Here is a 57,671-nt window from a genome sequence, read left to right on the forward strand (position 1 = left end):
GCCTGGTACCAGGGGTGGCGACCGATGGGGTCGGCCGAGGTGACCAGGACCCAGCGCTCGGGCTTGCAGTTCGGATCGAAGTCAGGGGCGTCCCAGTCGATGTCCTCGAACGGGTCGAAGTGGCGATCGACCGATGCCTCGGACAGCATCAGCAACTTCTCGGCGTACGCCTGAGCCTCCGCGACTACAGGATCGACGTCAGGGGTGGTGGGCGCAGACATCGTCGTCACTGCCTCTCCTCTAGGGACGTTTACTGTTTCCAATGGTTACACCTACAGCGGGTCACGTCAACTCTATGCATTGCCGGATTTCGCGTGTTCGGCGTGCCGAAAGCCCTGCTGAGAAAGCTACTGGCCAGTAAAAGCGCTTCTACCTGTGACACTGCGTCATGCACAGTCCGCGAAGGTCTGTTGGGAGAAGCGAAAAATAATTGTCCGACGAGCCCTCATGTCGACCGGCGGACCGCCGGTACCGGTCAACCTGCGCCGATCCGAGTCGGGGGGGGTTTTGGTTCCCGCGGGCTACCCCCTCTACACCCGGCCGGGGGCCCCGCGACTCTGGGCGGGGGGCCCCGGTCGCAGCAGGCTGGATCAGACGTGGGGAAGGTCCGGGATCCGGGTGGCACGTGCATAGACCGTCTCACCCTCGGTCAGGTGTAGCGCCGCGGCGTCGCCGCGGGTGACCTGGGCGGCGAACTGGTCACCGGTCGCGGCATTGCGCAGTTCCAGGCGCACCTCGAAACCGAGGCGCACGATCCGCTCGACCGTGGCCCTGGTGACGCCCGCCGACTCGGCGGTGCCCTCGTGCTCGGCCATCGCCATGCTCGGATCGCGGCCGATACGGATGTCGTGCGGGCGGACCAGATGACCGTTGAGCCGGGCGACCGCGCCGAGGAACGACATCACGAACTCGTTGGCCGGACGATCGTAGACCTCCTCCGGCGAACCGACCTGCTCGATGCGGCCCTTGTTCATCACCGCGATCCGGTCGGCCACATCCAGGGCTTCCTCCTGATCGTGGGTGACCAGCACGGTGGTCACGTGGACCTCGTCGTGCAGCCTGCGCAGCCACTGCCGCAGATCGGTGCGCACCTTGGCGTCGAGCGCGCCGAACGGCTCGTCGAGCAGCAGCACCTGCGGGTCGACGGCCAGCGCGCGGGCCAGCGCCATGCGCTGACGTTGACCGCCCGAGAGCTGGGCCGGGTAGCGGTGCTGGAAACCGTCGAGGCCGACGATGCCGAGCAGCTCGTCGACGCGCTTGTCGATCTCCTTCTTCGGCCGCTTGCGGATGCTCAGCCCGAAGGCGACGTTGTCGCGCACGGTCATGTGCTTGAAGGCCGCGTAGTGCTGGAACACGAAGCCGATATCGCGCTTCTGGGGCGCCACGTGGGTGACATCGTTGCCCGCGATCACCACCACGCCCGAGTCGAGGGACTCCAGGCCGGCGATCGAGCGCAGCAGCGTCGATTTGCCCGAGCCCGACGGGCCGAGCAGTGCGGTGAGCTGTCCCGCGGGAATATCGATACTGACGTCGTCGAGGGCGGCGAAGGAACCGTAGTTCTTGCGCGCGTTGGTCACGGTGATCATTCGGTGCCCCGCTTGCGTTCGAGGAGAGTCATCAGGAGGAGTACGACCAGGGCCATGCCCATGAGGAGAGTGGCCGCGCTGTAGGCGCCGAACGAGTTGTGGTCGTTGATATAACGGCCGTGCACCAACAGGGTCAGCGTCTGGGATTTTCCGGGCAGCGCGGTGGAGACCATGATCACCGCGCCGAATTCGCCCAGTGCGCGCGCCACGGTGAGCACGACACCATAGGTCAGGCCCCAGCGGATGGCGGGCAGCGTGATGCGCCAGAAGGTCTGCCAACCCGAGGCGCCGAGGGTGGCCGCGGCCTGTTCCTGATCGTCACCGATCTCGTGCAGCACCGGCTCCACCTCGCGCACCACGAACGGCAGCGTGACGAAGATGGTCGCGATCACCATGCCGGGCAGGCTGAAGATCACCTTGAAACCGATCGATTCCAGCCCGCCGAACCAGCCGCCCGCACCCCACAGCAGGATCAGCGACACACCGACGACGACCGGCGACACCGCGAACGGCAGGTCGACAATGCCCTGCATCAGGCTGCGACCAGGGAACTTGCTCCGGACCAGCGCCAGCGCCGTGACCACGCCGAACACCACGTTCAACGGCACCACGATGAGCACGATCAGCATCGACAGCTGGAACGCCGAGATGGCCGCGGGCGTGGAGATCGAGTCGATGAACGCGCCGATCCCCCGCTCGAACGTGCGCAGCAGGATGATCACCAGCGGCAGCACCAGCAGGATCAGCAGATAACCCAGCGCCACTGTGCGCAGCGAGATCCGGGTGAAGGCGGACAGTTTCATCGGGCCGCCTCTTCCTTGCGCGCCGTGCGTTCGGCGAGGATCCGCAGCACGAGCAAGCTGACGAACGAGATCACCAGCAGCGCCACCGACACCGCGGCGGCGTTGACCGGCCGGTCGACCTCGATCTGCTGCTGGATGTACTGCGAGGTCACCTGCGTCTCGCGCGGGATATTGCCGCCGATGAGCACCACCGAGCCATATTCGCCGATCGCCCTGGCGAAGGCCAAGCCGCCGCCGGAGATGATCGCAGGCGCCAGCGTCGGCAACACGATGCGACGGAAGGTGATCCAGTTGCTCGCGCCGAGGGAAAGAGCAGCCTGCTCGACTTCCTTGTCCACCTCGATCAGCACCGGCTGCACCGAGCGCACCACGAACGGCAGCGTGACGAAGGCCAAAGCGACCACCAACCCTGGCTGGGTGGCGTTGAGGTGGATGTCGAACGGGCTGTTCGGGCCGTAGAGCGAGAGCAGCACGATCGAGGCGACGATCGTGGGCAGCGCGAACGGCAGGTCGATGAGCCCGTTGACGATGCCCTTGCCCGGGAACTCGTCGCGCACCAGCACCCAGGCGATGAGGGTGCCCATCACCACATTGATCACGGCGACGATCACCGAGACGCCGATCGTCACCTTCAGCGAGTCGAGCGCCGAGGGCGCGGTGACCGCGTCCCAGAAGCCCGACCAGCCGTCGTCGAAGGAGCTGACCGTGAGCGCGGCCAGCGGCAGCAGCACGATGATGCTGAGCCACATCACGGCGACGCCGATGCCGAACGGGCCCACCGAGCCGGTAACGCGCAGCCACGACCAGCGTCGGCCCGCAGGCTTACGTTTTTGAGGTTTGCCAGGGCCGCCGGGATCGGGGGTGTCCCCGGTCCCGGCGGGCCCACTGCTGTCAGTCACAGTTGTCCAGTATCGCGTGTGAGCCGGGTCACCGACTACTTGGTGGCCTGGTCGTAGATGACGGCGACCTTGCCGGTGTCCTGGGCGAACAGTTCCCGGTCGACCGTCTTCCAGCCACCGAGGTCATCGATGGTCCACAGCTTCTCGGGGGTGGGGAAGTCCTGGGCGAACTCGGCGGCGACCTTCGGGTCGACCGGTCGGAAGCCCGCCTGCGCCCACGCCCGCTGGCCCTCGGCGGTGAACAGGAAGTCGCGGAACGCGGTGGCCTTTGGCAGGTTCTTGGAGTTCTTCAACACCGCGACCGGGTTCTCGATCTTGAAGGTGGTCGGGGGGTTGATGTGCTCGATCGGGTCGCCGTTGCGCTCGGAGAAGATGGCCTCGTTCTCGTAGCTCAGCAGCACATCACCGGTGCCCTGCAGGAAGGTCTCGGTGGCTTCGCGGCCCGACTTGGGCTGCACCCTCACGTGGTCGGGCGAGATCAGCTGCGACAGGTAGTCGAGACCGGCCTGCTGGTTCTTGCCACCGTCACTCTTGGCGGCGTAGGGGGCGAGCAGGTTCCACTTGGCCGAACCGGAGCTGAACGGGTTGGGGGTGACGACCTCGACACCCGGCTTCAGCAGATCGTCCCAGTCCTTGATGCCCTTGGGGTTGCCCTCGCGCACCACCAGGGTGACGACCGAACCGAAGGGGATGCCCTTGGTGGCGTCGGCATTCCAGCTCTCCTCGACCAGGCCCGCGTCCACGAGGCGAGTGATGTCGGGTTCGACGGAGAAGTTCACGACGTCGGCCTCGGCGCCGTCGTTGACCTTGCGTGACTGGTCGCCCGATGCGCCGTACGACGGCCGCACCGCCACACCTTCGCCCGCCTCGGTCTTGTTGAACTCGGGCGTGACCTTGTCGAAGCCCGGCTTGGGCACGGCGTAGGCATAGAGGTTGATGGTGCCTCCGCTGCCGTCGGCCACGGCGTCGCTGCCGTCGGTCGAGTCACTGGCCCCACCCGCGCAGGCGGTCAGCGCGAGCGCGGCGACAGCAGTGACAGCAATGGCGGCGGCGCGGCGGCGCGCACCGATCCAGGAGGTGGATGACAACGTGGAAGACACGGGGGTGAACCTTTCGGGAAGGACCTGCGGCACGACGGTGTGAGTGGCGGCAGGATCAACGCTCGACGATCGGTAGACCTGTCGGGTGCGAGACCCACGACAGTTGGCGCGACTCGGGCCAGGGCCCTGACAGTGACGAACTACGACTGCGAAAGGAAAGCGCGCGCCAGTCTACTGGGCAGAAACACGCAGCCGAGTTCGGTGGCCGATCATCGACAGAGGATGTCGGCGACGGCGAGGTTGCCGACAGCGATCAACGCCAGTTCATGGCGGATCTGCGGGGCGACACTCGACGACACAGGCAGACTGTAACAGAGTGCGCCATGATGGTTCACATCGACGAGAGTTCCACAACGAGGGGGGATTTCATCCTATGACCATGGCTCCAGACCGGGTACGCACGCGTTTTCCGGAGATCAGTACGCGCGCTTGGGAACACCCGGCCGACCGCACCGCACTCGTGGCACTGCGCTCGTTGAGCGGCTTCGACACGGTGCTGCGGGCATTGTCGGGTTTGCTGCGCGAGCGTCAACATCGCTTGCTGTACCTGGCGACCGCCGTGCGGGTCGACGAACGACAGTTCCGCACGCTGCACCAGCTGCGCGCGGACTGCGTGGGCGTGCTCGACGCGCAGTCCACGCCGGAGATGTTCGTGCTGCAGGACCCGTCGGTGAACGCGTTCACCATCGGGATGGACAAGCCGTTCATCGTGCTCACCACCGGCCTGCTCGAACTGCTGGACACCGAGGAACTGCGGTTCGTCGTCGGCCACGAACTCGGCCACGCGCTGTCCGGGCACGCGGTGTATCGCACGATGCTCATGCACCTGATGCGGTTGTCGGCCTCGGTCGGCTGGATGCCGGTCGGTGGCTGGGCGCTGCGCGCGATCGTGGCGGCGCTGATGGAGTGGAGCCGCAAGTCGGAGCTGTCCGGCGACCGCGCGGGCCTGCTCTGCTGTCAGGACGTCGAGGCCTCGGTGCGCGTACACATGAAGACCGCCGGTGGCGCGTGGCTGCACGAGATGAACCACGGCGCGTTCCTCGACCAGGCCGACGACTACATGCGCTCGGGCGACCTGCGCGACGGCGTACTCAAGCTGCTCAACCTCGAGCTCCAGTCCCACCCGTTCTCCGTGCTCCGCGCGGCCGAGCTGCGCCGCTGGATCCAGTCCGGCGACTACGACCGTGTACTCGCCGGCACCTACCCGCGCCGCGAGCAGGATCGCACCGCGAGCATCAGCGAAGAGGTCAAGGAGGCGGCCCGGCACTACCGCGAGTCGTTCGACCAGTCCGACGACATGTTCGTCCGCACCGTCCGCGACCTGGGACGCGACGTGGGCTCAGCGGTCAACACCGTAGGCCAGGAAGTCACCCGCACAGTCTCGGATCTGGGCAAGCGTTTCGACGACTGGCGCAAGAACTGACCCCACCCCCGACACCAGAACTCAACGCGTGAAGAACCACGCGATCACAACGAGAACGAGCAAACCGATGAGCGCGAGCTGAACGCGAGAACGTGGCATCAGCGCGCACCGCTGCCGACAGTCGGCCGTTCGGCGACGGCGACGGCGACCGGGACCGGGACCGGGACCGGGACCGAAGCCTCGATCCGGTCGTCGCGCCGCAGCACCCGGAACACCGCCCGCAGACTGCGGTCGAGCAGGAAGGCGATAGCGAAGCTGATCGGCACCATCCCGACCAGCACCACGAGAAACTGCGGAATGAAGGGTAGCCCCGCTACCCAGAGTTCGAACCCGTCCCACCAACCTGCGATGCGTTGCACCCCGACCACACTAGTCGGTCACCGTGAACGCCCGATCCGGTGCGCGTGCGCCCCGCCAATTCCCGCGCCACGACCAGCGGATCCACCGAGACCTCGGCCCGTTGCGGTGGACGCGCGCCCGTACCGCCGTGATGATGGGGTATGCAGTCATCCAGCGCTGACAGCCTCCCGATTCTGAGTCCGGTCTCCTCGCGCGGCGGTCGTGGTGCGTTTCCGCCGATCGACGACTACGCCTTCCTCTCCGATTGTGAAACCAGTTGCCTGATCGCGAGCAGCGGTTCGGTGGAGTGGATGTGTGTGCCACGACCCGACTCCCCCAGCGTTTTCGGTGCGATCCTCGACCGCAGCGCCGGACATTTCCGGATCGGGCCCTACGGCAAGAATGTGCCCGCGGCGCGGCGTTATCTGCCGGGCGGAATGATCCTGGAAACCACCTGGCAGACCGAAACGGGGTGGTTGATCGTGCGCGACACGTTGGTACTTGGCCCCTGGCACAACAACATCGCCCGGTCCAAGACCCACCGGCGCACCCCGATGGACTGGGATGCCGAACACGTCCTGCTGCGCACGGTCAAGTGTGTGAGCGGCACCGTCGAGTTGGAGATGAGCTGCCAACCCTCCTTCGACTACCACCAGGGCGGGGCCACCTGGGAGTACACCGGCAAGGTCTACGAGCAGGCGACCGCGCGGGCGACCAGCGATCCCGACGGCGGGCCGTCGCTGGTTCTCACCACCGATCTGCGGCTGGGCCTGGAAGGCCGGGAGGCGCGCGCTCGCACCAGGATGGCCGAAGGCGATCAGGTGTTCGTCGCGCTGACCTGGTCGGAGCTGCCCGCGCCCGCCACCTACGACGAAGCGGCACAGAAGATGTGGGCGACCACCGAGTGTTGGCGCCGCTGGATCACCCAGGGCGACTTCCCTGATCATCCGTGGCGCAGTTACCTGCAGCGCAGCGCGCTCACCCTCAAGGGGCTCACCTACGCGCCGACAGGCGCCCTGTTGGCTGCCTCCACCACATCGTTGCCGGAAACCATTGGCGGAGAACGTAACTGGGACTACCGCTATACCTGGGTGCGCGACGCGAGCTTCGCCCTGTGGGGCCTGTACACCCTCGGCCTCGATCGCGAGGCCAACGATTTCTTCGCGTTCCTCGACGATGTCACCACCGGCGAGAACGGTGACGCGTTGCCCCTGCAGGTGCTCTACGGGATCGGCGGCGAACGTCAGATCACCGAGTACGAACTGCCGAATCTGTCGGGCTACGACGGTGCGCGCCCCGTCCGCGTCGGCAACGCCGCCTACGACCAGGACCAGCACGACATCTGGGGCACCATGCTCGACGCGGTGTACCTGCACGTGAAATCGCGTGGACAGGTGCCGGAATCGCTGTGGCCGCTGCTCGAGCGCACCGTGCACGCCGCGATTGCCAACTGGCGCAAACCCGATCGCGGGATCTGGGAGGTGCGCGGCGAACCGCAGAACTTCACCTCGTCGAAGGTGATGTGCTGGGTGGCGCTGGATCGCGGCGCGCGGCTGGCGCAGATGCACGGGATGCACGAGCGCGCGGCCGAGTGGTTCGACATCGCCGAGGAGATCCGCGCGGACATCCTCGAGTTCGGGGTCAACTCCGAGGGCGTGTTCACCCAGACCTACGGCGGCGACACCCTCGACGCCTCGCTGCTGCTGGTGGTGCTGACGCGCTTCCTGCCGCCGGACGACCCCCGCATCCGTGCGACGGTGCTCGCCATCGCCGACCACCTCACCGTCAACGGGTTGGTGCTGCGCTACCGCACCGCCACCACCGACGACGGCCTCGAGGGCGAGGAAGGCACCTTCACCATCTGCTCGTTCTGGCTGGTCTCGGCGTTGGTGGAGATCGGCGAGCTCGAACGGGCCACCCATCTGTGCGAACGCCTGCTCGGGCTGGCCAGCCCACTGCGTCTCTACGCCGAGGAGATCGATTCACGCACCGGCCGTCACCTGGGCAACTTTCCGCAGGCCTTCACCCATCTGGCCTTGATCAACGCGGTCACCCACGTGATCCGCGCGGAGGACTCGCGCAACGCGGGTCAGTTCCAGCCGGCGCACACGCCGCCCAACCGGGGGTGATCGTCAGCGCTCAGTGCGAGGCTTGGACGCCCTGCGCCGTGCCCGGACGGCTCCTTACGCGAGTCGTTCGGCGCGGGCGCGCAACCCGGCCACGGTGCGTAGGCCCGCCTCGATCTCGGTGATGCGCAGCTCGCGGTGGTCGCCGTAGCGCAGGCCGGTTTCCTCGGCGGCGCGCAACGCCTCGTCGGCGGTGCGGCCCACTTCGGCGGCGATCTCGGTGTAGTGGTCGCGCAGCACTCGTTGCAGCGCGCGCAGGCGGTTACGCGATTCCTTGCCCACCTGGAAGATCACATCGTCGGCCAGGCGAGCGACCGCCACCTTGGCCTCGGCCTGCCTGCGCTGTTTGCGGTTCTTGCGGTCGTCCCAGAGCGCGTTCACGCCGAGCAGCACACCGGCGCCGGCGGAGTACCAGTTGACCAGTGACATGCCGAGCAGGCTGGTGGCCAGACCGACCATCAGGATGCCGCCGTAGGAACCACGCAGCGCGGTGAGCAGCTGTTGTCCCACACCGGCTTTGGCGCTTTCGAGAGGTTCCAGCGGCTGTACGGGTTCGAGTACTTCGCTGGGGTTCGTCAGTCGCAGTTCGGGCAGCGGCGGAGTTCGGTTGTCGGGCGGGAACTTCGAGGCCACCTGCTCGGTGAGCTCGACGGCACGATAGTGCGCCATCACGAAGTTCTCCTCGACCGCCTCACAGATGCGCGCGTCGAGCTCGGAGGCGAAATCTGCCCATTTGCGGGCGGGATCGGTGCGGGTGATCTCCGCCTCTGCCTCCCGGACCAGGCTGCGCAACCGGTGTCGCAGATCGTGTTCGATATCGGCGCTGAGTTCGGAACTGCCGTCGACGAGGGTCACCTGCCAGGTGGCGGTGCGCTGGCGCAGCTGATCGGCGGTCGTGCGCGCGGCGGCCAGGCGCTGGGTGATCTCGGCACGCCTGCGCGGGTCGCGCAGGGTGTCGGACTCGGCCCGCAGGGTGACGGTGAGCTGGTCGGTGATCAGCGCGATATCGCGCACCGCGGCCGTCACAGCCACCGAATCAGCCTGGGCGACAACGTATTCCCGCAGGTGATCGACGAGCTGGGGCACTCCGGACTCCGCGTCGCGCTGCTGGTCGCCACGTTCGATGGCCTCGCGATGCAGCAGACCCGAGACCGGAGCCACCGCGAAGTTCAGCCCGGCCCCGTCGAGCAGCGCGCGATTGCGCCGCTGGGTCAGCGACCAGTGCGGGTTGCGGTCGATCTTGGTGAGCACGCAGACCACCGCCGGGCACACCTGCTCGACCCGGCGCAGGTAGTCCAGCTGGGCCTCGGTGAGTTCGGCGGCGGCGTCGGTGGCGTAGAGGACGACATCGGCGGCGGCGATCATCGACCAGGCGGCTGCTTCGTGAGCGCTCGATCCCGGCGCGTCCATCACCACGAGACCGTCGGCCAGCAGAGCGCTGGGCTCGGTGAACTCGGCACGCAGTACGCCGAGGGTGGTCAGCGCAGGAAGGGGGTTCAGCGGGTCGACGGGTACCCGTTCGACCCGGCCCCCGGGCGCCGATTTCACCAGTGTCGCCTTCGGCGCCTGGCCGTATTCGACGATCACCGGAACGCTCGGCTTGCCCTCGGTGGCGCTGACCGGGGACCCGACCATGCTGTTGACCAGCGTGCTCATCCCCGCCTGCGGCTCACCGACGACAACGATGCGAACCCGCGGATCACTGAGCCTGGCCCGGACCATGCCGAGGCGGGCGTCGAGGTCGTTGCGGCCGCCCGAGCGGACCAGTTCCCGCAGTTCGTCGACCAGCTCGACAACGGGAGCCATCACATCCGGATGCTTCACCGTCGCGGTCTGCAGTCCGGCTGCGGCAGACAACTGTTCCTCACTCTCGTCGCATCGACACGGCCGAAATCGTCGTGTCAGACCACGAAGTCATACCCATGGTGCTCGATGGGAAACGCGGCAGCGAGCAAATCACCGCCACCCATACCCGTGTCGAACAATCCGGCCGAAACGCCATGGTAGCCGCCGTCGTGCTGGTCGAACTCGGCGGCGATCGGCTTGGTCTCGATGACCGGGGGTTTCACCGGTACCACCGTCGGCTGCACGGTGACCGGCGGCGGGGTGACCACCGTCGGCGGATCGATGTCGACGGTGGGCTGCTTCGTCGGCTGATCGATGGTCGGCTGCTTCGTCGGCGCGGTCGGCTGCGGGCTGGGTACCGGAGCGGTGGTGTGGGGCGCGGTCTGGCTCGGCGCATCGACGCTCGGGGTAGTGGCGCCGGTCGAGGGAGTCGTCACCCCACCGGTGGCGTCGCCGGTCGAGGGCGGTGTGGCGCCGCTGGTGGTGCCCGGCTTGGTGGTGAGGTCGTCGTCGGGGACGGTCGGCTTGTTCGGGCCGGTCGGCGAGACGGTGATCGGGACCTTCGTGATGTCGGGCACGGTCGGGACCGCGTCCGTGGACGTGCCGGGCAGCTTCACCGTGGTCGGGGTGTCGACGCCGACCGTCGGAACCGTGGAGGGCGCGGTCGTCGGGGTGGTGGTGCCACCGGAGACATCGGGCAGCACAACGGGTTTTGTCGGGGTGGCCGGGGTGAACAGGGCCGGCACGGAGGCCGCGGGCGCGGTCAGCGGCGAAACACCCTGGGGTCCGAACACATTCGCGATCGGCGTGGAGGCGACGTCGGGCTGGATGGTCGTCTGCAACGGCGTGGCGACCACGGGGCTGACCGCGACAGGCGCGGGCGCGGGCGGTGCGATCGGCGCGGGCACGGGGGCGATCGGGGCCGGGGCGAACGGCGTCGCGGCGACGGGCGCCGGAGCAGTCGCCGCGACGGCCGGAGCCGGGGCCGCGACAGCCGGGGCGCCGGGCGCCGTAGTACCGGGCAGACCGATACCCGACGACGAGGATCCGGGCAGGCCGGGAGCACCCGAGGACGAGTTCCCGAGCCCGGTGCCGCCGGGCGAGGAGGAGCCGAGGCCGGACCCGGTCGGCGAGGTGCCTGCCGTGTCACCGGGCACCTTCAGGCCCCCGCCGAGCCACTGGCCGTAGTCGTCGAGCTGATCGCCGACCCGGCCGACCTGCACGTCGACCTTCATCTGCGAGGTGGCCCACACCCCGTCGAGTCCGACGTGGACGTCGACCTGCCAGTCGGTGGTCACCATCGCGCCGACACCGTCGAACATGCCACCGACCCCGTCGACCATTCCGCCGACGCCGCCGAACAACCCGTCGAGGTTGCCGATTCCGTTGAACATGCCGTCGGGTGCGGTGGATTCGGCCGTATCACCGCTCGGCATCCCGACGCCGTCGTAGCCGGGGATACCGACACCCTGGCCGGGCAAGCCGTCGTAGCCCGGGATACCGATGCCACCGCCCGGCAGACCGTCGAATCCGGGCAGGCCGTTGCCCGTACCCGGCAGATCGAAGCCGGGGAAATTGCCGTGGCCGGGCAGTCCGTCGAAACCGGGGATGTCGAAACCGGGGTCCGGACTGGTGCCGGGGAGCGGGTAGGGATTGTCGTTGTAGCCCGGACCGGACGGCATGTGCCCATAGCTCGGAATGCCGACACTGCTCGACGACTCGTCGCTGCCGGGGATCCGGTACTCGCGATCGGAATCGGCGCCGGGAATCTCGGGGCGCCAGCCGGGTTCGTCCGATGTCACGACCATCGCGACATCGGGTGTCGTCGGCGTGGCGAAGGGCATGTGCGGCACCACGGGGCTCGGCGCGGGCTCGACGGCCAGATCGGGAAAGGTCACGATAGGACTGGGTGCGTCCGGGCTCGGATCGGCGGGCACCGTCTGCTGCGACCAGCCCGCGTACCGGCTGTCGGCATTGCTGGTGCCCGGTTCACGGGCGGTCCCGTTGGCCGCGACCAGCGCACCACCGGTGACGTAGGCGCCGGCCCTGGCCACCCGGGCTACGCCGTTGGCGATCCGGTAGGCCGTGTCCGACCCCTCCGACCCCTCTGCGCGCGCGGCACCGTCGTCGAAAGGCAGATCACGCGTCATCAAAGCTCCAACACTCGCATCGCTGTGGTTCCCCACCACATCAGCGGCGAAGTGAGGCCCATCCAACACTATTTTCCGACCGTCGGCCTGTCATTTCGTGCAGGCCGGTTGGTACTCACCTTATGGCGAGCAACACCTTTCGGCGAGCCCGGGAAATCAGGGGCGCCGACGATCCCGAGAGAACTCTAACGACTGCTCGACAGAGTGTGAAGATCGGCGCCACAACGTCGGTGCTCGCAGGCCGAGAGGCCGGTGAAATCCCCAGCCAGGAGCCCCACCACGACCGCATTCTCGACCCGCACTCGCCGCACGGCCCTCGCCCCGCTCGGTGGCGCCGCCGTGCTCACCACAGCGGAACTCGACCGCAGCCCGCTCGGCGGTGTCCGGCCGCGGGTGGAAACAGCTCAGGCGCCGGTGAGCACCGGCGCCTGAGAGTCGTTCTGGGGTGTTGCCTACTTCTTGGGCTTGTCCGAATCCGAGGACAGCGCCGCCACGAAGGCTTCCTGGGGGACCTCCACGCGACCGATGGTCTTCATGCGCTTCTTGCCCTCCTTCTGCTTCTCGAGCAGCTTGCGCTTACGGCTGATGTCGCCGCCGTAGCACTTGGCGAGCACGTCCTTGCGGATCGCCCGAATGTTCTCGCGGGCAATGATCTTCGCGCCGATCGCGGCCTGGATCGGCACCTCGAACTGCTGACGCGGGATCAGTTCGCGCAGCTTGGTGGTCATCTTGTGGCCGTAGGCTTGCGAGGCGTCGCGGTGCACGATCGCGCTGAACGCGTCGACAGCCTCGCCCTGCAGCAGGATGTCGACCTTCACCAGGTCGGCTTCCTGCTCGCCCGCCTCTTCGTAATCGAGGCTGGCGTAGCCGCGGGTGCGCGACTTCAGCAGGTCGAAGAAGTCGAAGATGATCTCGGCCATCGGCATGGTGTAGCGCAGCTCGACGCGGGTCTCGGACAGGTAGTCCATGCCGCCGAGCTCGCCACGACGCTGCTGACACAGCTCCATGATCGAACCGATGAACTCGCTCGGCGAGATGACGGTGCACTTCACGATGGGTTCGTACACGTGCCGCGACTTGCCCTCCGGCCAGTACGACGGGTTGGTGACGACGTGTTCGGTGCCGTCCTCCATCTCCACCCGGTACACCACGTTGGGCGCGGTGGAGATGAGCTCGAGCCCGAACTCGCGCTGCAACCGCTCGCGGGTGATCTCCATGTGCAGCAGTCCGAGGAAGCCACAGCGGAAACCGAAGCCCAGCGCCACCGAGGTTTCCGGCTCGTAGGTGAGCGCGGCGTCGTTGAGCTGAAGCTTGTCCAGTGCGTCACGCAGATCCGGGTAGTCGGAGCCGTCCACCGGGTACAGACCGGAGTACACCATCGGGCGCGGCTCGCGGTAGCCGGTGAGTGCTTCGGTGGCGCCGTTGCGGGAGCTGGTGACGGTATCGCCGACCTTCGACTGGCGCACGTCCTTCACACCGGTGATCAGGTAGCCGACCTCGCCGACACCGAGGCCCTGGGTGGGCTTGGGTTCGGGCGAGACGATGCCGACTTCCAGCAACTCGTGGGTCGCGCCGGTCGACATCATCTTGATCTTCTCGCGCGGGGAGATCTTGCCGTCGACCACGCGGATGTAGGTGACCACGCCCCGGTAGGTGTCGTAGACCGAGTCGAAGATCATCGCGCGCGCCGGTGCGTCGGCGTCGCCCACGGGAGCGGGGACGGCCTCGATCACCTTGTCCAGCAGTTCGGTCACGCCGACGCCGGTCTTGCCCGAGACACGCAGCACGTCGCCCGGCTCGCAGCCGACGATATGGGCCAGCTCGGCCGCGTAGCGATCGGGATCCGCGGCGGGCAGGTCGATCTTGTTCAGCACGGGAATGATCGTCAGATCCTTCTCCAGCGCCAGATACAGGTTCGCGAGGGTCTGCGCCTCGATGCCCTGGGCGGCGTCGACCAGCAGGATCGCGCCCTCACAGGCTTCGAGCGCGCGCGAGACCTCGTAGGTGAAGTCGACGTGGCCCGGGGTATCGATCAGGTGCAGGACGTAGTCGGTGCCGTCGACCTGCCACGGCAACCGCACGTTCTGCGCCTTGATCGTGATGCCGCGCTCACGCTCGATATCCATCCTGTCCAGGTACTGGGCGCGCATCGCCCGCTCCTCGACCACACCGGTCAGCTGCAACATCCGATCGGCCAGGGTCGACTTGCCATGGTCGATGTGGGCGATGATGCAGAAGTTCCGGATCCGGGACGGATCGGTGAACGTCGTATCGGCAAAACTGGAAGCCACTCCACTCCTCGAGGGGTATCGGCGAACTGGGGCCATCGTCCCATGAACGGACCCACGCCCCTGCCACCGGTGCACCCGAGCGTGCGCCGTCGACCCGATTCACCTGTCCAGTGCCCTGTCACCTGTGCACTCCGGCAGGGAGTCGGCGTTATATTTCAGAGATGGCCAGCACTTGGAACAGTCTCGGCAAGCAACTCGGCGTCATCGCCAAGGAGCAGGGGCCCAAAATCGTGCGCAAGCAGGGGCCACGCCTGCTGGAGAAGCTGGTGGACGCGCTGGCGACCAAGCCCGGGCCCGCCGTCACGGTGCGCCCGACCGCCTCCACGCCCGTGCCGACAGCCCATCGCGCCCGGCAGATCGTGTACTGCCCGCAACTCGACGGTCGCGCCGATCCCGGCGAGATCGTGTGGACCTGGGTGCCGTTCGAGGAAGACCCGACCAACGGCAAGGACCGGCCGGTGCTGGTGGTCGGACGTGACCGCAAAACCCTGCTCGGACTGATGCTGTCGTCCAAAGCCGAACGCGCCCATGACCGCAACTGGGTCGGCATCGGCGCCGGTCCGTGGGATCACGACGGCAGACCGAGCTGGGTGCGGCTGGACCGGGTACTCGACGTGCCGGAGGACGGCATCCGGCGCGAGGGCGCGATCGTCGAGCGCAAGACCTTCGACCTGGTCGCGCACCGGTTGGTCGCCGAATACAGCTGGAGCTGAACACGATCGAACCCCGGTCCGGTGCACCCGGGCCGGGGTTCGATCGTTGCGCGTCTACGTGCGAACGTCCTTGGACCGGCCGAAGATCAAGCCGTAGACCAGCGCCCCCAGCGCTCCACCGACCAGCGGGAACACCACGAACGCCCACACCTGCCCCATCGCCCCGCCCTGGTACGGCGCGACACCGAGGCTGCGGGCCGGGTTCACCGAGGTGTTGTCGATCGGCAGCGAGACCAGGTAGATCACCGTGAGGGTGACCCCGATCGAGAGCCCGGCCAACGGCACATCGGAGAGCTGATCGGTCGAGGCCAGCACCACGAACACCAGTAGCGCGGTGAGCATCACCTCGATGATGATGGTCGCCGCCAGGCCGTAACCGTTCTGGACGACGACCTCGCCGAGCGGCCCGGTGAGCGCCGACGGGCTGTGCGCGCCCCAGCCGTTGGCGCCGAGGCCGTCGACCGCGCGGTCGTAGGCGGGCAGGTTGTTGGCCAGCGCGAACAGCACCAGTCCCGCCAGGAACGCGCCGATCAGCTGCGCGACGACATAACCGGCCGCACCGATCGCGGTGATCCGCCCGAGCAACAGGTGCCCGAGGGTGACCGCCGGGTTGACGTGGCAGCCCGAGATCGGCCCGATCGCGTAGACCAGGAACATCAGCGACAACCCGAAGGCGAAAGCGACACCGAGCGCACCCACCCGATCACCGGCCAGCACCATCGTGCCGACACCACAGATCACGAGGATGAAGGTGCCAAGCCCCTCGGCCGCCCACTTCTTCGGCTCGGAAACGACTTCGATGTCGACGAGTTCCTGTGCAGTGGGAGACATCCGCTGCCACCTCTCCGGGAGGAATCAACCCCGCGGCGAGCGGGGTCCGCACGAGCCTCTCGGACACTACGCGAGGCGGGTGACCTCCACAACGACCTCGAGGTCTGTCGAGCCGCCACCGGAGAAGACACCTTTCAGCGGCGGCACATCCGCGTAGTCACGTCCGACACCGACCGAAACGTGCTGCTCGTTGACGGCGAGGTTGTTGGTCGGGTCATACCCCCACCACTGCCCGGTCCATGCCTCGATCCACGCGTGCGACTGGCCCGCGACCGTTTCGCCGATCTCGGCGCTCGGCTTGGGATGCAGGTACCCGGACACGTAGCGGCTGGGAATTCCCATGCTGCGCAACAACACCAGCGTCAGGTGGGCATAGTCCTGGCACACCCCACGACGCTCGGCGAAAGCCTCGAGCGCCGAGGTGTGCACCGAGGTCGTGCCCGCGATGTAGTCCATTTCCTTGTGCACCCATTCGGCCGCACGCACCACCGCCTTGGCCGGCTCCTCGCCGCGCGAGAGCTGACGCGCCACCGTCGACAGTTTGCGATCGCGCGGCACATAGGCGGTGGGACTGAGCATTTCGTCGAACCGGTCGATGACCCGCCCGCCTTGCAGCTCGTCCCAGCTCAGTTCCTCGGTCGGTTCGGCGAACGATTCGGTCTCGACCACCGAGGACCCGGTCACCTCGAGTTCGGTGTGCGGTGCGTGCAGGTCGAAGGCCGTGACCGCGGTGCCCCAGTAGTCGGTGTAGCGATAAGCCCTGGTGGCGGGCACGGTTTCGACGCGATTGAGGATCACGTTCTGTCTGCTGTCGGCGCGCGGGGTGAGCCGGGCCTCGTTGAACGATCGCGTCACCGGCGCGTCGTAGACATAGCCGGTGGTGTGCACCACCCTGATCCGCCAACTCATAGTTCTCCCTCTACCTGCACGCGGCTGTCCTGTTTGCTGCGCACATCGGTCCACGCCACCCACGGTGCGGCGTGGAAATACTGGCGTGACACGGCTTCACTGAGCTCACGGCACGATTTCTGCAGGGCGAGCAAGCGGCTCTGCAAGTCTTCCAACAACACTCCCGGCGGCAGGAATTCGAGTTCGCTGCGCGCGCGTCCGAGCACCCGCTGCGCCTCGTGCCGCGCGCCGACGCGGCTGCCCGGTCGCTGATCGAGTTCGGTCAGGCAGGCCTCGGCGACCCGCAGCGTGTGGAACACCGAACGCGGGAACAGGCGGTCGATCAGGATGAACTCGGCGACCCTGGCGGCGTCGAGGGCACCGCGATGGGTGCGCAGGTAGGTGTCGTGCGCGCCCGCCGAGCGCAGCACCGTCACCCACGCGGGCGAGGAGGTCTTGTCACCGGCACGCGAGAGCAACAGGCGCACCATCATGTCGACGCGTTCGATGGACCGTCCCAGCAGCAGGAAGCGGTAGCCGTCGTCGCGACTCAGCGTCGAGTCGGTCAGTCCGGTGAACATCGCCGCCCGGCCCTTGATGTAGGAGAAGAACTCGTGCGGGCCCAGCCCACGCGCCGCCCGCTCCGCCGTGGCCATCCCGTTGTAGGTGGCGTTGAGGCACTCCCACATCTCGCTCGAGGTGACTTCCCGTGCGCCGCGGGCGTTCTCGCGGGCCTTGGTGATGGAGTCACTGATCGAGACGCCGTGGTCGTGGCTGTAGGCGACGAGATCGGTCACCGACCACACATCCAGGCGCAGACCCTCGGGCGGTTCGATCCCGAGCACCTTCAGCAGCACGCGGGATGTGCGGTCCGCGTCGACGGTCGCGTCTTCGAGGAGTTGGTGCACCGCCACATCCAGAATGCGCGCTGTGTCGTCGGCGCGCTCGACGTATCTGCCGATCCAGTACAGGGATTCGGCGTTTCGAGCAAGCATGTCCCTATTCCCCGATCAACCGCTGTGTCTGCTGCTGTTGTTGCTGTTGCTGATTGGCTTGCGGCGTGCTGAGTTCACGGCCGAGCTCGAACGAATCGGCCTCCGGCGGTTCGCTGACGAGTTCGGGCCCGGCGAGTTCCCGGTCGACCGAGCTCGTGCGTCCGGCCAGCACCCAGGTGTCCTTGCTGCCGCCACCCTGACTGGAGTTCACCACCAGCGAGCCCTCCGGCAACGCGACCCGGGTGAGACCGCCGGGCAGCACCCAGATGTCGTCACCGTCGTTGACCGCGAACGGACGCAGATCCACGTGGCGCGGTGCGAGATCGTTGCCGATCTTGGTCGGCACGGTGGACAGCTGCACCACCGGCTGGGCGATCCAGCCACGCGGGTCGGCCCTGATCTTGCGCTTGACCGCCTCCAGTTCGCGCGGGCTCGCGTCGGGGCCGATCACGATGCCGTAGCCGCCGGAACCCTCGACCGGTTTGACCACCAGTTCGCCGACCCGATCGAGCACTTCCTCGCGTTCGTCGTCGAGCCAGCAGCGGAAGGTGTCGACATTGGGCAGGATCGGCTTCTCGCCGAGGTAGTACTCGATGACCTTGGGCACGTAGGTGTAGATGAGCTTGTCGTCGCCGACCCCGTTGCCCACCGCGCTCGAGATCACCACATTGCCCGCCCGGGCGGCGTTGAGCACTCCGGCGACGCCGAGCACGGAGTCGGGGCGAAAGTGCATCGGGTCGAGGAAGGTGTCGTCGATACGCCGGTAGATCACGTCGACCTGCCGCTCGCCCGCCGTCGTGCGCATGTAGACGACATTGTCACGGCAGAACAGATCGCGCCCCTCGACGAGCTCCACCCCCATCTGCCTGGCCAGCAGCGAATGCTCGAAGTAGGCGGCGTTGTGCACGCCCGGCGTGAGCACCACCACGGTCGGGTCGACCTCGTTGGGCGCCGCGGAGGCTCGCAGCGCGCGCAGTAGGTGACCGGGATAGTCGCCCACCGCGCGCACCCGGTGCGAGGAGAACAGGTCGGGGAAGACCCTGGCCATCGTGCGACGGTTCTCCATCACATAGGACACACCCGACGGCGAGCGCAGGTTGTCCTCGAGCACCCGGAAGTCGCCCTTCTCGTCGCGGACCAGGTCGATGCCGGAGACGTGGATGCGCACACCGTTGGGCGGGACCAGCCCGGCGGCCTCGCGGTGGAAGTGTTCACACGAGGTGACAAGGCGCTTGGGGATCACCTGATCACGCAGGATGTTCTGCTCGCCGTAGACGTCGGCGAGAAACAGCTCCATCGCGGTGACCCGCTGTTTGATGCCGCGTTCGAGCTTGGCCCACTCCGCGGCGGCGATCACCCGCGGCACCAGATCCAGCGGGAACGGCCGCTCCTGGCCCGACAGGGAGAAGGTGATGCCCTGGTCGATGAACGCGCGGTCCAGCGCGTCGGAGCGTTTGGCCAGGTCATCGACGTCGTTGGCCGCCATCGCGGCGTGAATGCCCTTGTAGGGCGCCCGCACCTTTCCCGCCCCGTCGAACATCTCGTCGAACGCGTCGGCGAAGCGACCGGGTCGGTACCCCTCGAACAATCCGGTGTGCGTGGCTGCCGGATCGCCGTTCGTTCTCACCATCGCCGGTGATGCAGATCGAGCCGTACTCGGCGCTGTGGTGGAGGTCATGACAAAAACTGTGCATCACCCGGCAGCAGGGTCGTGTGTGACACAGGTAAATTCTTTGCATCACCTGAAACGGGTGAAATCGGCGGCGTCTGCCCGCTCGGGCGGATCGAGGGCCGATTTCGCCGGGGGATGCCGAGCTGGTAACCTCGATCTTCGGCGCGGTGTTACCCGTAGTTCAGCACCATCTGCTGCATCGTGGGCGCGCGCCCGACGAGCTTTCAAGGAATACCACCCAGCGACAGGAAACCAGAGGATACAGGCGTGGCCAACATCAAGTCCCAGATGAAGCGGATCCGTACCAACGAGGAAGCGCGTCAGCGTAACCAGTCGGTCAAGTCCGCGCTGCGCACCGCGATCCGCAACTTCCGTGAAGCTGCCTCCAGCGGCGACAAGGAAAAGGCTGCTCAGCAGCTGCAGTTCGCGAGCCGCAAGCTCGACAAGGCCGCGTCCAAGGGCGTCATCCACGCCAACCAGGCGGCCAACAAGAAGTCCGCGCTCGCGCTGGCTCTGAACAAGATCTGATCGTCGGCGAGCCTGGTGCTCGCTGATAGTACTTCGCAAGACGCAGCCGCCGTGGCCTCGATGACCACGGCGGCTTTTGTCGTTGTCTTCGGTGCTTTTTGTCAGCGCGCGAGGGCCTGCGTGGTCACGCTGCGCTACCGCCTCCGGCCCGCCGACTCAGCTGACCGGCTACCATTCGCGCCATGTTGACGGTGTACGCGAATCAGACGGTGGTACGAGGCGACGACCTGGCCGAGGTGATCCGCGCGGCGGAGATCCTGGGTATCGGTCTCAAGGTCGAAAATGTGATGGTGCCCGACGAGGACGGCGGCTACGGCGCCGCGTGGATCGTCACCCGCGAGGACGAAGTTCCCCTCTACGACGAGTGGGAGGGACGCTACGAGGACCTCGAAGACGACGAGGACGCGGATGCGGATGTCTCGCTCGTTGTCGCCGGTGAATAGTTAGTTCACGCAGGGCACCTGCCCCGAGGTGATGTCGCCGCGGACCGGCTTGCCCGCGGCGGGAGTCTGCGGCTGCGACGCGGTCGTGCTGGTCCGCCGAGCGCCGGCCGCGGTCTGCGGCGACCAGGCCGCCGACGGTTGGGTGCGTTGTCCGGTGCGCCGGACGGTGGAGGTGGGCATCGGCATGCCGAAGGCCGCGGCGACCTCACGGCGGATCGCCGACCGGTCGACTATGTTCACGTCCTGTCCGTTGATCACGTCGTAGCGCAGTACCGGCAGGGTCCGGAATTCGACCTGCGGATCGTCGGCGCCACCGAGAGTGCGCACGAATTCGGTCATGTTCCAGCCATCCGACAGCACGATATTGCGATGGGCCACCTCCATCAGCGCCGTGAGTTTGCCCGGATCGGTCAGGGTGCCCGCGCGGCGGAGTTGCCGCGCCACCGAGGTGAGGAACGCCTGCTGACGGTGGGTCCGGTCCAGATCGCCGTTCTCCAGCCCGTGCCGTTGCCGGACGAAGGCCAGCGCCTGCGCCGGATCCAACTGCTGGCGGCCCGCGGGGAAATCGGCGCCGGAGAACTCGGTGTCTTCGACCGGGGCGTTCAAGCAGACTTCCACGCCGCCCAGCGCGGCGGCCAGATCGTAGAAGCCCGCCAGGGTGACCTCGGCGAACCTGTCGATCGGCACCCCCGTCAGATCCCGGACCGCGGCCACGGTCGAGGCCCGCCCCGCTTCCCTGCCCGCCTGTTCCAGCTTCCGCTGGTCGGTGACCCCGCGCGCGATCAACTGGTCCTGCACGGCCGCCTTCTTCAACCCGTACGCCTCCTTGATCTTGGCGTGGGTGTAGCCGGGGATGCCGGTGACGGGTACATAGTCGTCGCGGGGGATCGACACCGCGACGATCTTGTTCATCGCGGCCGGAATGTGCACCAGGATCAGGGTATTGGCGTTGTATCCGCCCTCGTCTCCGTCGCCCGCGTGCAGTTGATCGAGGACCTCGGCGGGGAGTTCGTTGCCGTTCTGGTCGCGCCGGGTGTCCAGCCCGATCAGCAGGATGTTGACATCGCCGTCGAGCGAATGCGGTGCGTCGTCACCGATCGCCTGCGATCGCGAGAACCCCGCGTCGAAACTTCCCGCCGTCGACCACCCGTACGCCGTCACCACCAGCACCGTGGCCGACAACACCGCCGCGACAACCTGCACCGCCCGTCGTGCTACTCGCCCCGCCGACCCTCGACCGCGTCGACCGCGCCCGCGAGGTCCGTTCCGGCTACCACTCGACTCAACCATCTCATGATCAACTGTGCCAGCTGCGATAGCGAACAGACATCGCGATTCGATCCCGATTGGATGATGGTCGGCGCGACGGGTCCGTCCACTGTGTTCCCGTCAGGACCGCCCGACCGGCGCGCGCCGGCGGCTCCGCGCCGCCGCCGTGCCACTACTGAGCCGAATTCGACCAGCAGGCCGAGCGCCACGGCACGTGCAATTCAGGACGGCCGCTCAGCCGACCGGTAGTCGAGGGCGAGAACGATCATCCGCACTGTCAGCCGGTGGCGCGGAGGTCGAGGATGCGGGCCAGTGCGTGTTCCACGGCATAGGTGGCGTCGGCGGCGCCGCCCTTGACGTCGGCATTGAGCGTGGCGACCACCTGGAGGGCGGTGCCGATGGTGGAGGGGTTCCAGCCGCGGGCTTGGGCCTGGGCTTTCTTGATCTTCCAGGGGGGCATGCCGAGTTTCTGGGCGAGTGCGAACGGGTCGCCGCGGCCCGCCGAGCCCACCTTGGCGATGGTGTGGACGGAGTCGGCGAGCGCGTCGGCCAACAGCACGTGGGGAACGCCACGGTCGGTGGCCCAGCGCAGCGCCTCCATCGCGCCGGGGCGATCGCCGGCGACGGCGAGGTCGGCAACGTCGAAGCCGGTGACCTCGGCACGGCCGGAGTAGTAGCGGCGGACCGCGTTCGCGTCGACCTTGCCGCCGGTGTCGGACACCAATTGTGAACAGGCGGCGGCCAGTTCACGCAGTTCCGAACCGACGGACTCGAGCAAGACCTGGACGACTTCGGTCGGCACCTTGACCCCGAGGGACCGGAATTCGCCGCGCACGAACTCCGCCCGCTCGGCGCCCTTGCCGAGCTTCGCGCACTCGTGGACGGTCGCGCCCTTCTTCTGCAGCGCGGGCGCCAGCGCCTTGGCCCGCCCACCGCCCGAATGCAGCACCATCAGCACCACCCCGTCGGGCGGATCGGCCGCGGCCTCGGTGATCACCGCGACCGCGTCCTTGCCCGCTTCCGCCGCCGACTCGAGCACGATGACCCGGTCCTCGGCGAACAGCGACGGACTGAGCAGTTCGGCCAGCTCGGCGCTACTCGCGTCACCGGCGCGCAATCGATCGACGGGCACCGAATCCGGATCGGGCGCACCTGCGCGCACCTGCGCGGTCACCTTCGCAACCGCACGTTCGACCAGCAGTTCCTCGTCGCCGAGGACCAGATGCACCGAGGCAGGGCGTTCGCTCACCAGCCGATCCTACGTACGCCCACCGACAACCGGACACACGCTGCCTTCCCGCGCCGCGCCTGGCGACCTACCCTCAACCAATGCCCACCGATATCCCCCTTCCCCGCTGGGCGCCGACCTCGTGCACGTTGCCGAGCACCGACATTCCGCTGCGGGTGGCCGAGTTCGACCAGTTCTTCACAGATTCGGTCCTCAGCTGGGACCGGCCGACGCCGGTGGCCCTCGAACTGGTTCTGCCGCAGACCGCCGAGGCCGCCGGACGCGATTTGGCCACCCGGGAATCGGCCTGCTGCTCGTTCTTCACGTTCAGCTTCGAACAGCGAGCCACGGCCTCGGTCGTGATGCGCATCAGCGTGCCCACCGACCGGATCACGATTCTCGATGCCATCGAGGCGCGGGTCCGTGCCGCGCCCGCGGCGCACGTCGACGGGACGTGACAGTCCGCAGGTCCGCGGCGGTACCCACGATCACGACATCACCATCGCGGTCTGTGCGAGCCACCGTCGTGCCGAGCGCGGCAAGGGTGGTGGTCACCGTGGGGTGTGGATGGCCGAAGGTGTTGCCTGATCCAGCGCTGATCAAGGCCAGCCGGGGGCCCACAGCGCGCAGGAATTCCGGGGTGGTGGTGCGTGATCCGTGATGGGGCACCTTCAGGATGTCGGCTCGGGTATCACCGCCACGCACGATCCGCCCCTGCGCCTCGGTCTCGATGTCGCCGGTGAACAGAATCGTTCCGGCCGGCGTACGAGCCCGCATCACCAGCGACCGATCGTTGGCCTCGTCGGGCGCCAACGAGGTCGGCACCTCCCGACTCGGTGCCAGCACCCGCAATCCGACTGCCCCAAAGGTCATTTCGTGCCCGGCGTACAGTTCCATCAGCGCAATCCCGGCCGTACCCGCAATCCGCGCCACCTGCTCGACTCCACCAGCGTCGTCGTCACCATGACCATGCGATTCTCGCTGGGAAGCACTTCGGTCCGTCGACCGGTTGTCGCCCTTGGCCGACCACTCCCCCGGAATTCCACTCGGGCACACGACATGATCGTCTTCGGACAACCGCTGAGCAGGCCCCACCATCGACGCTCGCTCCTCCAAATGTGAGCCCGCGGTCGACGGCGTGACCGACGGTTTCGGCGGGCTGGTCGTCGGCGCCCCCGAGGGTGCCGCGAGCTCGCCGAATCGGTCTGCGGTGATACAGGTTCGGGCGATGGCGGAGCGGAGTTCGCCCGGGGCAGTGGCTATCGCGTCGACGGTGCGACCTCGGAGGGCACCGGCGAGACCGTTGATGTGGTCGGCGTGCGGGTGGGTGAGGACAAGGAGGGGAACGCGGGTGATTCTCAGGCGGTCCAGACAGGCCCGGATCGGGCGAGGGTCGGGACCTACGTCTATGACGACCGCGGCACCTGGGGCGACCGACAAGGCCAAGCCGTCTCCCTGCCCTACGTCGCACATCGCGAGCACCCAGCCCGATGGTGGCCAGCCCGGCTGCAAGTAGCGCACGGGAACCACCACGATCGAGACGCCCAACGCCGCCACGGCGAGAAACCTTCGGGTGTGCGACCAGCGCAAAGCCGCCACGACAGCGACGACGACAACGGTCGCGACCAGTCCCCCGGCCGCGCCTCCCGGGACCGCAACCACAGCGCCCGGCACCGCGGCAGCACGATCGGCGACGCCGAGCAACCACCACATCGGAGGACGGGCGCACCACAGCACCCACACCGCGCCATCACTCCACCCGCAGGCCACTACCGCTCCTACCGCGCCGATCACCGTGATCAGTCCGACCACCGGTGCGACGAGCGCGTTCGCCACGATCGCCACCAGGCTCACCCGCCCCGACAGCGCGACCATCAGCGGCAACGTGACGACGAAGGCGGCCGCCGATACCGCGACGATCTCCGCGGGCGCACGCCACCATCCGCGCGCTCGCAACCAGTCCGCCCAGCTGGGCGCGAGCAGGATCAGTCCCGCCGTGGCGATTACCGACAGTGCGAATCCCGCGCTTACCGCCAATTGTGGTGCGACGGCGAGCAATCCGATCACCGCGGCGCACAGCGCAGGTAGTGCCTGCTTGCGCCTGCCGGTGAGCAGGGCCAGCACTGTCACCGAACCCATCGCCGCCGCCCGCAGCACACTGGGGTCGGGACGAGCGATGATCACGAACAGCACGACTACTACCGCGGCGGCCGCGGCACTGGCTCGGGGACCGGCGGTGAGCAGACGAGCGAGCGCGAGCAGAGCTGTGAGGACAATGGTGAAGTTCGCGCCACTGACCACGCACAGGTGTTGCAGCCCAGCGATTTCGAACGCATCGCGGACATCGTCGGACAACGCGGCGGTGTCACCGACCACCAGTGCGGGCAGCAACCCCGCGGCCTCCGGCGGCAGCGCCCGAGCCGAGGCGTCGACCAGATCCGATCGTATATCCGCGGCCAGCCGCTGCCACCACGGGAGCGCACCGATCCGCTCGGGATCCGTGGAGGCACGCAGGGTGGCAACAGTCAGGTCCGCGCGGTTCGGTTCACTCACCTCGGCCCGGAACCGCACCAGCTGTCCAGGCGACAGCGCGGCCCATTCGCCGCCCTCGGCCAGCACCACGAGCGACCCACCGGCACGCGTCCATTCCGGCCCTCGACCGAATTCGCGCAACCCGGCGCGCACGATCCACCGACGCTGTCCGCCGAAGGCACCGGCGCGCACAGGCTTCGGATCATCGGCCACCGCCGCGATCACGCTCACCGAACGCCCGAACGACTCGCGTAGCGGGTGTGACTGCACGTGATGCTCCTGCCAAGCACCCGCCGCCCCGAATCCCGCCCCGAGCAGCATCGTCGCCAACCCGGTCACCGCGACGACCCGCCACCGCTCCCGCCGATGCGCCATCGCCCACAACAACACCACCCACAGTGCGATCGCCGTCACCACAGCGCCGATCGCCAACACCGATCCCGCGACCCATCCGACGGTCACCGCGACGAGCGTCGCCACCCAGCACCCGAGCGCCGCGGGCACCAGCCGCATATCGAGCACCTGTTGCGCCGATTCCTCCTCCCCCTGCCGCCCGGCAACGTTTCGCCGATCCGCCGTCGGCCTTACCGCCTGCCCGATGGGCGCTGCCCACGTCCACCGACGCCGCGCCGTCGTCTCCTGCGCCGCACTCTCGCTACGTGTCGTCCGCTCCCGCAACGCACCCTCGCCCGGCGCCGCCCTCATCCGTCGGCCACGTCGTCGCGTCTGGACGCGCGGCAATCCCCCGCAGCCGTACCGGCGGCGCACTGCGTTTCGCCCAGCCCAATCGAACATCCGGGACGGCTCTCGCCCGATCCCGACGCCCGGTCGTCCAGCGGTCCCGTGGGTTGGCCTGGCGCGGGCCGACTTTCCTGCCTCGCGCACGGCCACATCGGGCAGTTCATGCGGTCGCACCCGCCGCGAGAGCGACGAACCGGCGGTCATTCGCTGCGGTGCAACCGATTTCGTGTCGCGTGCCACGAGACGGCGGAGCATTCATGTCGTCACCAGGTCGCGCAGTCGGGCCAAGCGAGCGGGGCCGATGCCGTCGACCTCGCCGAGTTGCGCGACGTCGGTGAACCGGCCGTTGACCGAGCGCCACGCGAGAATCGCTTTGGCGGTGACCGGGCCGACGCCGGGCAGCGCGTCCAATTGGGTCTCGGTCGCGGTGTTCAAATCGACCCGCGACTTGCCGGGCGTCTCCGCGCCGGTGCTGGACCCGGTGGCGCTCGAGTCCACCGTGCTCGCTCCCTCGGTCGTCGAGCCCGCGATATCCGACGCGGCAGCGGGTGCACGGCCTGCACCGATCATGATGCTGCCGAGACGAGGTTGCCCGGATCGAGGGTCGGTCGCACCGATGACGACCTGGTCGCCATCGGTGAGGCGTTGGGCCAGGTTCAGGCCTGCCAGGTCGGCCCCTTCGCGGATGCCGCCCGCCTGTTCGATGGCGTCGGCGATTCGGGAGCCGTCCGGCAATCGGTGCAGCCCAGCACGTTCGACCAAACCGACCACACTGACGACGACTTCAGCGCTCGCGGTCACACTCCGGCCGGCGACAGCCGCGATCGGAGTGGTCGGGTTCGGCTGTACCGCAGCACTTTCCGCACGAAGCACCGGCACCGGCGGCACGGCACGGGCCACAGGCTGATCGCGCAGCACCATCACCCCCGTCAGCACCACGGCGATGACCCCGACCAGACCGAGCACCAGCGCACCGCGATGACCCGGATCCAGGCGTGCGTCACGAAAGCGCTCGGGTACCAGCCGGTTTCGCCGCCGCGTCGCCCCGTCGTCGAGCCATCCAGGAGGGCCGACCGCTCCGGCCTGCCCCGACGACGGTGCGAGTTCGTCTTCGTCCCAGTGCCCTCGGTTGTCGTCAGCGTGCGAACCGACGGTCCCAGAACCCGCCCCACGCTCCAGCGGCGGTTCAGGGCTCGGTCGTGCTCGCTCGCGTACCGCCAGTCCACCCAGCCGCTGCCGTACCCGCTCGTGCTCTTCGTGTCGTGACATGGCAGCGACGCTATGCCCACAGCGTCCGGGATAACCGCCGCCGACCTGGTCCGAAAAGAAACCTGTGGATAACTCCGAACCTGTGGACAACCCACCCTTCAGCGGCACCCACACCCCGATCTCGCCCAGCCCGAATAGATACCGTGCGCTCATGGCCGACTCGAAGTACTCAGGTACCTATGGAACCCGCACAACGATTCCGCGACTTCGCACTCCGCGAAGCGCGCGACAATTCCCCGCTCTACCACCGCAGAGCACTCGATATCAGCACCGATCCAACGGTGCTGGCCCTGATCGGCCGATTGCCCACCGACAAGCAGCAACCCAACCTCATCCTGGCTGCCGCGCGAGTGAACGGCGCGAACGCGATCCCCTACCGCGAATTCAGCGAACAGCTGCGCCAGAACTGGCCGGCGATATCGGCGACGGTGTCGACCCGACGCACCCAGACCAACGAGGCAGGGCGGGCTGCCACCTTGCTGCCTGCGCTGGCCCGGCTCCCCGGACCGCTGTCGCTCATCGAGGTCGGCGCCTCAGCGGGCTTGTGCCTGTACCCGGACCGTTTCAGCTACCGCTACAACGCAGCAGCGTTGGACCCGCCCGACGGTCCGTCGCCGGTCGTGTTGACCTGCCGGACAACCGGGGCTGTACCGATCCCGGACCGGCTCCCCCGAGTCGTACACCGAGCGGGAGTGGATCTGCACCCGCTCGACGCCGGCGACAGCGCGGATCGGCAATGGCTGGCTGCCCTCGTCTGGCCGGGTCAGGACGAGCGGCTGGCACGGTTGCATGCGGCCTGTGCGATCGCCGCGGCCGACCCTCCGACCATCCTGACCGGCGACTTGAACGACCAGGTCACCGAGTTGGTACAGGCGGCACCACGCGACAGTTCTGTGGTGGTGTTCCACAGCGCCGTGCTCACCTACCTCTCGCCGCAGGCGCGGGCGGACTTCCGGGCGACGGTGCGAAACCTGCCCTGCCACTGGATTTCGCAGGAGGGCACCGGGGTGCTCCCCTCACTCGTCGACCGGACACCGGCACCCGCGAGCAAGGCGGCCCAGTTGGTGCTCGCCCTCGACGACGAACCGTTGGCCTTCGCCGGGCCGCACGGCCAGTCGCTGGACTGGTTCGTCCCGGCGTAGCGGCCTCAGATTCGGCGCATCACCGACACCACGCGGCCCAGAATGACCGCTTCGTCGCCGTCGATCACGGAGTAGGCGGGGTTGCGCGGTTCGAGGTGCACGTGGCCGTTGCGGCGGCGGTACACCTTGACCGTGGCTTCCTCCCCGATCATGGCGGCAACGATGTCTCCCGAGTTGGCTTCGCGCTGACTGCGTACCACGACGAGGTCGCCGTCGCAGATCGCGGCGTCGATCATCGAATCACCGCGAACCCGCAGGCCGAAAACCTCACCGCGGCCGACCAGTTCACGCGGGAGGGTCATGACATCGTCGGGATTGTGTTCGGCCAGGATCGGTGTGCCCGCGGCGATATCGCCGACGACAGGCACCGACACCGAAGCGTCGGAGTCGGCGGCGGGCGCGCCGCGCAGGAACAGGCGCACATCGATGGGCCGGGTCATGGTGGCGGCGCGGCGCAGGAAACCGTCCTCCTCCAACGCCTTCAGATGTTGCGAGACCGTGGATGCGGAGCGCAGACCCACCGCGTCGGCGATCTCCCGTGTACTCGGCGCGTAGCCGCGAGCGAGCACCGAATCCCTGATCACGGCGAGGATGTGTTGCCTGCGGGGAGGCAGGTTCGCGGCGTCGAGGTGGTCGAAGTCGTCGTATCCGGTCATCGGAGAATCGTAGATCCCCCCGCGAACACCACGTCAGTCCAGGTTCCTCGCGAAACAATTCCGCTCAGCGTGATTCCGGACCGGCACCGGTCAGACGCATCCGCCCGGCAATACCGCGACGGCAAGTGCACCGACGCCGAGGTGTACACCGAGCGCGGGGCCGAACTCGGCGATATAGAGTTCCTGGACCTCGGGCAGCTGCTCACGCAGTTGGGCCGCAAGATTTTCGGCGGCTTCGGGCGCACCCAGGTGCTGGATGCCCAGGGCCGCGCCGTCGGAGGCGGCCGCGTCCACCGCGGCGGCCACCAGCTTGGTGAAGGCGCGCGATCTGGTTCGTACCTTCTCGCGCATTTCGAGCTTGCCCTCCACCAGCTGCAGCAATGGTTTCGTCACCAGTTCGCTGCCGAAGAACGCTGCGGCACTGCTGAGTCTGCCGCCCTTGCGGAGTTGCTCGGTGCGGTTGACCAGGATGAACGTGCGCGAACGGGTCGCGGCGGACACCGCGCACTCGTAGACATCGTTCAGCGATTCACCGGCCCTCGCCCTGCGTGCGGCGGCCAGCACAGGCAGCCCGGTCGCCAGGCCGGCGCCGAGCGAATCGACAACGCGCACACGATCTTCGGCGCCCATGTCGCGCACTGCCTGGCGACCCGATTCCCAAGTCGCCGACAACCGGCGCGACAGGTGCACCGCGACAACTCCATCGCCGTCGCTGTGATCCAGCGCGCGTTCGTAGGCTTCGCGCAGTTCTCCGGGCGACGCGGCCGAGGTAGTGACCGAGTCCGCCGAGTAGTCGATCTCGATCGGGTCGACGCCCTCCCGGATCTCCCGCTCACCGACGATCACATGCAACGGCACCACCTCGATACCGAGCTCGGCGACGAGATCGGCGGACAACCCCGCCGCCGAATCGGTGACCACTACAACGGCCACGGACTACCGGACCTCCTGCAGCGCCTTGGTCATCGCCGTCGCCACCGCCGCGTGCCCGGCCCAACCCCAGTGGATGCCGTCCGGGTTCGCGGACCCCGACTCGATGTCGTCGCGCACGGCCTCACCGAGGTCGACCAGTGGCACCGAGGTGCGACCGGACCACGCCTGCAAGGCCTTGACCGCCCGCGCCCTGCCACGGTGCACCCGCCCGTAGGCGTCGCACTTGTGCACCGACGGCAGTACTGCCACGACGGGCAGCTCAGGACGCAGGTGATTCAACGCGGTCCGGGACTGCTCCAGGTAGTCCACGCTCACCCTCGGCGGAAGGGCGACCGGGCGACCGAGCTTCGACAGTTTCGGCTGCAACCAGTTGTAGGACGCTCGCACGCCACGACGCAACCGCGGCGGGCGGATGTAGCGAATCATTTCCCGCAGCGCGGTGGGCAACGGGGACGGCAGGGTGTCCATACCGCCCACGGCGAACACGACCGCCCCGGCGCGTGGCACCGCGGCCCACACCCGAGGGTCGCCGATCAGCGCCCAGTAGGCATCACGACAGGTCCAGCCGATCCGCGCGATCAGCTCGACGTCCCAATCCAGTTCCGCGGCGACCATGTTCGGCCAGATTCGCGGATCGTCGGCGGGCAGCCCACCCTTCGGGCCGTAGTAGGCGAGCGAGTCGGCGATCACCAGCAGCACCGGACGCGGAGCGGCGGACTCCAGGGGCTCGAGGGCCGCATCCTGCTGAACGAGTACGGATTCCGCACTCGTCGACGGCAAGGACTCGTGCTGCGGTGCGGCGACAGAGGTGGCCGGCAGTTCTTCGGCGGTGTCGATAACCGTGGGGGTCGACATCGCCGTGGGGGTCGACGCGGCGGCGACCTCGATGTCGGTGGAATCAGCGTCCGCACCCGCCGGATCAGCTCCGGCAGTTGCTCCCTCGGCAGGACCCACGGTTTCGGCACCGGACACCGCGGATTCCGCCGAGGCAGCGTTGTCGCCGTCTGCGAGCACAGCATCGGCCGCGGTTCGGAGCTGCTGCACCGCAGCCGAACTCGCCGAGCTTTCACTCGCGGACGAGCCTTCGCCAGCGAACGAGTCGGCGTCAGCGAACGAGTCGGCGTCAGCGGACGAGTCGGCGTCAGCGGACGAGTCGGCGGTCGTCACCTGGGAGAGGGTCTGGCCGAACGCGGCGATATCGGAAGCAGGCGCATCGGCAGTGGCGCCTTCAGCGGCATGCGTGGAATCCGCTTGGACGACAGCCGTATCCGAGTCACTCGCCACGCCGTCCGAGCCGTCGCCGTTCGCGATCGCCCCGGTATCGGTACGTGCCACGGACTCGGGCCCGACGCTGTCGACGTCCTGCACAGCGGAATCCGACGCGACCTCGTCGGCGGTGACAGCCTCGGCGTCGGCACCGATCGAGGGCGCCGCCCTGTCGGCTTCGGCGCTGTCCTGCGACGAATCGTCGGCGGACGACGCCACAGAATCCACCGTGCCCACCGAATCCACTGTGCCCGAGCCCGACTCGACGGCATCTGCCGTCGAGTCGGGTGCAGCGACGACCGGCGCGGGGAGTGGGCCGAACAAGGCATCGGGCAGCGAACGTTCGCTGCGCGCGGTGACCTGCTTGAAGAGTTCGTCCGGTACCGAACGGATCGGCTCCTCACGCTCTGCCCGTTCGGGCCGAGCGGGTGGCGGACCGAAAAGCGCGTCCGGCAATTGCCGTCCGGCTTTGGCCGTCACCTGCTGGAACATCTCATCAGGTACCGATCGGACGGGCTCTTCATTGGACATCGGGAGCTACCTTCGCCGCTGCGTTCCACACATCGAGGCGCCAGCCGGGTCGGTCGATGTCCGGGCCGTGACTGGAAAGCTGCACCCAGCTGGTATTGGCCAGCCCGCCGAGGGCGGGCCAGTTCTCCGGTGGCAGTTCCAGCAACGCGGCCGTCAGAGCAGCGATCAGCCCGCCGTGCGCAACCAGGATGATAGTCCGACCGGGCCAATCCTGTCGCTCGTTGTACAGTTCGCGCACCACAGGCAGGGAACGCGCACCGACCTCGAGCTTGCTCTCGCCCCCGGGCGGTGTGTACGTGGCGTCGAGACGCCACTGCACACGAGCGCCGGGGTAGTCGGCGTCGACTTCGAGGTGAGTCAGGCCTTCCCAGTCACCCAGGTTGGTCTCGCGCAGCCGCGGGTCGGTGATGACAGGTAGATCACTGATGTCGCCGAGCGCCTGCGCGGTTTCCTTGGCACGACGCAGATCGGAGGCGTGGATCGCGATGGCGTTGCGCGAACCCAGTTCGCGCGCTGCCTCTTTGGCCTGTTGACGACCGAGTTCGGTGAGATCGGTGTCGATCTGACCCTGCATCCGGTCGGCCGCGTTCCATTCGGTCTGCCCGTGCCGCAACAGGATCAGGTTGCGCACATGGGCGTACTTGCTCACCCGTCGATTCCCTCTACCTGCGCGTCGTCGTCCGCGGCCGGAGTCGGGAGTGCGGCGATACCCTCGACGGGAACCGCCGGGCAGTCACGCCACAGGCGCTCGAGTGCGTAGAAATTGCGCTCGTCGTTGTGCTGGACGTGCACGACGATGTCGACGTAGTCGAGCAGCGCCCAGCGTCCCTCGCGGGTGCCTTCGCGACGGACCGGCTTGTGGCCGGCTTCGCGCAGCTTGTCCTCGATGTTGTCGACGATCGCGTTGACCTGGCGCTCGTTGGGCGCGGACGCGATCACGAAACAGTCGGTGATCACCAGCTGCTCGGAGACGTCGAGAACGACGACATCGGTGGCGAGCTTGTCGTCGGCCGCGAGTGCGGCGACCGTGGCCATCTCGATGGCTTCGGTAGAGGCACTCATGCCTGCACCTCCTGCGGGGTCGGGCCCTCGCTCATGTGACTCACCGTCAGCTACCTTCCGTTCCTGCGGGCACGTAGAGGTGCCGCTTCGATATGTACTGCACCACGCCATCGGGGACGAGGTACCAGACCGGCCGACCCTCCGCGGCGCGGCGGCGGCATTCGCTCGACGAGATGGCCAGCGCGGGGATCTCGACCATCGTGACGGCGTCGGCGGGAAGGTCCCGCAGATGCTCCTCGAGATGATCGGTGTTCAGTTCGTAACCCGGTCGGCTCACCCCGACGAACTTCGCCAGTTCGAACAGTTCGGTCCAATCCTGCCATGTCAGGATGTTGGCCAGCGCGTCCGCACCGGTGATGAAGTACAGCTCCGCGTCGGGGTGCGCGTTTTGCATCTCGCGCAGGGTGTCGACCGTGTAGGTGACCTTGTTGCGCTCGATGTCGGCCCGGCTGACGGAGAACCTCGGGTTGGACGCGGTGGCGATGACCGTCATCAGGTAGCGGTCCTCGGCGGGGCTGACCTGCTTGTTGACCTTCTGCCACGGCTGGCCGGTCGGCACGAAGATCACTTCGTCGAGCTCGAACCGATTCGCGACCTCGCTCGCCGCGACCAGGTGGCCGTGGTGGATCGGGTCGAAGGTGCCGCCCATCACGCCTAGCTTGCGGCGCGGCCGAGCTGTTTCGTGCATGAGGTCTGAGCTTAATCCGGTCGACAGCAGCGGCACGGACCGGACTACTTCGGGGCATCACGGTGCTCGCGAGGTCGCGAGGACTGCGCGCACATCTGGGCGAACTGAGCACGGGTGCTTTTCAGCTCTTCGACGAGGTGCGCGGCCGGTTCGGCGGCGACCCGGCGATTCAATTCGGCCATCAACACATCGATCGTCACCCACCACGGTCCGCGCACGCGCCCGTTCGGCCCACGCAGTTGCAGCCAGGCGGCGGCACGCAGGCAGCGGGCCCGCGCCACGATCTTGTCCTGTTCGCCCCACAGCCCCGCGGCTCGCAGGTAACCACCGAGCGCCGCGGACTCCTGCCCGCAGCATTCGCGGGCGACCGCGGCCGACCACACCAGGTCGGCATGGCGGCGGCGCAGGGCGGGTGAACCGGCGACCAGCCGCGCCGCTTCGTCGAACTGCCAGGCGGCTTGACGGTAGCGACCGAGGTGGTTCAGAGATTCGGCGAACTGAGCGCGTACCAGCGCGAGCTCGGCGGCCGGATACTCGACGGGGCCGGTCAGCAGGGGGCGGTCGAAGGCGGTCACCGCTTCGGCGTGCCGACCAGCACGATGCCAGGCGCGACCGGCGACCAGCCACAGGTGGACCGCGTCCGCCGAGGAGATCGGCTGCCAGCACGCGGCGGCCGAGGCCGCGGCGCGGGCCACGTCGCGGTCACGGCCCGGCTGGGCGGCGACGGCGGTCACCAGCTGAGTGCGCATCGCGGCGAGTTCCCGCCCGGCCAGTTCCTCCGCGCCGACGACCAATGCCCGACGCAACTGCTGCTCGGCTGCTTCGGGAGCGTCTGCCAGTCGAGCCGCGGCGATCCCGGCCAAACGTCGCGCCGCCCGCGCCCCTGAACCCGGCGCACGACGGCGGGCATCGACACCGACCGGTTCTTGCGCGACCGCTGTGCCATGCTCTGCCCCGCACGCACCCGGCTCGAGGCCTCGGCAGGCGGCAAGGTGGGCTTCTTCGTTCCCTTTCGCGAACGAATCGTTCACCGGGCGGACCGCGCCGATCGAGCGAGCGCAGCGCCCGACCGCACTGTCCCGACACCCGATGCCCGTCGATCGGATCGCTCGTCGTCGCGCGACGCCCCTGCCAGCATGGGCGTGATCTTGACCGCCGGGCCATATGAGTGGCTTAACGTCGGCTGAAGTGTTCAGGCCGTGGGGCGTTGGGACTTCGGGAGCTTGGCCACGACCGCGTCGTAGGAGGCGTCGATCAGTTCGCGCAGTTCGTCGTCGGGCACCGCGCCGCCGACGCGGACGCTGTTCCAGCCGTAGCGACCGATGTAGGCCGACACCGTGACATCGTCGGGGTACACGTCGACCAGTTCGTCGGCTTCGGTGCGGTCGCGGCCACATTTGAGGCTGATCGAGGTGCCCGCGCCGAGGAAGGCGAAGATCTTGTCGCCGACCTTGGCGACAGTGTCGCCCTCCCACGGCTCGTCTTCCCAGGCACCCGGTTTGGCCAGGCAGTAGGCCAAGACGTCGACACTCATCGTCCACTCCTTCAGACGGGCAGCAATCGGGAGACCACCTCGGTCAGCTGCCGAGCCGATCGGCACTCGTGCATCTCGATCACCGAACCGTAGTCACGAGCCGCTGAATCACCTGTCCCCCACAGATTTTTGGGTTCGGGATTGAGCCAGTGCGCGTGCCGGGCCTTGCCGACCAGTTCGCGCAGGGTGTCCAGTTGCGGGTTGCGGTAGTTGGTGCGGCCGTCGCCGAGGACCAGCAGTGAGCTGCGACTGGTGACGAATTCACCGAAGTTCTCGGCGAAGCTGGTGAGCGCGTAGCCGTAGTCGGAGTGCCCGTCGGCGTCGATGATGCGTGATTCGGTGAAGATCCGGGTCATCACGTCGTCGAGGCCCGCGTAAGGCTCGAAGAAGCCGGTGACCTCGTCGGTACGGTCGACGAAGGCGAAGATCCGTACCCGTGAGAACTGCTCACGCAGCGCGCTCACCAGCAGCAGCGTGAAGTTGCTGAACCCGGCCACCGAGCCCGAGATGTCGCACAGCAGCACCAGTTCCGGCCGGCCGGGGCGAGGTTTGCGGTTCACCAGGTCGATCGGTACCCCACCGGTCGACATCGAGGCGCGCAGGGTCTTGCGCAGGTCGATCTCGCCGCGGCGAGCGCGCTTGCGTCGCACCGCCAGCCGCGAAGCCAGGATTCGGGCCAATCGTTGGGTCCCGCGCCGCAATTCGGTGAGCTCGCGTTCGGAGGCACGTAAGAAGTCGGCGTCCTCGGCCTGGCGGGCGACGCCGTAGGTCGCGACGCGGTCGCGACCGATCTGTTCGGCCACGCGCCGGTTGGTCTCGGCTTCCACACTGGCCCGAAATCCCGCGATGCGTTCCCTGGCGACACGGCGCGCGACCTCGGTGTCCCGCTCGCTCGCATCCGGCGGCAGGGCGAGACCGGCGAGCACCTTGGCCAGCAGAGACTGGGGCGCGAGATCCTTGAGCGCCTGGTACGCGGAGAACGACGGCCCCCGCGCGGACTGGTACTGCCCTAGTTGCTCGACCACCTGCCCGGCCAGCAACTGCTGTCGGGGGCCGCTGTCGTCGGCGGCGAGCAGTTCGGCCAGTTGCTCGCGTAGTGCGGCGAGGTCGATCTCTCCCTCGGGAGTGCGCGGCAGGTCCGGAGTCTCGGCGCTGCGGTCACCCACAGCGACGGGGAACCACAGGTCGAACAGCCCGTCGAAGGTGGCTCGATGGGTGGGCCTGCGCAGCAGCGCGCAGGCAAGGCCCTCGCGCACCGCTTCACGATCGAGCAGGTCGAGCACGGTCAGCACCCGGCCCGCATCGACGGTTTCCGACGGTCCGACCGGCACGCCACGGGCACGGAGCGCACCGACGAAACCGGCGACGTGGCCGCCGATTCCGTGCGGAGCGGGCGCGGTCATGATCAGGCCAGTTTCAGCTCGGCCAGCGCGCGCTGGTGATCGCTTCGGTGCTTGAGCACCACACCGAGGGTGGCACGCACGGTCGCGTCGTCGAGATCAGCGGCGCCGAGCGCGAGCAAGGTGTTGCCCCAGTCGATCGTTTCGGCGACCGAGGGCAGCTTCTTGAGTTGCATTCCGCGCAGCACGTGCACGACCCGCACCAACTGCTCGGCCACCGTGCTCGGGAGTTCCGGGACGCGGCTGGCCAGGATGCGGCGCTCGAGGTCTTCATCGGGAAAGTCGAGATGCAGGTACAGGCAGCGGCGTTTGAGCGCCTCCGACAGTTCCCGGGTGGCGTTCGAGGTGAGCACCACGAACGGCTTGCGGGTGGCGGTGATGGTGCCCAGTTCGGGCACGGTCACCGCGAAATCGCTGAGCACTTCGAGCAGCAGGCCCTCGATCTCGACGTCGGCCTTGTCGGTCTCGTCGATCAGCAACACGGTCGGATCGGTGCGACGGATGGCGGTGAGCAACGGGCGCGAGAGCAAGAACTCCTCGGTGAAGACGTCGGCTTTGGTTTCGGCCCAATCGTTTTCACTCGACGCCTGGATGCGCAGGATCTGCTTGGCGTGGTTCCACTCGTAGAGCGCGCGCGCCTCGTCGACGCCCTCGTAGCACTGCAGGCGGACCAACTCGGCATCGGCGACCTGGGCCACCGCCCGCGACAGTTCGGTCTTGCCGACGCCGGCCGGACCTTCGATGAGCAGCGGTTTGCCCAGCCGATCGGCAAGGAAGACCGAAGTGGCCGTTGCCTTGTCGGCCAGGTAGCCGGTGGTGGCGAGCCGGTCGATGACATCGTCGACCGAGGTGAAGATCGGTTCCTGTACGAGAGCCACGATCACACCGGCCGAGTCTGGCCGTCGCCCCACACGATCCACTTCGTGGAGGTGAGTTCGGGCAGCGCCATGGGGCCGCGGGCATGCAGCTTCTGGGTGGAGATGCCGATCTCGGCACCGAAGCCGAACTGCTCACCGTCGGTGAACGCGGTGGACGCGTTCACCATCACCGCAGCGGCGTCGACGCGGGCGGTGAACTCGCGGGCGGCGGCCAGGTCGGCGGTGACGATGGCCTCGGTGTGGCCGGTGCCCCAGGTGTTGATGTGCTCGACGGCGGCATCGAGTCCGTCGACGACCTTCAGCGCGATGTCCATGGTGAGGTACTCCTCACCCCAGTCGGCATCGGTGGCCGGGACCTGACCGGGCAGATCGCCGTGGATGGTGACGCCAGCGTCCTCGAGTGCCTTGCCGATGCGGGGCAGCGCGGTCTCGGCGACGGCGGCGTCGATGAGTACGGTCTCGGCGGCATTGCAGACGCTGGGGCGGCGGGTCTTGGCATTGAGCACGATGGCCTCGGCCATGTCCAGGTCGGCGGCAGCGTGCACGTAGACGTGGCAGTTTCCGGTGCCGGTCTCGATGGTGGGTACCTGCGCGTCGCGGACGACGGCGTTGATCAGGCCTGCCCCGCCGCGCGGGATCACCACGTCGACCAGACCACGGGCCTGGATCAGGTGGGTGACGCTGGACCGGTCGTGGCTGGGCAGCAGCTGCACGGCATCGGCCGGGACGGCCTGGGCGACAAGGGCTTCGCGCAGTACCTCGACCAGGGCGGCGTTGGAGTGCGCGGCCGAGGACGACCCGCGCAGCAGCGCCGCGTTGCCCGACTTGAGGGCGAGGCCGAACGCGTCGACGGTGACATTGGGCCGTGCCTCGTAGACCATGCCGACCACACCCAGCGGCACACGGGTCTGACGGATCTCGAGGCCGTTGGGCAGAGTGGAACCGCGCACGATGACGCCGACCGGATCGGGCAGCGTGGCTACCTGACGCAGACCCGAGGCGATGCCGTCGATGCGGGCCTTGGTCAGGCGCAGCCGGTCGAGCAGATTCTCCTCGGTACCGGCGGCCTGCGCGGTCGCGATGTCGTCGGCATTGGCCGCGAGCACGCGATCAGCGGCGGCGAGCAGCGCGTCGGCCGCCGCGTGCAGTGCGTCGTTCTTCTGCGCCGTGGTCAGCTGCGCCAGCACACGGGACGCGACGCGAGCCCTGCGGGCGGCGTCGTGCACCGCTGCGCGGATGTCCAGCTCGGGGGTCACTTCTACCGTCATGGGTATCAGCCTACGCAGTCCACCACGCGCGCTCGCCGCCGCCCGGGACCCGGAATACCCCTCCGACCGGCACCGGGACCGAGTTGTCCACAGGTTCGGCGGCGCCGTCGACGGAGTTGTCCACAGGGCGTGAGCACTGATTTTCCGGGTGTGGCCGCGGACCGCCCGAAAGCCGCGAACCGCCCGAACCCGGTGGGCGCGGCAGCCTCACCGCTAGATTTACCGCCATGGATCGCCCTGATTCGCCGACCGTCGTCGTACTCGGCAGCGTCAACATGGATCTGGTCACGTCAACCGCACGCAGGCCCGCACCGGGTGAGACGGTGCTCGGGACCGCGTTCGCGACCGTGCCCGGCGGAAAGGGCGCGAATCAAGCGATCGCGGCGGCACGGTCCGGGGCTCGGGTGCGGTTTCTCGGCGCGATCGGCGATGATGCCTTCGGGACGGAGCTGGCGGTCGCGCTGTCGGAGGCGGGCGTCGACACCAGCTTGCTGCGCAGGGTCGATGGCGCCAGCGGCATCGCCACGATCGTCGTCGACGGCACCGGTGAGAACAACATCATCGTGGTCGCGGGCGCCAACGGGCGAGTGACCGAGCTGACGAACACCGAGCTCGCGGCGATCGCGGACGCCGATATCCTGTTGTGCCAGTTGGAGATTCCGATCGATACCGTGCTCGCCGCCGCTCGACATGCCCACAAGTCCGCCACCGTCGTCGCGCTGAATCCCTCGCCGGTTGCGCCGTTGCCCGCCGACCTCTGGGCCGCCGTGGACCTCGCGATCGTGAATTCCCTGGAATCCGAACAGTATTCGGCCGAGCTGGCACAGGTCGCGCACGTGGTTCGCACGCTCGGCAGGGACGGGGCGGCGTATCTCGGCGAAGTGGGAGCTGAACACTCCGTCGCGGGACTCGCCGTCGATGTGGTCGACACGACCGGAGCTGGTGACGCATTCACCGGTGCCCTGGTGGCTACCTGGAATCAGGGCGCGCCTACTGCACTGAAATGGGCAAACACCGCAGGCGCACTCGCGACCACAGCCCTCGGAGCGAGCTCGTCCATCCCCTGTCGTAGACAGATCGCGGCAGCGCTACATGCCGGGTGACCGACAAAGCCCACGGGATCAGGCTGCACCATTCCGTAGTCGCCAGCGCCGCGCCGAAACACTGCCAGCAGTGCGGCCCAGCCGCTCGGCCGCTTCCATCGGCCCATACTCCAAGACGATGTCATCATCGGCCGCCGTCCAGCGTTTCCGGCGGACGCCGTAACGACCGGCCTTCTCTGGAGGAGGGGCCCAACAAGCGATATGCGCTGCGGCAGTACGTTTACGCTCGACACCGATGACATCCGGCGAGTACCACGCCCAAGCCGCGAGCTGGGCAGCAGCGTGATTGAGCACCATGACGTTGGCAACGCCATCCCGCCGGTTCGGGCGACAACTCCGCTCCACTCCGCAGACCTTTTGCACAGTGCGGCAGAAGAACTCCGCGGCTAGGGGGCTGGCGGTCACAAAGCTCACGAAAGGCTCTCCCTTTCGCGTGAATCCGATCGAGCCATCGCCGTCCAGGAGCCCACGCAGGTAGTCGGCCTCGGCGAAGGGCGTCAGCGGCGGCCGAATCTCTGTGGCCTTGCGACCGACGGTCACCCCGAGCTCCGCGAACGCGCGCCTCGTGGCACGGTCATAGAATCGCAGGGTGGCGGTCTCGGAGTGAGGCGAGAAATTCGTCGCCCGACTTCGATGACCAATCGATGAATAGCACGGAAGAGCTTGCGCTAGATGTGTCAGGACGCTTTCATCCCTGACAGCGACCTCGAGCGAGATGCGCCCTTTCCGATCCAGATTTCCCTCGTGCCAGCCATCGGCCTGGAGCAGGCCGATCGCGTAGGCGACTGCGGGCATTTCCGGGTTCAGTACCACTTCAGCGATGCTGGTGCGGCCTCGCATACAAGATCCCCCGATCGTCCGTCACGCCCTGGAAACCGAATGGGACCATACTGCCACCAAAGGGTGTGTCCTTCATCACGGAATGGGGCCTCGGGTTGGTTCGGAGTTCGATGGGGACACGGTCGTATGTGTTGCGGGGCAAGGGGAATCCCGCGTCGTTCCAGTCGGCCTCGCACGGTGCGGGGCGGCGGTTGAGCCGGTCGGCGGCCAAGCGGCAGTTCACGGTCGCGGACCTGGTTGCGCAGACCGAGGGCGTGGAATCGAGGAAGGACGCGGGCGTGGTCGATGAGATCCCGGCCGCGTACAAAGACATCGACCAGGTGATCGCGGCGCAGGCCGATCTGGTCGATGTGGTGGCGACGCTGCGGCAGGTGCTGTGCGTGAAGGGCTGATCCATCGTCGGCGCAGGGTGCTCGCCACTCCTGCGCCGACGGGCAGTCTGTGTTGCCGATCGAACCTGTCGGAGGTGTACGGCACGATAGGCGCATGACCTCCCCCGCAGGCAACGATGTGCTCGACCTGACGGCTCCCGACCTGCGCGAACGAGCCGAGGTGCTGCTCGGAGAGCTCGCCGGTCCCCACGCGCGGTTGCGGGAGGATCAGTGGATCGCGATCGAAGCACTGGTCGTACAGCGACGACGGGCGCTGGTGGTGCAGCGGACCGGGTGGGGTAAGTCGGCGGTGTATTTCATCGCGGCCAAGTTGTTGCGCAGGGCCGGGCGTGGGCCGACGGTGATCGTGTCGCCGTTGCTGGCCTTGATGCGCAACCAGGTGGCAGCCGCCGAGCGGGCCGGGGTCGTGGCGGCCACGATCAATTCGGGCAATGTGACCGAGTGGGACGAGATCCATCAGCGGGTGGCCGACGGTGCGGTCGACGTACTGCTGGTGAGCCCGGAACGGTTGAACAACCCCGACTTTCGTGATCAGGTGCTGCCGCGCCTGGCTGCCGACGCCGGTCTCGTCGTCATCGACGAAGCACACTGTGTGTCGGACTGGGGCCACGATTTCCGGCCCGATTACCGCCGAATCCGAACGCTGATCGCCGACCTGGGGTCGGACGTGCCGGTACTGGCGACCACCGCGACCGCCAACGACCGGGTGGTCACCGATGTGGCCGGCCAGATCGGCACCGACACGCTGGTGTTGCGCGGCACGTTGGATCGCGAGTCGTTGCATCTGTCGGTGGTGCGGTTCGACGACGCGGTGCAGCGCACGGCGTGGCTGGGTGAACAGCTCACTCGGATGCCGGGCTCGGGCATCATCTACTGCCTCACCGTCGCCGCCGCCAACGATCTGGCCGATCTGCTGAATTCGCACGGCCACACCGTGGCCGCCTACACCGGCCAGACCGATCCCGCCGAACGCGAGATGCTCGAGGCGGCGCTGCTGAACAACGAGGTCAAGGCCTTGATCGCGACGTCGGCGCTCGGCATGGGTTTCGACAAGCCCGATCTCGGATTCGTCGTGCACGTCGGGGCGCCGTCCTCGCCGATCGCCTACTACCAGCAGGTCGGTCGCGCCGGCCGCGGCACCGAGCGCGCGGAGGTCGTCCTGCTGCCCGGCCCCGAGGACGCGCGGATCTGGAGCTACTTCGCCTCCGTCGCCTTCCCGCGTGAACACATCGTGCGTTCGGTGCTCGCCGCGCTGGACACCGACAAGGTGATGTCGACGGTGGCGCTCGAACCACTCGTCGAGCTGAACAGATCGCGTCTCGAAATGGTGCTGAAGGTTCTCGACGTCGACGGTGCCGTGCGGCGGGTACGTGGCGGTTGGCTCTCGACCGGTCAGGACTGGACCTACGACACCGAACGCTACGAGGGCTTGGCCGCGGCGCGCGATGCCGAACAACAGGCGATGATCGACTACCAGTCGACGACGACGTGCCGGATGACCTTCCTGCGCCGCCAACTCGACGATCCCGGCCTCGGCGGCCTGGCGACAGCAGATCTCGACTGCGGCCGCTGCGACAACTGCACCGGCACGCGGCCCGATACCACCGTCGACGACGCCGCGATCGCCGCGACCCGAGCACGCCTGGACCGTCCCGGCCTCGACCTCGCCCCCCGCAAGCAGTGGCCGAGCGGCATGGCGAAATTGGGAATCCCGTTGTCGGGCAAGATCTCCGGCGGCGCCGAAACCGGCCGTGTACTCGGCCGGCTCACCGACCTCGGCTGGGGCATGCGTCTGCGCGCCCTGCTCGACGCCCCTGACGCACCGGTTCCCGACGCGGTCTTCGATGCCTGCATCGCGGTGTTGCGGGATTGGACCTGGACCACCCGCCCCACGTCGGTGCTCGCCCTCGAATCTTCCCGCTACCCCCGACTCACCACCAGCCTCGCCGAGCGCCTGGCCCAGATCGGCCGACTCGACAACCTCGGCACCCTGCACACCCGACCAGATCGGCCCCCGGTCTCCGCGGCGAACTCCGCCCACCGAGTGGCCGGGCTGTTCGACTCCTGGGAAGTCCCAGACCTCTCCGGGGTCGAGGGCCCCATCCTGCTCGTGGACACCCTCACCGACACCGGCTGGACCATGACCGTCGCCGCCCACGCCCTTCGCACCAGCGGCGCCGACGCGGTCCTGCCCTTCGCCCTGGCCACTCCTACCTGACCCCACCCACACGCCGAATGCCCAACACGCCGCCCAGATTGTGTGCACCTCCCACCACCAGTGCTTGAATGCGCCTATGACCAGGACCACATTTGCTCGAACCCTGATGGCCGTCGCCGCGGGCTGTGCGGCCGGATTCACCCTCTTGACCGTTCCCGCCCAGGCGTCGAACGAGAACCCCCTCGACTGCTCCGGAGTGCCCGGCGCACAGGCCGCCGCCGACCGCGAGAGCGCCCGGCGTGGTATCGCCATTACGCCGCTGTGCTTCAGCGGCGGCCTCTACAGCGGCATCCACGCCGGTATTCCCCTGGCGGTACTCAATCCGCTGACCATGCCGGGGACCGCGAGCGTGTGCGTCGCGGAGCGCGAAACCGTCGAGGCGGCAGCGAAATTCGAATGGACCGAACAGGTCCACGTGATGCCGATGTGCATTCAGAACCGGGCGTTCGGCGTCTACGAGCTGTAGTTCCACCCGAATGTAGGCAGGCCCGCACGGGTTGATCCGTGCGGGCTTTTTTACCCCTTGCTCTATACGTATACATCTACTTATAGTGAGTCGGACGGAACACGCACAGCTACTCACAACCGAACACCGACCCACGACGACGACGGCCCGGAACGAGGGGCACGCCGCTCGTACACCCATGCCAATATGCGCACTTCTTTATAGAATCGGAGCGATCGATGACCCCCGAAACCCACCCGAACACGGCTGCCGTGGACACCACCGGGCCGAAGACCACCGACAACGACGGCTTCGCGCCGATCACCGTGAAGGTCGGCCCCGGCGGCGGACGCACCCAGCGCTTCACCGGTCGACAGGTCGGCGAATCACGCCAGGTGACCCGCAAGGCCATCGACACCGTCCGGATCTACCTCACCCGCAAGGGCAACTTCCTTGTTCACAAGCAGAGCTCCGCGTGGTCGGACTACAACGAGCTCGGCGACTGGACCGCGGACTGGAAGAACTGGCGCTCGATTCTCGGCAAGGGCGAGCAGAGCTGGGGCGACTACACCACCGAGGTGGTCGATTCGCTCGACGCCTTGCGCCCACTGGTCTCACCGAAGGTCCATCGGATGATCGTCGACCGAGTCCAGCACCCGGTGAACCACGACCTCGACGTCTGAGCAGCCGGACCGGGAAAGGACTTACCGTTATGTTCGCCAGACTGGGGCGCGTCGTCGTCCACCATCCCTGGAAAGTGATCGGGCTCTGGGTGCTCGCGATCGTCGCCGTGTTGTCGACGGCGCCGACGCTCACCGCGACGACCGACCAATCCGAGTTCCTGCCTTCGCATTACGAGTCGATCCAGGCGATGAAGCTGCAGGAGCGGGCATTTCCGCAGCACGCCGCGCCCGCCGCGCTCATCGTGGTGGTCCGCGCGGACGGCGCGGCACTGACCGACGACGACTCGGCCACTGTGACCGCGGCCGCTGCGGCTCTCACCGCACGCGATATCGAGGGCGTCACCGGTCTTCAGGTGACACCACCGTCGGAAAACCGCTTGGTCCAGGTCGTCGCCGTGCAGATGACCAAGCTCACCGACGCCGCCGACAAGACGCAAGGCGAGGCGGTGCAGAGCCTGCGCGAACACCTGAGGGAACAGGTGCGTGACACCGGGCTGAAGGCGGGCGTCACCGGGACGGCGGCGCAGACCCTCGATCAGACCGAGGAGGGCGAGAAGGGCATGGCGATCATCGGCATCGCGACGATCGTCCTGATTTTGGTGCTGCTGCTGATCATCTTCCGCAGCCCGGTCATCGCGTTGCTGCCGGTGATCACCATCGGCGCGATCTCGAGCACCGTCAGCGGCCTGATCGCGATGGCCGCCACGGCGTTCGACCTCGATATCGACACCTCGATCAGCGCGATCCTGCTGGTTGTGCTGTTCGGTGTCGGCACCGACTACATCCTGTTCCTGATGTTCCGCTACCGGGAGCGACTGCGGGCGGGCGATGATCCGAAGTCCGCGATGGTCAATGCTGTGGCCCGCGTCGGCGAGGCCATCACCTCGGCGGCGGCCGCGGTGATCATCGCGTTCATGGCACTGACGCTGTCGAGCCTCGGGATGTTCCGGGCAATGGGTCCGGCGCTGGCGATCGCGGTCGCGGTGGCGCTGCTGGCCGGTCTCACCCTGGTGCCCGCGATCGTCTCGCTGCTCGGCACGACAGTGTTCTGGCCGTCGAAGGCCTGGCAGGTCGAGCCGAGCAGTGCCCGGTTCGGCGCGATCGGTGCGGCGATGGGCAGACGACCCAGTGCGTTCGCCGTCGCCTCCGGCGGTGTGCTGGTGGCGCTCGGGGTATTCGCGGTCGGCTTCAACCCGACCTTCGACCTGAACTCGGGCGCGACCTCCGACGCCTCCGAGTCGGTGGCTTTCACCACCGAACTGGTCAAGGGCATGCCCGCCGGTGCCACCCAGCCCTCGGATGTGCTGGTGCACTCGTCCGACGGGCCGCTCGGCGATGACCAGCTCACGACTTACCGGACGGCATTGGCCCAGGTCGATGGCGTAGGACAGGTCGGGCAGGCACAGCTGTCGACGGATCGGACGATCGCGAACTTCCAGGTGACGCTCGCCGACGCACCCGAATCCGACGCCGCACTGGACACGGTGGCCGGGCCGCTGCGTGATGTCGCGCATCAGGCAGCGCCACCGGGGACCACCGCGGCGGTCGGCGGTATGACCGCGGTGTTCGTGGACTTCGAGGACGCGATGAATCACGACTACGCGATCGTGTTCCCGGTGGCCGCGATCCTGATCATGCTCGTGCTGGCGCTGCTGCTGCGCAGTCTCGTCGCTCCCTGGTACCTGATGGCCTCGGTGTTTCTCGGCTTCGCCGCGACCCTCGGCGCGACGGTGCTGGTGTTCCAGCGGATCCAGGGTGAGAACGGCCTGATCTTCACGCTGCCGGTGATCATGTACCTGTTCGTCGTCGCGCTGGGTACCGACTACAACATCCTGATGGTCGCCCGCTTGCGCGAAGAAGCCCGCGAGGGGCACAGCCCACGGGAAGCGGCGGCGCTGGCTGTGCGACACACCGGGCCGACGGTGGCCGCGGCCGGTCTCATCCTGGCAGGCACGTTCGCCTCGATGATGTTGGCGGGCAACAGCACCCTGTCGCAGATGGGCTTCGCCATCTCGGTGGGCATCGCGATCGCCGCATTCGTGATGGCGATGTTCTTCACCCCCGCCGTGACCGCACTGCTCGGTCGCCGCGCGTGGTGGCCCGGACACGGCGGTGACAGCGCCGAGGACAAGCAGTCGCGAGGGGTTGAGCACTCCTACGCCCAGCGCGACTACTCGCCGTCGACCCGCCACGGTCGCCGGTAACGCGCACACCGACGCAGGCTCGCTCCCCCGCCGGGAGCGGGCCTGCTCGTCTATCGTTGGGCGGGTGGCCAAGTCTGCGGCGCCCGCGGTCGAACTTCCGGTGGGTGAGCACACGGTGCGGGTCAGCAATCCCGACCGGGTGTACTTTCCCGAGCTCGGCGTGACCAAGCTCGACCTGGCGCGGTACTACCTGAGCGTCGGCGACGGCATCGTCAACGCCTTGCGGGATCGGCCGTGCATGCTGCACCGATTCCCCAAAGGGCTGCCCGGTGGGAAGGTGCACCAGAAGCGGGTGCCCGCGGGTGCGCCGGACTGGATTCCGACGGTGCGCGTGTACTTCCCGCGCTATGGCAGACATGCCGACGAGCTGTGTGTGCACGAGCTCGCGGAGGTGATCTGGGCTGTGCAGATGTCCACGGTCGAGTTCCATCCCTGGAATTCGCGAGCCGCCGATACCGAGTCGCCGGACGAATGGCGCATCGATCTCGATCCGATGCCGGACTGCCCGTGGTCGCGGGTGCAACGAGTCGCCGGGGTGGTGCACGAGGTACTCGACGAGTTCGGCGCGGTCGGCTGGCCGAAGACCTCCGGCGGGTCCGGGCTGCACGTGTATGTGCGGATCGCGCCGGAGTACGGGTTCGGACAGGTCCGACGGGCCGCGCTCGCCTTCGCGCAGCAGGTGCAGCGGCGGGCGCCCGAGGACGTCACGACGGCGTGGTGGCGCAAGGACCGCGATCCCGCGCAGCTGTTCGTGGACTACAACCAGAACGCCCGCGACCACACCATCGCCGCCGCCTACTCCGTGCGTGGCGTACCGGAGGCGACCGTGTCGACCCCGGTTCGCTGGACCGAGATCGACGACATCGTGCCGCGCGACTTCACCATCCAGACCGTGCCCGCCCGATACGCCGAGCTCGGCGACCTGCAGGCCGGGATGGACAACGCCGTCTTCGACATCGCGCCGCTGCTGGAACTGGCCGACCGGCACGGCCTCGACGAGCCCGTCGACCTCGACGAATCGTGAGCCGTCCGGCCGCACAGGCGAGACGGCGTCCGGAACCCCGGTACAGCGAGTCGCCGCGGCGGTGAGCCTCGCGACCAGCCGCTCAGCACGCGCGACCGAGGCGAGGCCGTGGTCGGCTGCGGCCGCCGGGACGGCAGATGGAGGGTGCGGCGTCGCCGTCGACGGCGACGAGGAAGAATCAGAATCCGGCGACCGCGCGCGGTGCCGATGACAACGCTCCAGCCGCAGTGCGGCGCCCGACAGTCGATCGACCCAGGAGGTCTCTGTGCAGGAATCCGCGACCACGATCGCGATCGCCCCGGACCGATCGGCACCGCGCTTGCTCGAGAAAGCGGTTGTCGGAGCGGGCGCTCGGGTCGGCGAGCTCGCGGCGGCCGACGCACTGATCTGGACCGGTCGACCCGGTGACTTCCCGGTCACGCTGCCGCCGTCGGTGCGCTGGGTGCAGTTGCCCGCCGCGGGAATCGAGGACTTCTTCGACGCAGGGGTGTTCACCGCGCACCCGGACGTGCGGTTCACCTCCGCGGCCGGTGCCTTCTCGCACAGCGTCGCCGAGCACGCGCTGATGCTGCTGCTGGCCGGGGTGCGGTATCTGCCCGAACAGTTGCGGGCGACGTCGTGGCAGCAGCGCGAGTTCTTCCCGCACGTCGGGTCGTTGCGCGGCAAGACGGTGACGATCGTCGGCGCGGGCGGGATCGGGCGCGCGTTGATCCCGATGCTGGCGCCGCTGGGTGCCCATGTGATCGCGGTGAACCGGTCGGGACGCCCGGTGCGCGGTGACGGCATTCCCGCCGATGTCGAGACGGTGCCGACCGAGCAGCTGGCTCGCGTGTGGTCGCATACCGATCATGTGGTGGTCGCGGCGCCGGCGACGGCGCAGACCCGCCATCTCATCGGTGCCGACGAGCTGGCCAGGCTCAAGCCGTCGTCCTGGGTGATCAATGTGGCCCGTGGCAGCCTGATCGACACCGACGCGCTGGTCGGCGCGCTGACCAGCGGGCTGATCGGTGGCGCCGGTCTCGATGTCACCGACCCGGAACCGCTGCCCGACGGGCACCCGCTGTGGACGTTGCCGAACGCGATCATCACCCCGCACGATTCGAACCCGCCGCAGCTGCGGCTGGCGGCGTTCGCCGACCATGTGGGCGCGAATGTGGCGCGGTTCGTCGCGGGCGAGTCGTTGACGGCGATTGTCGAGACCTCCCGGGGTTACTGAGGAATCCGACCGCTCACCCAGGCGGCGATCTGGCTGCGTGTGGCGAAGCCGAGCTTGGTGAGAATGTGCTGGACGTGATTTTGCGCGGTGCGGTCGGAAAGGACGAGGGCGGCGGCGATCTCGTGATTGGTGAGGCCGCGCGTGACCAGCTCGGCGACTTCTCGTTCGCGCGGTGTCAGTGTGGCGCGACCGATTTCGTGTGCGGCGATCCCGCGAAGCCTGCGTTCCCACGGCGTCATGCCCAAGGAGATCGCCGTCGGCAGTGCCGCTTTCGCGAGAACCACCGCATCGGCGGTGTCGCCGTGCGCGAGTAACAGCTCGGCGAGTTCGCAATCGGCTTCGACGGCGAACCCGGGGGCGCCGATCGCGCGAGCGGTGCACCCGGCGGCTCGCAGTTGCGCGCAGGCGGTGTCCGGATCACCCAGTGCCGCAGCGAATTTACCCAGCCACAGGGCGACCGGGCCGAGATAGTGCGCGTTGCCGCCACCTCCGGTGACGTGCATGCCCGGATACCGACTCAGTTGTTCGCGGAAGTAGTCGACGTCGTCGTCGATGCCGAGCGCGGCGGCTACCGCCCCACCGATCGCGAGCACATTGATGCGAAAGTACGGCGGGACCGCCCATTTCCGGGGTGGACCGAGACCGCGATAGAGCGGTTCGGCTTCGGCGGTGAGTCCGCTGTCCACCAGCGGGAAGGCGGTGCCGAGCGCGGCGAACAGCAGGTTGCGCACCTCCCCGCGCCCCGGAACACCGGCAGCCGTCAACGACTCGCGGCGATGGCCGCGGTGGTGACCGACCACGGCGAGCAGCGCCCGGTAGGCGCCCTGCCCTGCCGGGTGCCCGAGTGTCGCCGCGAGCTGGTGTGCCTGTCCGGCGAGGTCGAGCGCGTCGTCGAAGTCGGCGCGAGCCTGGGCCAACGCCGCCTGTGCGATGAGCAGGTGCCACCCCGACATGGGGCCGCCGGTCCGCTCGGAACACCAACGCAGACAAGACAGTTCATCGGCTATATCGCTCAACTCCCCCTGCTCCCACAATGCGTCGATGCGCCACAACCTGCCCCACATCTCCACGGCGGGATCGCGCGCGCGTTCGCCCGCGTCGATCATCCGGGCGGCGAGTTCGCGGTGTTCGCCACGGTGCTCGGGTCCGCTGCAGGCGAGTTGACGGGCGCGCAGGGCGGCGGCCAGGACGCCCGGGTCGTCACTGCGATCCGCGGATTCCAGCGCGGCCCTGCTCGATTCATCGACACCGTCGAGACGGCCCAGATAGATCGCGGTTTCGGTGGCGCGCGCGAGCAGCCTCGCCCTCAGCGATTCGGGCAAGGCACCGGTGGGCACGTCGGACGGGGAATCGACGGCTGCCCGGTCCGGCAGGCCGTCAGCGGCCAACGCTTCGGTGCAGGCGTCGGCGAGATCACGATCCCAGGTTCGGTCGCCGATCGGCTCGAGTACCAGCGCCGCCTCGGCGAGCAGCACCGCGGCCGCTGGTCGACACCGCGCACTCCTGCCGTCCCGAAGAACACGGTCGACGCCACCGGCCGCGCGCGCGATCGCCCGTGCGGCCGCACAGTCCGCCTGCGCGGCAGTCAGGTCACCCGCGCGCACCGACGCGGTCGCGCGGTGGAGCAGCAAACCACCACGGTCGAGCGGGTCGAGGCCTGCCGCGTGCGTCAACGCCAGCCCGTAGAGCCGCACGGCTTCCTCGAACGCGAGCCCCCGCAAGGCGACCTGCGCCGCGCGGCTCGCCCAGCGAACCGCGGGCTCGTGCGCGCCACCTACGGCGGCGTTGGCCCAATGCCAAGCCAACGCGGCCGAATTCGACTCCACCGCATCGGGATACAGTTCCTCGATAGCCAGCGCCGCGCGTTGATGCAGCACCACACGCTGCTGGAGCGAGAGCCCGTCGAGCAGGGCGGCCCGCACGAGGGCATGGGTGAAACGCACCGCGCCCGGTTCGTCGGCGGTTACCAGCAGCCCCGCGTCGATCGACTCGTCCACCGACGCGAGGCAGTCCGAGGCACAGCGTTCGACGAGCCGGGCGGCGACCGCGATCGTGAACCGCTCGCCCAGGATCGACGCCGCCCGCAACAGCTCCTGCGCGGGGGTCGAGCGGGGAGTCATCCGGCCGCGCACCACCTCACGCAGGCTGGTGGGCATACGCAGTGCGTCGTCGGTGGAACCACGCAGGGATCTGCCGAGCTCTCGCAGGTAGAAGGGGTTTCCCGCAGTCATGTCGAAGGCCTCGCCCGAGAGGCGGTCGGGGAGCTCACGACCCGCCTCGACCCGCAGGCAGTGGGCGGAGTCGGCGGGCGAGAGTCCGCGCAGGTGCAGTGAGCCGACGACGGGTTCGCGCAGGAGGTCGGGTTTGATGGTGGTCCAGCCGGAGCCCGCGGCACCGCAACATTCGGTGACGCACACCATCAGCCGACGCTCACGCAGCGCACGGACCACGTAGAGCAGCGCTTGCAACGATGGTTCGTCGGCCCAGTGAATGTCGTCGACGACCAGCAGAACACCGCCCTGCACGCCGTCCAGACCGGCGGCGAATTTGTCGAACAACGCCACCCGGTCGACACCGGGTGGCGGCGCGCTCGTGCCGAGCGCCTGGTGCCACAGCCAGAACGGCGGCGTATCGGGCAACTCGAGAGCACGCGCCCACAGGGTGCGCACACCGTCTCGTCGCGCGCGCCCGGCCAGTTCCGCCGCCAACCTGGTCTTGCCGACTCCCGCCTCGCCGGAGCAGATCACCAGTTGGGGCGCACCACGCACCGCGGCGTCGAGCCGACCCAGCAACTCGGCCAGTTCACTGTCGCGCCCGATCAACTCGGTCGGCACACCTCACCTCCGAGTATCAGAGCATACTCGCAGGTGAGGGGCTAAAACAGGGGTATACTCACCGCCGCCGCGGTGACACGGGAGCGGCGTCAGGAGGCGGTGCGCTCGACCAGGCCACCGACCGCGACCACATACTCCTTCGCCTCGTCGTCGAAGTCGATCGAATAGGTGGTCGGGTAACGGGTCGAGTGCTGGTAGGCCTGGGGTTGGGTGATGTCACCGGTGAAGGACGGCTTGGTGAGCAGCCAGTCCCTGGTGAACATCGGCTCGGTGAAGATGTACTGGCCGTCCCACGCGCCGCTGATCAAGGTCTGGGTGAAGTCGAACTGGCCGGGGACCAGCGGTTTCGTGCCGTCGACCCAGTGCACACCCATCGCGGGCACCGCCTGCACCTCGATCGGCTCCGGCAGGGTGGTGTAGCCGGTGGGCATGTACTTGGCGTCGGGCTTGACGCTCGCCTTGGCGAGGAACTGCGGATCCTGCGGGTTGATCGCCTGTACCGCGGCATCGTCGATGAAATAGAAGTGCGTGTCGAAATGCGGCTTGTCGAACATGCCGATCGGTGGGTGGCCGTGCGGGACCCAGTCGAAGGTGAGGTGGTCGACCACCGTGCCCTCGGCTTCCTTCGGGAACGCCATGCCGGGGCTGGCCGGCGGTGGCCCCTCGGGCATCGTGGCGGGGACCGGAAGCCCCTCCAACGCCGATTCCTGGATACGCAGGCCGAGTTCGGTGGGACGGCCGTCCTCGTCGGTGGTCACGTAGGTGCGGATCTGCCCGTTACCCATGGACCGTTCGTCGCCGTAATAGGTCTTCGAGTCGGAATTGTCACCGCACGCGGCTCCGGAGGCGAGCACGAGCGCGGCCGCCAGCGCCGTCGTGAGTATTCGCGCGCGCCGCTTGATGTCGGACATGACCGCTCCCTTCGACGGGTCAGTCCTGAACGTAGAAGGGTTCGCCGACGCGAGCGTCCGCCGAAATACTCATCTCGAGTACTCATAGCGGAAAAGACTCCGTGCGAAAGACTCGACAGCGGAACGGTGAGCCGGAATTGGACACGGCGGTTAGGCTGTCCACGTCCTGAGTTCGGTAAGGATGGGATCGGCAATGGGATGGACCTTCACCGCTGACGAATTCGCGCACGTCTGGCGGGAATCAGGTCAGGATCGTATGCCGTTTCCGCTGCGGGTGCTCGAGTCGCCGCACACGGAGAACGACGCGGCCCGGTTGCGCGCGGGACTGCACGACCGACTACCCGGGGTCGACCCCGACCTCGCTGCCTGCCTGCGGATCATCGCCGAACCGCACGCCAGGATCGTGCTGGTCGGCGGCGCCCACACTCCCGGCAGCGAAATCCGGCTGCTCGCCTGTGCGGTCTACGACCACGCGGTGCTGGTGGTGCAAGATCCGAGCACCCGGCCCGATTACGGTGGCAACGTGCGTGTTTCGATCGGGCACACCGCGGGGATCGGAGCTCGCGTCACCGCCTGTCTGCCCGATACCCCACCCGGGCGTGAACCAGCCCGCGAGGCCGCGACCGACGCGGTGCGCGACGAGGAAACCGTGCTCGCGACCCATCCGGCGGTGCCGCGTATCCAGCGATTATTGCGCAGGCCGCACACCGCCGAGGGCCACATCCGCATCGAAACCGGCCTGGACCGGCCCGCCCCGAACCCGCCGGTGCACTACAGCTGGATCGATGTGGCCAATGACGGTCGCTACCTGCTGCGCGCGGGCGAAACCGTGCACGTGGTACCCGCGTCGACTGGTCAATTGGCCGCACAGTTGCAGCGCAGATTGGTGCCCTCGCACAGTTCGCACAGCAGAAGGTCCGGCTAACCTGGACTGCACCGCATCATCTGGAGGGGAGACGCGTTGACGATCGAGAGCAGCAGAGCCGAGATCTCCCGGTTCCGCAGCGCCGCCGCGGCGGGGACACTGACATTCGACCCCGATGCCGCGCGCCGGTGCGCCGATCTCTACGAACAGCAGGCCGAGCATCTCGCCCAGTTGCGTCAGGGGCTCGAGAACGCTTCAGAGACAGAGGGGTTCGGTGGGTTCGTCTCCGCTCAGCAGTTGCAGGCGGGCTTCGCGCACAAGGCACGCGACGCCGCCGAACTGCTCGACCGCTACATCGAGGCGGCCTACCGGATGAAGGAGGCGTTCCTGCTGAGCGCGGGACTCTACGAGGAAGCAGACGCCGCCGCGGCCGCCGCCCTGCGCGCAGTCGCCGCGAGGGTGCGCGGATGAGCACCGACCCCACCTACATCAGTGCGATGGAACATTTCGAATCCATGCCGCACGAACAGATCTACACGCGCGCCCAGCAGATCGATGCCGGTGCCATCCTCGGCGCGTCGATGACCTGGCTGGAGACCGCTGCCACCCTCACCACCTCGATGCCGCTGACCAAAGCCGGCGCCGACCGGGTGATCAACGAAACCGGCTGGTCCGGCGTCGCGGCCGATGCCGCCGCCGCGAGCACCCGCAGCTTCGCCGCCTCCATCGACGAACTGGCCGCGGTGATGGCCGAAGTCGGCGCTCGGCTCGGCGGAGTCGCCGCGGCCGCCGAAGCGGTGAAGCTGGCCGTCGTCGCCCCCGGCGGATCGGGCCCGATCGGGGCGATCGCCCGGCTGCTGGAGACCGCGCAGGTGATCGACGCGCAGATGGCGGCCGAGGCGCTGCGCCAGGAAGCCGTGCTGGCGATGAACATGATCTACAAGCCGGCGTACTCGCTCGCCGGAACCGGTGTTCCCGCGTTGCCCACGGCTCCCGGGGAAACGGAATCGCCGTCCGGTCGAGCGGGTTCACCCTCACAGGGCAACGGGTCGACTCCGAGTCCTGGCACGAGTCCCGCTGCACCGCAGGGTGATTCACCGGACTCGCCACAGGACCCGGAAGACGGATCGACGCCCGGTGATGCTCCAGCGCCCGGCACCCCGGTGACACCGGGCGAGGACCCCGAGGCTTCCGCGCCGACGGAAAATCCTGCGCCCCAAGGTCAGGGCTCCACTCCACAGCCTCCGACATCGGAGACACCGGCGCCCACCACCGAGCCGCCCACGCCGTCTACCGAAACACCCGCGCCCACAACCGAAGCTCCCGCGCCGACTTCCGAGGCTCCCGCTCCCACCACGGAAGCGCCCGCGCCGTCTACCGAGGCTCCCGCTCCCACTACGGAAGCGCCCGCGCCACCCGCACCCACTACCGAAGCCGAGCCGCCCGCTCCGCAAAGCCAAGCTCCGACCACTCCCCCGACGAGTTCGCCCAGCGAGACGCCCGCCCCCCTGCCCTCGCAGACGAACCAGCTACCGACACAGCAGGATTCGAATCCTCCGACACCGAGGCCACCGACGGTGGAGACGCCGCCGCCCACAGAAGCTCCCGCGCCGACCTCGGAACAACCTGCGCCACCGCCGCCCTCGCCGACACCACAGCCGCCTGTCACCGAGTCGACCCCACAGCCGCCGGCGCCCGAACCGCCGGCACAGCCGGACGTGCCCCCGCCGAGCTCGGAGCTACCGGCCTCCCCGGCTCCTCCCGGTCGCCAAGCGCCACAACCACTTCCGCTGCCCGGCATGCCCGACATGTCCGATCCCGGCGGTCAGCCCGGCGTCACCGGGCCGGTCCCCGGGACCGAGGGCCCGCCGGAACCTGCCCAGCCCGCACCGCCTACCGACACCGCTCAGCCCGGAGTGGTCCCACCACGGCGGTAGTACGTGGAAGCCGGTCGGTCAGCTGGTGACGCTCCCCGGCCTGAGCGCGATGGTGAGTCGGCGTGCTGCCCAGTGTCGGGACGCGGGTACGACCAGCACGCCCGACTTGCGGAGTCCGCAATGCGGCGGGAGTCGACAAGGATCACGCGGGCGGATGCAATCCCCGGGTGACCGCCATCGGCCGAACCGAAAAGTGACTGCGGCCCACCCACCGGTCCCGACCCGCACATCCGCGGCGGGTGCCCGTCGAACGCGGCCACCCGGTCGGCGATCGCGCGCGCGTTCCGATCAGACGTTGACGAGGTCGTCGGCGTGGATGACCGGGCGTTGCATCGTGTCGGGAAGGTCGGTGGTGGAGCGGCCGAGCATGGTGGTGAGTTCGGTGCTGTCGTATTCGATGACGCCCCGGGCGATGATCTCGTCGTCGGGGCTGACCAGGTCGACCACATCGCCGCCGAAGAAGCGGCCGCGAATGCCGGTGATGCCTGCCGCCAGCAGGGAGTGGCGCTGGGCCACCGCGTGCACGGCGCCGGCGTCGAGCATGACCGCGCCACGGGGATCGGCGGCGTGGCGGACCCAGAACTTGCGGCCGGACAGGCGAATCGAGCGGGCGACGAAGGCGGTGCCCACCGTGCCGTCGGTGAGGGCCGACGAGGCGTCGGCGGCCGCGGCCAGCAGGACCGGGATGCCCGCGTCGGCGGCGAGGCGGGCGGCGGAGAGTTTGGAGGCCATGCCGCCGGTGCCGAGGGCACCACCGCTGCCCGCGATGACCCCGTCGAGGTCGGCGCTACCGCGCACCTCGGGGATGAAGGTGGCCGCGCCCTTGCGGGGGTCACCGTCGTAGAGGCCGGACACATCCGACAGCAGGATCAGGGCCTCGGCACCCACCAGGTGCGCGACCAGGGCGGCGAGGCGGTCGTTGTCGCCGAAGCGGATCTCCTCGGTGGCGACCGTGTCGTTCTCGTTCACCACCGCGATCGCACCGAGCGAGCGCAACCGGTCGAGGGTGCGCTGGGCGTTGCGGTGATGCTCGCGCCGGGCGAAGTCGTCGGCGGAGAGCAGGATCTGGCCGACGGTGCGGCCGTAGCGGGCGAACGAGGTACCCCAGGCGTGCGCCAGGGCCAGCTGGCCGACGCTGGCCGCGGCCTGCTTCGTCGCGAGATCCTTGGGCCGCTTCGACAGACCCAGCGGTGCCAGACCCGCGCCGATCGCGCCCGAGGACACGACCACCACATCCGAGCCCGCCCGCATCCGGGCTTCGACCGCGTCGGCCAGCAGATCGAGTCGACCGGTGTCGAGCCCGCCTTCGAGGCTGGTCAGCGCCGACGAACCGATCTTCACCACCACGGTGCGCGCCGACACGATCGCCGCGCGTCCCCGATTCAGCTCCGAACCCACCTGCATCGTTCAACTCCCTGCACCACGATCACCGAAGATCCGAACCAGCGGAACCCATCGCAGTATGCCGATCGAACGGTCGCGCCCGACAGCGAATTTCGCCGGGCGCGACCACTCTCACTCTTTCCGTTCGCCGTTTTCGTCGAGCAGACCACGCCGCGCCTGCGAGGCGAGCTTGCGCTCGGCCGCACCGATCCGGTCGTTGGTCTCGAGACGGAGGTCGGTACCGCGGCCGGTGGGCTGCATATCGACACCCGCCGACACCTGCGGCTCCCATTCGAAGGTGACGCCCGCGATGGTGACCGGGCACCCCGGCTGAGCGCCCTGCTTGACCAGCGCGGCTTCGACACCGAGCCGAGCCAGGCGGTCGGCCAGGTAGCCGACGGCCTCGTCGTTGTTGAAATCGGTCTGGCGGATCCACCGCTCGGGCCGGGTGCCACGCACAACGAAACCACCGGGCTCGTGCGGATCGGCGATAACGCTGAAACCGGTCTCGTCGGTCGCGATCGGGCGGATGATGGTGCGCTTGGGCGCGGCCTTGGGGTGATCTTCGCGGTACTGGCGGACCATGT

General features: G+C 68.2%; 52 protein-coding genes and 1 pseudogene (1 of these 53 running past the window's edge). 19 read left to right on the forward strand and 34 right to left on the reverse strand.

The window, feature by feature from the left end; all coding sequences use genetic code 11:
- The 6 genes from ACFWUR_RS22155 to ACFWUR_RS22180 all read right to left on the reverse strand — a co-directional run.
- A partial coding sequence (locus ACFWUR_RS22155) for a diiron oxygenase (protein WP_378909443.1) occupies positions 1-221 on the reverse strand: 221 nt, incomplete at its 3' end.
- Between the two features lie 369 nt (positions 222-590).
- On the reverse strand, positions 591-1,586 hold the full coding sequence (locus ACFWUR_RS22160) for a sulfate/molybdate ABC transporter ATP-binding protein (RefSeq protein ID WP_378909255.1): 996 nt from the start codon (positions 1,584-1,586) through the stop codon (positions 591-593).
- Positions 1,583-2,389, reverse strand: a complete 807-nt coding sequence (gene cysW, locus ACFWUR_RS22165) for a sulfate ABC transporter permease subunit CysW (protein ID WP_378909256.1) — start codon at positions 2,387-2,389, stop codon at positions 1,583-1,585. The genes ACFWUR_RS22160 and cysW overlap by 4 nt, the downstream gene beginning before the upstream one ends.
- Positions 2,386-3,186: a sulfate ABC transporter permease subunit CysT gene (gene cysT / locus ACFWUR_RS22170; protein WP_378909444.1), complete on the reverse strand. Its 801-nt coding sequence runs from the start codon at positions 3,184-3,186 to the stop codon at positions 2,386-2,388. Before cysT ends, cysW begins: the two co-directional genes overlap by 4 nt.
- 137 nt (positions 3,187-3,323) lie before the next feature.
- Complete coding sequence (locus tag ACFWUR_RS22175; RefSeq protein ID WP_378909446.1) at positions 3,324-4,358, reverse strand: sulfate ABC transporter substrate-binding protein; 1,035 nt, start codon at positions 4,356-4,358, stop codon at positions 3,324-3,326.
- 239 nt (positions 4,359-4,597) lie between these two features.
- On the reverse strand, positions 4,598-4,687 hold the full coding sequence (locus ACFWUR_RS22180; protein WP_019045829.1) for an Ms4533A family Cys-rich leader peptide: 90 nt from the start codon (positions 4,685-4,687) through the stop codon (positions 4,598-4,600).
- Positions 4,688-4,761: 74 nt separating this feature from the next.
- On the opposite strand from ACFWUR_RS22180, the gene ACFWUR_RS22185 reads away from it, so the two are divergent.
- On the forward strand, positions 4,762-5,811 hold the full coding sequence (locus ACFWUR_RS22185) for a M48 family metallopeptidase (protein ID WP_378909257.1): 1,050 nt from the start codon (positions 4,762-4,764) through the stop codon (positions 5,809-5,811).
- Between the two features lie 98 nt (positions 5,812-5,909).
- Here ACFWUR_RS22185 and ACFWUR_RS22190 read toward each other — a convergent pair whose 3' ends face one another.
- A complete protein-coding gene (locus ACFWUR_RS22190; protein WP_378909259.1) occupies positions 5,910-6,170 on the reverse strand; it encodes a hypothetical protein in 261 nt (86 codons plus the stop codon).
- A 141-nt stretch (positions 6,171-6,311) separates the two neighbouring features.
- Between ACFWUR_RS22190 and ACFWUR_RS22195 the strand changes: the two genes are divergently transcribed.
- Positions 6,312-8,279, forward strand: coding sequence for a glycoside hydrolase family 15 protein (locus tag ACFWUR_RS22195; RefSeq protein ID WP_378909260.1), 1,968 nt, complete (start codon positions 6,312-6,314; stop codon positions 8,277-8,279).
- Between the two features lie 54 nt (positions 8,280-8,333).
- Here the strand turns inward: ACFWUR_RS22195 and ACFWUR_RS22200 are convergent, their stop codons facing one another.
- The gene (locus tag ACFWUR_RS22200; protein ID WP_378909262.1) at positions 8,334-10,133 is read right to left on the reverse strand and encodes a GTPase; all 1,800 of its coding nucleotides are present in this window, start codon (positions 10,131-10,133) and stop codon (positions 8,334-8,336) included.
- 44 nt (positions 10,134-10,177) lie between these two features.
- Positions 10,178-12,271 carry a hypothetical protein gene (locus ACFWUR_RS22205; protein WP_378909263.1) on the reverse strand — a complete coding sequence of 698 codons (2,094 nt, stop codon included), beginning with the start codon at positions 12,269-12,271 and terminating at the stop codon, positions 10,178-10,180.
- Positions 12,272-12,523: 252 nt separating this feature from the next.
- On the opposite strand from ACFWUR_RS22205, the gene ACFWUR_RS22210 reads away from it, so the two are divergent.
- On the forward strand, positions 12,524-12,703 hold the full coding sequence (locus ACFWUR_RS22210) for a hypothetical protein (protein WP_378909264.1): 180 nt from the start codon (positions 12,524-12,526) through the stop codon (positions 12,701-12,703).
- Positions 12,704-12,723: 20 nt separating this feature from the next.
- Here ACFWUR_RS22210 and lepA read toward each other — a convergent pair whose 3' ends face one another.
- Positions 12,724-14,598, reverse strand: a complete 1,875-nt coding sequence (gene lepA, locus ACFWUR_RS22215) for a translation elongation factor 4 (RefSeq protein ID WP_378909265.1) — start codon at positions 14,596-14,598, stop codon at positions 12,724-12,726.
- A 125-nt stretch (positions 14,599-14,723) separates the two neighbouring features.
- Between lepA and ACFWUR_RS22220 the strand changes: the two genes are divergently transcribed.
- Positions 14,724-15,275 (forward strand): type II toxin-antitoxin system PemK/MazF family toxin, encoded by a 552-nt coding sequence (locus ACFWUR_RS22220; RefSeq protein WP_378909266.1) that lies wholly within the window; start codon positions 14,724-14,726, stop codon positions 15,273-15,275.
- Positions 15,276-15,329: 54 nt separating this feature from the next.
- On the opposite strand, the gene ACFWUR_RS22225 is transcribed toward ACFWUR_RS22220, so the two are convergent.
- The 4 genes from ACFWUR_RS22225 to ACFWUR_RS22240 form a co-directional block, all read right to left on the reverse strand.
- On the reverse strand, positions 15,330-16,106 hold the full coding sequence (locus ACFWUR_RS22225) for an aquaporin (protein ID WP_378909267.1): 777 nt from the start codon (positions 16,104-16,106) through the stop codon (positions 15,330-15,332).
- Between the two features lie 66 nt (positions 16,107-16,172).
- Positions 16,173-17,015 (reverse strand): transglutaminase domain-containing protein, encoded by an 843-nt coding sequence (locus ACFWUR_RS22230; RefSeq protein WP_378909268.1) that lies wholly within the window; start codon positions 17,013-17,015, stop codon positions 16,173-16,175.
- Positions 17,012-17,989 (reverse strand): alpha-E domain-containing protein, encoded by a 978-nt coding sequence (locus tag ACFWUR_RS22235; protein ID WP_378909269.1) that lies wholly within the window; start codon positions 17,987-17,989, stop codon positions 17,012-17,014. Before ACFWUR_RS22235 ends, ACFWUR_RS22230 begins: the two co-directional genes overlap by 4 nt.
- Before the next feature lie 4 nt (positions 17,990-17,993).
- A complete protein-coding gene (locus ACFWUR_RS22240; RefSeq protein ID WP_378909270.1) occupies positions 17,994-19,619 on the reverse strand; it encodes a circularly permuted type 2 ATP-grasp protein in 1,626 nt (541 codons plus the stop codon).
- A 309-nt stretch (positions 19,620-19,928) separates the two neighbouring features.
- Between ACFWUR_RS22240 and rpsT the strand changes: the two genes are divergently transcribed.
- Together rpsT and ACFWUR_RS22250 are read left to right on the forward strand one after the other, a co-directional pair.
- Entirely contained in the window at positions 19,929-20,189 is a 261-nt protein-coding gene (gene rpsT / locus ACFWUR_RS22245) for a 30S ribosomal protein S20 (RefSeq protein ID WP_266298552.1), read from the forward strand.
- Positions 20,190-20,371: 182 nt separating this feature from the next.
- Entirely contained in the window at positions 20,372-20,632 is a 261-nt protein-coding gene (locus tag ACFWUR_RS22250; protein ID WP_378909271.1) for a hypothetical protein, read from the forward strand.
- On the opposite strand, the gene ACFWUR_RS22255 is transcribed toward ACFWUR_RS22250, so the two are convergent.
- Positions 20,633-21,835 (reverse strand): LCP family protein, encoded by a 1,203-nt coding sequence (locus ACFWUR_RS22255; protein WP_378909272.1) that lies wholly within the window; start codon positions 21,833-21,835, stop codon positions 20,633-20,635.
- 343 nt (positions 21,836-22,178) lie between these two features.
- Positions 22,179-23,150, reverse strand: coding sequence for a DNA polymerase III subunit delta (holA, locus tag ACFWUR_RS22260; protein ID WP_378909273.1), 972 nt, complete (start codon positions 23,148-23,150; stop codon positions 22,179-22,181).
- An 80-nt stretch (positions 23,151-23,230) separates the two neighbouring features.
- Here holA and ACFWUR_RS22265 point away from each other — a divergent pair, with 80 nt between their 5' ends.
- On the forward strand, positions 23,231-23,587 hold the full coding sequence (locus tag ACFWUR_RS22265) for a hypothetical protein (protein WP_378909274.1): 357 nt from the start codon (positions 23,231-23,233) through the stop codon (positions 23,585-23,587).
- Here ACFWUR_RS22265 and ACFWUR_RS22270 read toward each other — a convergent pair.
- Together ACFWUR_RS22270 and ACFWUR_RS22275 are read right to left on the reverse strand one after the other, a co-directional pair.
- Positions 23,520-26,174, reverse strand: a complete 2,655-nt coding sequence (locus tag ACFWUR_RS22270) for a ComEC/Rec2 family competence protein (RefSeq protein ID WP_378909275.1) — start codon at positions 26,172-26,174, stop codon at positions 23,520-23,522. The two genes, ACFWUR_RS22265 and ACFWUR_RS22270, sit on opposite strands and share 68 nt — an antisense overlap.
- A 483-nt stretch (positions 26,175-26,657) precedes the next feature.
- Entirely contained in the window at positions 26,658-27,671 is a 1,014-nt protein-coding gene (locus ACFWUR_RS22275; protein WP_378909276.1) for a helix-hairpin-helix domain-containing protein, read from the reverse strand.
- Between the two features lie 179 nt (positions 27,672-27,850).
- Between ACFWUR_RS22275 and ACFWUR_RS22280 the strand changes: the two genes are divergently transcribed.
- The gene (locus ACFWUR_RS22280; RefSeq protein ID WP_378909277.1) at positions 27,851-28,813 is read left to right on the forward strand and encodes a DUF2332 domain-containing protein; all 963 of its coding nucleotides are present in this window, start codon (positions 27,851-27,853) and stop codon (positions 28,811-28,813) included.
- Between the two features lie 5 nt (positions 28,814-28,818).
- On the opposite strand, the gene lexA is transcribed toward ACFWUR_RS22280, so the two are convergent.
- The 11 genes from lexA to ACFWUR_RS22335 all read right to left on the reverse strand — a co-directional run bounded on the left by lexA (position 28,819) and on the right by ACFWUR_RS22335 (position 39,029).
- A complete protein-coding gene (lexA, locus tag ACFWUR_RS22285; protein ID WP_378909278.1) occupies positions 28,819-29,469 on the reverse strand; it encodes a transcriptional repressor LexA in 651 nt (216 codons plus the stop codon).
- A 90-nt stretch (positions 29,470-29,559) separates the two neighbouring features.
- Complete coding sequence (locus ACFWUR_RS22290; protein WP_378909279.1) at positions 29,560-30,402, reverse strand: DegV family protein; 843 nt, start codon at positions 30,400-30,402, stop codon at positions 29,560-29,562.
- A 3-nt stretch (positions 30,403-30,405) separates the two neighbouring features.
- Positions 30,406-31,125: a diglucosylglycerate octanoyltransferase gene (octT, locus tag ACFWUR_RS22295; protein WP_101468122.1), complete on the reverse strand. Its 720-nt coding sequence runs from the start codon at positions 31,123-31,125 to the stop codon at positions 30,406-30,408.
- A 1,063-nt stretch (positions 31,126-32,188) separates the two neighbouring features.
- On the reverse strand, positions 32,189-32,848 hold the full coding sequence (locus ACFWUR_RS22300) for a histidine phosphatase family protein (protein WP_101463961.1): 660 nt from the start codon (positions 32,846-32,848) through the stop codon (positions 32,189-32,191).
- Positions 32,845-33,261, reverse strand: a complete 417-nt coding sequence (rsfS, locus tag ACFWUR_RS22305; RefSeq protein WP_378909280.1) for a ribosome silencing factor — start codon at positions 33,259-33,261, stop codon at positions 32,845-32,847. Before rsfS ends, ACFWUR_RS22300 begins: the two co-directional genes overlap by 4 nt.
- Positions 33,262-33,307: 46 nt before the next feature.
- On the reverse strand, positions 33,308-33,949 hold the full coding sequence (gene nadD, locus ACFWUR_RS22310) for a nicotinate-nucleotide adenylyltransferase (RefSeq protein WP_101463962.1): 642 nt from the start codon (positions 33,947-33,949) through the stop codon (positions 33,308-33,310).
- A 44-nt stretch (positions 33,950-33,993) separates the two neighbouring features.
- Positions 33,994-34,812 (reverse strand): hypothetical protein, encoded by an 819-nt coding sequence (locus tag ACFWUR_RS22315; RefSeq protein ID WP_378909281.1) that lies wholly within the window; start codon positions 34,810-34,812, stop codon positions 33,994-33,996.
- A 329-nt stretch (positions 34,813-35,141) separates the two neighbouring features.
- A complete protein-coding gene (locus ACFWUR_RS22320) occupies positions 35,142-35,483 on the reverse strand; it encodes an MmcQ/YjbR family DNA-binding protein (protein WP_378909282.1) in 342 nt (113 codons plus the stop codon).
- 11 nt (positions 35,484-35,494) lie between these two features.
- Positions 35,495-36,886: a VWA domain-containing protein gene (locus ACFWUR_RS22325; RefSeq protein WP_378909283.1), complete on the reverse strand. Its 1,392-nt coding sequence runs from the start codon at positions 36,884-36,886 to the stop codon at positions 35,495-35,497.
- A 2-nt stretch (positions 36,887-36,888) separates the two neighbouring features.
- On the reverse strand, positions 36,889-37,767 hold the full coding sequence (locus ACFWUR_RS22330; RefSeq protein WP_378909284.1) for an AAA family ATPase: 879 nt from the start codon (positions 37,765-37,767) through the stop codon (positions 36,889-36,891).
- On the reverse strand, positions 37,764-39,029 hold the full coding sequence (locus ACFWUR_RS22335) for a glutamate-5-semialdehyde dehydrogenase (protein WP_378909286.1): 1,266 nt from the start codon (positions 39,027-39,029) through the stop codon (positions 37,764-37,766). Before ACFWUR_RS22335 ends, ACFWUR_RS22330 begins: the two co-directional genes overlap by 4 nt.
- A gap of 227 nt (positions 39,030-39,256) precedes the next feature.
- Here ACFWUR_RS22335 and ACFWUR_RS22340 point away from each other — a divergent pair, with 227 nt between their 5' ends.
- A complete protein-coding gene (locus tag ACFWUR_RS22340; protein WP_378909287.1) occupies positions 39,257-40,132 on the forward strand; it encodes a ribokinase in 876 nt (291 codons plus the stop codon).
- 18 nt (positions 40,133-40,150) lie between these two features.
- Here the strand turns inward: ACFWUR_RS22340 and ACFWUR_RS22345 are convergent, their stop codons facing one another.
- Positions 40,151-40,972, reverse strand: a complete 822-nt coding sequence (locus ACFWUR_RS22345; RefSeq protein WP_378909288.1) for a hypothetical protein — start codon at positions 40,970-40,972, stop codon at positions 40,151-40,153.
- 89 nt (positions 40,973-41,061) lie between these two features.
- Between ACFWUR_RS22345 and ACFWUR_RS22350 the strand changes: the two are divergent.
- The 7 genes and pseudogenes from ACFWUR_RS22350 to ACFWUR_RS22380 form a co-directional block, all read left to right on the forward strand.
- A pseudogene (locus tag ACFWUR_RS22350) lies at positions 41,062-41,364 on the forward strand (RtcB family protein); the annotation flags it as partial.
- A 94-nt stretch (positions 41,365-41,458) separates the two neighbouring features.
- The gene (locus tag ACFWUR_RS22355) at positions 41,459-43,582 is read left to right on the forward strand and encodes a RecQ family ATP-dependent DNA helicase (protein WP_378909289.1); all 2,124 of its coding nucleotides are present in this window, start codon (positions 41,459-41,461) and stop codon (positions 43,580-43,582) included.
- A gap of 76 nt (positions 43,583-43,658) precedes the next feature.
- Positions 43,659-44,048, forward strand: coding sequence for a hypothetical protein (locus ACFWUR_RS22360; RefSeq protein WP_378909290.1), 390 nt, complete (start codon positions 43,659-43,661; stop codon positions 44,046-44,048).
- A gap of 218 nt (positions 44,049-44,266) precedes the next feature.
- Positions 44,267-44,710, forward strand: a complete 444-nt coding sequence (locus tag ACFWUR_RS22365; RefSeq protein ID WP_378909292.1) for an EXLDI protein — start codon at positions 44,267-44,269, stop codon at positions 44,708-44,710.
- A gap of 29 nt (positions 44,711-44,739) precedes the next feature.
- Entirely contained in the window at positions 44,740-46,914 is a 2,175-nt protein-coding gene (locus tag ACFWUR_RS22370; protein ID WP_378909294.1) for an MMPL family transporter, read from the forward strand.
- Between the two features lie 64 nt (positions 46,915-46,978).
- The gene (gene ligD, locus ACFWUR_RS22375) at positions 46,979-47,938 is read left to right on the forward strand and encodes a non-homologous end-joining DNA ligase (RefSeq protein ID WP_378909296.1); all 960 of its coding nucleotides are present in this window, start codon (positions 46,979-46,981) and stop codon (positions 47,936-47,938) included.
- Between the two features lie 265 nt (positions 47,939-48,203).
- A complete protein-coding gene (locus ACFWUR_RS22380; protein WP_378909297.1) occupies positions 48,204-49,154 on the forward strand; it encodes a D-isomer specific 2-hydroxyacid dehydrogenase family protein in 951 nt (316 codons plus the stop codon).
- On the opposite strand, the gene ACFWUR_RS22385 is transcribed toward ACFWUR_RS22380, so the two are convergent.
- Complete coding sequence (locus ACFWUR_RS22385) at positions 49,148-51,988, reverse strand: AAA family ATPase (RefSeq protein WP_378909299.1); 2,841 nt, start codon at positions 51,986-51,988, stop codon at positions 49,148-49,150. The two genes, ACFWUR_RS22380 and ACFWUR_RS22385, sit on opposite strands and share 7 nt — an antisense overlap.
- A gap of 89 nt (positions 51,989-52,077) precedes the next feature.
- Positions 52,078-52,899 (reverse strand): DUF5602 domain-containing protein, encoded by an 822-nt coding sequence (locus ACFWUR_RS22390; protein ID WP_378909300.1) that lies wholly within the window; start codon positions 52,897-52,899, stop codon positions 52,078-52,080.
- Positions 52,900-53,092: 193 nt separating this feature from the next.
- On the opposite strand from ACFWUR_RS22390, the gene ACFWUR_RS22395 reads away from it, so the two are divergent.
- The 3 genes from ACFWUR_RS22395 to ACFWUR_RS22405 are packed head-to-tail and all read left to right on the forward strand — an operon-like array spanning position 53,093 to position 55,701.
- Positions 53,093-53,824 (forward strand): ESX secretion-associated protein EspG, encoded by a 732-nt coding sequence (locus ACFWUR_RS22395; protein ID WP_378909302.1) that lies wholly within the window; start codon positions 53,093-53,095, stop codon positions 53,822-53,824.
- 36 nt (positions 53,825-53,860) lie between these two features.
- Positions 53,861-54,235, forward strand: coding sequence for a hypothetical protein (locus ACFWUR_RS22400; protein ID WP_378909303.1), 375 nt, complete (start codon positions 53,861-53,863; stop codon positions 54,233-54,235).
- Entirely contained in the window at positions 54,232-55,701 is a 1,470-nt protein-coding gene (locus tag ACFWUR_RS22405) for a hypothetical protein (protein ID WP_378909304.1), read from the forward strand. Before ACFWUR_RS22400 ends, ACFWUR_RS22405 begins: the two co-directional genes overlap by 4 nt.
- Positions 55,702-55,989: 288 nt before the next feature.
- Here ACFWUR_RS22405 and proB read toward each other — a convergent pair whose 3' ends face one another.
- Positions 55,990-57,105, reverse strand: a complete 1,116-nt coding sequence (proB, locus tag ACFWUR_RS22410; RefSeq protein WP_378909306.1) for a glutamate 5-kinase — start codon at positions 57,103-57,105, stop codon at positions 55,990-55,992.
- 111 nt (positions 57,106-57,216) lie between these two features.
- On the reverse strand, positions 57,217-57,671 hold the 3' end of the coding sequence (gene obgE, locus ACFWUR_RS22415; protein WP_378909308.1) for a GTPase ObgE. 1,009 nt of this gene lie beyond the right edge of the window; only the last 455 of its 1,464 coding nucleotides appear in the window; its start codon lies beyond the right edge, outside the window; it ends in the stop codon at positions 57,217-57,219.

This window comes from Nocardia sp. NPDC058633 (assembly GCF_042717045.1).
Taxonomy (GTDB): Bacteria; Actinomycetota; Actinomycetes; order Mycobacteriales; family Mycobacteriaceae; genus Nocardia.

Coding starts and splice junctions, on each gene's coding strand:
- ACFWUR_RS22265 (WP_378909274.1), top strand. CDS start 23,231: ATGCCCACCGATATCCCCCTTCCCCGCTGGGCGCCGACCTCGTGCACG.
- ACFWUR_RS22360 (WP_378909290.1), top strand. CDS start 43,659: ATGACCAGGACCACATTTGCTCGAACCCTGATGGCCGTCGCCGCGGGC.
- ACFWUR_RS22240 (WP_378909270.1), bottom strand. CDS start 19,619: ATGGTGAGAACGAACGGCGATCCGGCAGCCACGCACACCGGATTGTTC.
- ACFWUR_RS22205 (WP_378909263.1), bottom strand. CDS start 12,271: ATGACGCGTGATCTGCCTTTCGACGACGGTGCCGCGCGCGCAGAGGGG.
- ACFWUR_RS22270 (WP_378909275.1), bottom strand. CDS start 26,174: ATGCGGCTGGTGCCCGCGGCGCTCGGGTGCTGGGTGGCGACGCTCGTC.
- ACFWUR_RS22365 (WP_378909292.1), top strand. CDS start 44,267: ATGACCCCCGAAACCCACCCGAACACGGCTGCCGTGGACACCACCGGG.
- ACFWUR_RS22235 (WP_378909269.1), bottom strand. CDS start 17,989: ATGCTTGCTCGAAACGCCGAATCCCTGTACTGGATCGGCAGATACGTC.
- lexA (WP_378909278.1), bottom strand. CDS start 29,469: ATGACCGGATACGACGACTTCGACCACCTCGACGCCGCGAACCTGCCT.
- ACFWUR_RS22325 (WP_378909283.1), bottom strand. CDS start 36,886: ATGACCGCGCCCGCTCCGCACGGAATCGGCGGCCACGTCGCCGGTTTC.
- lepA (WP_378909265.1), bottom strand. CDS start 14,598: ATGGCCCCAGTTCGCCGATACCCCTCGAGGAGTGGAGTGGCTTCCAGT.
- ACFWUR_RS22355 (WP_378909289.1), top strand. CDS start 41,459: ATGACCTCCCCCGCAGGCAACGATGTGCTCGACCTGACGGCTCCCGAC.
- ACFWUR_RS22220 (WP_378909266.1), top strand. CDS start 14,724: ATGGCCAGCACTTGGAACAGTCTCGGCAAGCAACTCGGCGTCATCGCC.
- ACFWUR_RS22320 (WP_378909282.1), bottom strand. CDS start 35,483: ATGAGTGTCGACGTCTTGGCCTACTGCCTGGCCAAACCGGGTGCCTGG.
- ACFWUR_RS22405 (WP_378909304.1), top strand. CDS start 54,232: ATGAGCACCGACCCCACCTACATCAGTGCGATGGAACATTTCGAATCC.
- ACFWUR_RS22250 (WP_378909271.1), top strand. CDS start 20,372: ATGTTGACGGTGTACGCGAATCAGACGGTGGTACGAGGCGACGACCTG.
- ACFWUR_RS22195 (WP_378909260.1), top strand. CDS start 6,312: ATGCAGTCATCCAGCGCTGACAGCCTCCCGATTCTGAGTCCGGTCTCC.
- ACFWUR_RS22160 (WP_378909255.1), bottom strand. CDS start 1,586: ATGATCACCGTGACCAACGCGCGCAAGAACTACGGTTCCTTCGCCGCC.
- ACFWUR_RS22390 (WP_378909300.1), bottom strand. CDS start 52,899: ATGTCCGACATCAAGCGGCGCGCGCGAATACTCACGACGGCGCTGGCG.
- ACFWUR_RS22340 (WP_378909287.1), top strand. CDS start 39,257: ATGGATCGCCCTGATTCGCCGACCGTCGTCGTACTCGGCAGCGTCAAC.
- cysW (WP_378909256.1), bottom strand. CDS start 2,389: ATGAAACTGTCCGCCTTCACCCGGATCTCGCTGCGCACAGTGGCGCTG.
- ACFWUR_RS22335 (WP_378909286.1), bottom strand. CDS start 39,029: ATGACGGTAGAAGTGACCCCCGAGCTGGACATCCGCGCAGCGGTGCAC.
- ACFWUR_RS22395 (WP_378909302.1), top strand. CDS start 53,093: ATGGGATGGACCTTCACCGCTGACGAATTCGCGCACGTCTGGCGGGAA.
- ACFWUR_RS22280 (WP_378909277.1), top strand. CDS start 27,851: ATGGAACCCGCACAACGATTCCGCGACTTCGCACTCCGCGAAGCGCGC.
- ACFWUR_RS22185 (WP_378909257.1), top strand. CDS start 4,762: ATGACCATGGCTCCAGACCGGGTACGCACGCGTTTTCCGGAGATCAGT.
- ACFWUR_RS22370 (WP_378909294.1), top strand. CDS start 44,740: ATGTTCGCCAGACTGGGGCGCGTCGTCGTCCACCATCCCTGGAAAGTG.
- ACFWUR_RS22225 (WP_378909267.1), bottom strand. CDS start 16,106: ATGTCTCCCACTGCACAGGAACTCGTCGACATCGAAGTCGTTTCCGAG.
- ACFWUR_RS22230 (WP_378909268.1), bottom strand. CDS start 17,015: ATGAGTTGGCGGATCAGGGTGGTGCACACCACCGGCTATGTCTACGAC.
- ACFWUR_RS22345 (WP_378909288.1), bottom strand. CDS start 40,972: ATGCGAGGCCGCACCAGCATCGCTGAAGTGGTACTGAACCCGGAAATG.
- rsfS (WP_378909280.1), bottom strand. CDS start 33,261: ATGAGTGCCTCTACCGAAGCCATCGAGATGGCCACGGTCGCCGCACTC.
- nadD (WP_101463962.1), bottom strand. CDS start 33,949: ATGCACGAAACAGCTCGGCCGCGCCGCAAGCTAGGCGTGATGGGCGGC.
- ACFWUR_RS22275 (WP_378909276.1), bottom strand. CDS start 27,671: ATGTCACGACACGAAGAGCACGAGCGGGTACGGCAGCGGCTGGGTGGA.
- proB (WP_378909306.1), bottom strand. CDS start 57,105: ATGCAGGTGGGTTCGGAGCTGAATCGGGGACGCGCGGCGATCGTGTCG.